The following is a 57,671-nucleotide window of genomic DNA, read 5'->3' as shown; positions in this document are numbered from 1 at the left end:
ATCACGACGGGAAAGTTTTTACCCTGATGGCCGCATTCCCCAATCCCTGTGATATAGAGGAAGATTAGACTTACATAAAAATACGCTGCTACGCTTAGCAGGGTATTTTTATGCCAATTTCGGCGAAAAAAAGGTCAATTTCGCCATCTCCGTGCTGCCATCAATTTTTATGCTATAGTTAGATAGGGTGGTTGAAATGGTTTACTATCTTTATCCGCAAACAAATCAGACACGGCTTTTCACTGAAAAATGGAGTAAGAGCAAAATTCCATACCTGAATGCAAAACAAATGAGGGAGATGTATCCGGGTAGCGACTTTGTAATTATAGGAGAAGTCAGGAATTTCACGCATCCTATTGGTTCTTATGATGCACTTCGTACAAACACCGGAAAAGAGGTTCCCATATTTCCTAGAGGAAGCTATAAAAAACCGTTTGAATGGATTGCCGGATATGCCCAAGTGGGCGAAAACAAATATATTGCAGTGGTAAGGAGCATAATCCCTTACTGCCTAAAATGGAGGAGGAATGTATGAAAAAGATTATAAGCATCATCTTGGTGGTCATGATGGTTTTGCAAATGGCAACTCCGGCATTTGCTTTGACTTCAGATACCATAAACAACACTGTGCAGGAAAACCATACAATTTTGGAAAAACTCAAGAATTTGTATGGAGAAGGCTTAACAGAAGATGATATTGTTAATGAGCTTTCAAATATGGGATTGTTAGATGAAGAAGGCAATCTCAATGTCAGTGAAAGCATCATGGTTGACGGTACCCCCATGACCTTAGAACAGGTAAAACAATTGCTTTATGAAGCAGATTCTGATTTAAGCAGAGTTATAAGCGTGGATGGCACAGAACTCACATTGTCAGACTTGAAAGTAATGATTGAAATCGAAGAAGAGTTGGCCAGAATTAAAAAGGAATATTTTACTGGTGCTGTGCCCCTGACTGAGGAACATGTATCATCATTGGAAAGGTTTCTACTACAAGTACAGGACGAAGGTATCATGCTTCAAGCAAGCAGCTTGGGGGCAGAACCATACATAGATATAAATCACAATGCAAGGATAAAAGCTTCTTTAAGCTCTACAGGCTTAAGCAGTATTTCAAGTGCTTATTTTCCTGTTACCATAACATTTGAACTGTTGGATGAAAATTCTCAGCCTTTAACTCTTGACTATGATGTTTCCTTTAAAGTAAGAACCCTTGATGGTTCTGCTAAGGATGGATTAAATTACTCAGGAATAAATGAAGCTGTTACTATACCTGCGGGAACTTCTGTGGTTACCAGGGAAATAAAAATATTCAACACAACAAATGACCCATCAACTTCCGATAAAAGGTGGAATGGAGATAAGTTTTTGTCAGTTCAGGTGTATGATCCTGTAAATATTTTATTTGAAGGAAATACAAACTGCAAAGATATGACTATATTTGTTCGTAAACTCTATAACTGGGAATATGTTAATGATAATACCGGTATATTTGACCGACCGTTTGACCTTGCAACATATACCATACCGGCGCATTACAATGCTTACAGAACTAATGTAAATCGCACATTAGAGGATATTGGCTGGAGTGATGACAATACAAACGCTTCATTTGAGTACTTATTAAACAGTATCAGACTTAATACGACGGGCAGCACTGAGTATTTATTAAATTTCACCCCACAGGTTTTAAACAGCAGAAGTGAAGTGTGTGCAACTACCTCTCCTTCGAGCATCAGGGTCTTATCTTCTAATTCGATAAATCCCATCGGTTCGGTTATCAGAGTTAATACCAGTGAGTGGCCGGAATATTTTGTTTTTTCAAATCCTACATTTAACATCCCTTATCCTTCCGGTCAATCAATAACGTATTCTATACCTCAGGTCCGGGTCTCTATAATCGATAAAAAGGCTCCTACGGTTAAATCAATTACAGCCAATGCCGGAGATTATTATTCAGGGCAAAAGATACCTGTGGTTGTTGAATTTTCTGAGCCTGTAAATGCTTCAAATGTTGAGATTAACATTGACGGAAATAGAATTAGCTCTTTGGAGTATAACAGTTTAAATATCAGCATAACAACTTTTTCAAAATATGCAACTTTCCTATATACAGTGCCGAATCTTCCTAACAACAGTTTGTATGTGGATTCAGTCAATTATATAGCCGACATGAAAAACAATTATACTGCAACATGGCCATCAAGCGGCAACAAAACCATTGTTGAAGGCGTAACCATGCGAAGCGACCCGCTGCTGGCTTTTAAAGACATAGTGCTGACGAACGAGCCTGTTGACAAGCAATATTCGCCTGCAGATACAATTGAAGTTAAATTAAATGTAGATACTAACTTGTCACAATGGCTAGATAATGATTATGTTGGAGAGCAATTAAATTCAGTATTTATCAAAGCAAATAACATTACATATCCTCTTGTAATGGGAGGAGAGGGCTTATTGGAAGGTTCCTATTACACAGCGTACATTCCTGACAAAGCTTATGCAGGTATTGCTTCGAACAATATAAAGATAGAGCTTTACACGAATGGAACATTCGTTGCAGCAACTGAAACTGTGCCTGCACATTTTACCGGAGGAAATCCCGTAATAGGCAAGTCAATTACAGCAACTGTTGCTCCTGTAGTATTAATTAGCGAATTAGTGTTAGATACAAGCAGCTATCCTGAAAACAACAGGATTTATTTGACATCTGAAACATCAGCTCAGCTAAAAGCAAGTATAAATCCTCTAAATGCAACGTTCAAGGATTTTACCTGGGAAAGCAGCAATGACAGCGTTGCGACCATAGATGCATTAACAGGCGTAATTACGGCTGTAAGTCCGGGAGTTGTAAAATTCAGAGCACTTGCCCTTAATGGAGGATTTTCTGAACCTATTACTGCAGAAACCCCTGAATTTACAGTAGCAGACGGGGGACCTCCGGCTATTGTATTTCCTTTAGGCAACAATGCTTTTTACACCAGAAAAAATGAACAGGTAAATATATTATGGAGTCAAAATCTTATCAATCGAACAGAAGGCGTCTCTGCAGAATTTACAGTTGAAATATTTGATGACTATTACCTGACTAATGAATCCGTTGCAGCAGACAAGCTTATATATAGTTCAACAGCAACTGATACAAACAGGCTAATGATTCCTGCCAATATGCTTTCAAAGATTTCAATCGATTCATCTCCTGCATATACAGTGAGGGTAAGCGCTGTAAATCCGGATAACACTGCTGAAATATTGAGTGCAATTGGATACATAATTGTATATCCTCAGCCTGCAAAGGCGAAACTGTCACCTCTTGACAGCTACTATATAACTGACGAAGCAGCAAGCCTTGATATAGACTGGATGCTTTCTGAGTTTATGGGAGGAAACTTTGAATTTAAGGTTATTAAAAACGGAACAGAAATATATACTGACAGCACAAGCACTAATAGTACCGGAAGCTACAAATTGAATATTTCTCCTGTAGCAGATGGAACTTTAAAAGATATTTATACTGTGACAATAAAGGCGAAAAACACCCAGGACAGCGGATGGTCCACTGATTCCTTCATTCTTCATGTCTATGATAAGGATTCATTGAAAATCATGTCAGACAATAAGGATGTTCAGTCTGTAACTATGGATAATAACTCTTATATTTCAGATTTATACCAAAATTCAGGCAGCGAAGGCATACTTGCATTAAACAGGGATATAAGCCTTAAAAAATTTATAGGTATTAATTACAGCGAATATCCCTGGGGGAATATTACAGATCATATTAAGTGGAAGTCAGACGATTCAAACGTTGCATCTGTTAATTACAAACAGGGAACTGTGTATGAAAATATAGAAAAATTTGATTATACAAGCTACAGACCTTCAACGGAATTCATGCTTGCCGGAAAACAAGACGGAACTGCAATAATTACTGCAACTCATGCCGCAACGGGAATGCAGGATACTCTTAAAGTTAATGTAACTACATTGAAGAATAAGTTGTATATATTCAATTTCTATCCTAAGCAGGAAACAGAGCTCGATTACATAAACGGAAACGGAGCAGCTGTAAAGCTCAAGACAAACAATGAAGGTCAAATAGCCATCTATGAAGAATCAGGCATTAACAGCAACATCTCCTTAAGATCAGGCAATGAATTCAATCTTTATCTGGGAACATTGTACCTTGATAAGCTCATATCTTCCGAAGGAGATCCAGGAAAATATGATCTGTACCCTGTTAATATATTTGAGCTAAGACCTGCCGCAAAGGTTGAATTGTTTTTTAAAGATTCCCAAGGCAACCCATATTCAGGCAATGTAACATACAGGGGTGCAGTTTATAAAAACGGGGAAATTTGTTCGGAAACAATGGAAAAATCCGGAAAAAATCTGACTATCGGAGCTGATGGCAGATTCACGTTGAACTTCGACTCAACTAAGTTCTGGACTGAAAATAACAGTGAAAAGCTATTCGCTTCTGATAAGCTGGAATTCATCTATGAGGTTATATTTAACGACAATTATTATCCTCAGCTCATAAAGGTGAACGGGAATATAAGTATTGCGGATACTGTTAAATTTGGTGAAAGTGTAGTTAATTTAAAAGAAGTTTCCGAAAATGACGAAAACAAGCCATTTGTTGTTTCTCAGGAAATCAACTACAATCTGCCGGGCGGACGCTTGATTGATGTAACAAACTATAAGGGCCTGGTTGGTCCAAGTAATCTTTATCCTTCACCGGATTTAGAAACAACAGTGGCATGGTGGGGACATGAGAAGAAAGACGGTTACGACATAAAGATTGTGGATGAATACGGAAAAAGCATAGAAGGTCAAAAAAATAAGACTTATTTATATCCCTTTGCATCTTTAGCATATACTAAAAATATAACCACTATGAGCAAGGATTCATTGAACCTTAATATAGGCGAAACAAAAGATGTTTTCCTGAATCTCAGTGACCAAGTAAATTTACTGAAAACTCTTGAGTGCAAATTTTCACTGACTAACATGTATGGAGCACCTTCAGCTGATGATGAATCAAAAGGAGTAAAAAAGGCAGTCGAGGATTTAGATAAATCAGGAGACCTGGAATTTGACGGTTCCATGGTAAATAATGGTGACAGCGTTATAGGTTTAGCCTTGGATCTGATGTCCGGATCAACACTTGGCGGACCATTTATGAACCTGAAAATAATTGCAACAGAAGACCCTACCATATTCAAAGGTCTCATAACAATGCAGCAGAAAATGGGAAGCACTGACGACAGCGATGTAACTGTTGAAGTCGGAGGAGTAGAAAGCAGTCTTAATTATGTTCCTGATGCCGCTCAAGTGATGGATCTAATGTTTAAAAGCTCCGATGACCTTGACAAGGATATAGCCCAAAATGTGGAAAAGGCAGTAATAGGCGGCATAGATTACGGTGTGAACTTTAAAGGATATTTTGAGGTAGAAGTTCGTTATGACTTCATAGCAGGAAAGTGGATAATGGTAGTTGTAGGAGGAGGCTTTGACCTTGACGCATTATTCGGTGCTTCCTTCCAAATGAACACCATGGTCGGGCCGGTTCCGGTAACTGCCGAATTCGGAATAGGCGCTATAGAAAACCTTGAATTCCGTGCTGTTAAGCCATACGGCAATGTTCCTGCAAATGTCAATGCGGCTGATGTCAATGACTTCTTTACAGCACTTAGAATCAAAATGTATCTAAGCGCATTTGGAGGCTTCGGTTTTGATTATTCTGTAGTGGCAGTTAAGATAGGTATATTTGGCAAAATAAATCTGGATTACGACCTTGAGTTTGTTAACAGATCATATTTAAGCCCTCCGCCTTACGGCTACGGACAGCTGTATGGGATAGAGCTTGGATTAAGCGGTCAGGTAGGAATTAAGTTTGTAGCTAAATTTTTGTTTATTTCATATGAGGCGGTTTTAGCATCCTATGAATACACCCAAAATTTCTGGACCGAAGGAAATCCTGAATTAATTGAAGAATGGAAAGACAAACAAACTGCAGAAATACTTGGATTTAAAATGACCAATCAAATGAGATTGTATGGACTGACCACAAGTATCAGGACCGTTAAAGAGGGCTTAACTCTTGAAGACAGAGATTATCTGGAATTGTACGACAGAAGCTGGGGAAGTTCATCCCTAAGAAGAGCGCTCAGCATGACCAGCGTAACGGATATTCAATCTAATTCATATCCTTATGCAAATCCTGTAACCACAAGAGACGGATATATCATGGCCTACATGTCTGACAATGGTTCAACCGATTTAAATGAAACAAGAGCAAGCTGGGCAATCAAGGGAGCATCGGGATATGAAGACAGAGGAGCTTTGCCGCAGCCATTGCCTGAGGATGTATATGCAGACGGCAATATAAAAATTGACGGAACAGAAGATTTTGCAGCAGCAGCCTGGGAAAAACAAGGTGTAAAAATAGTCAGCGATGGTTCAGCTTCAAATGAAGATATAAAAGCAATGATTAGTTCTTCAGAAATCATGGCAAGCATCTATGACGGAAGCAGCTGGCATACCACAGCTTTAACTGACAACATGGTATCTGATATGTCCCCTGTTGTTGCAGCAAACGGAGGAAGAGCAGTTGTAGCATGGAGAAGTCTGGCAGGCAGCAGCTCAACAGTCAGTGGGCTATCCTATGATGATGTCAATGATTCCATAATGTACAAGGTATATGAAAACGGCAGGTGGAGTGATGAAGTCTACACTCTCTACAATAATTCATCAGGCAATGTCAAGGGCCTTTCAGCTGCAATGCTGGATGATGGAACAACAGCAGTTACATATACATTGGAGTATGGAACCGATAACATAAATCCTGCTTATGGATTTGAAACAGTTTGTGCTCTAATAGGAAGCGACAACAAAGTAATAACAGACATCCGTCTGACCAATGATGATTCTTCAGACCAAAATCCTCAGGTTATAACAGTTGATTTTGGAGCAGAAGGTGAAAAGTTTGTTATAGGATGGTACAGTGTTACACAGCAAGGAGTTTCTGACATAAAACTTGCGGCAATTGACAATTCAGGAAGCATATACAACGGTTTTATTGACTCCATAAGCAGCATAAACGTAAATTCAGCGGTAAACATCACAGATACTTTCAGATTTGTAAAAGGAGAAAACTTAAGTCTTGATGATTTGTCAATCATTTGGGTTGAGCCTACCTTGGAATACAATGATGAATTAAACGACAGTGCAGAAAATGATTGCATAAAGGCAGTAAAATTCATGACAAGCTCAAGCGGCAGGATTTATCTTACTGCAGCTCTTGATGTTGCAACAATGGACTATTATACGCTTATAGACCATTTGGATGCATATTCCAATTATGATAACTCAGTTAATGCGGTAATGCTTTGCAGTTCATATAACGGTCAGCTTGAAGATCAGGGAAACGGAATATATACCGTAGACTCCATAAGCTCCATGAAATATGCATCGGCAATGTATGAAAACAACATAGAGGTTGATGACATATACATCAATTATAAAGAAATAAAAAATAACTTCAGTCTTCCTTTAAAATTTACAGCAACAAATATGGGTATATCGCCGGTTGACTCAATAAACATATCATTAAAGCCTGACAATACAGTTAAGACATTCGATAATTTAAATCTGCTGCCTAATGAAAGCACCGTCTTGACAGTTGACTATGATGTTCCGGATGAAACTACAGGTATTCATGATTTAAATTACACCTTGACAGCAAGTTTTTCTGACGGTGATTTAAAGGAAAAATCAGGGTTGTTGAATTTGGATATTCCAGACACTGGAATTGCAAAGGTTGAACTTGTAAGTGACCAGCAGGGCAGACGAGTAGTTCAGCTTACATTGAACAACTTAAGCGACATAAACCTTGAAAACAGCAGTAATCGAAAAATTTATACTGGTTTGTACACATCTCCTGAATTCTTAGACGAATCAATAGTGGGAGTTGAAGAAATAACAGGAAGTGATTTAGAGCTTTTAGATGAGGGAGCGCTCACCAAGCGATTCACCTACACTGTTCCTTATGGAGGCATTCCAAGCGGCGGGGTTAGACTGTACGCTAAAGTTTGGGTGGAAGAAGACGTTGCGGGCAAGTATGAAGAGATTATAGAATACAATCCTGCCAACAACTATAAATCAATACTGATTCCAAATCCAATGGAAGCTAACAATGGAAATCAGTTCCTGGTAACAATAGAGCAGGAAAATGATGCTGTTAATTCTAAAGCACGAATAAAAGTAAAAAATTTGGCAATGACTCAATCCGTAAACGGAAATGTAGTAGCGTATCTGATGGACGTTAAGGGCAATATAATCGAAACTAAGTATCTTGCTGTGAAAGATGATGAGCTTTTAGAATTATGCGGAGAAGAAAGCATAACAAAAGACATAGTATTTACTAAGCTGGGTACAAGAGTAGTTGCCGAATACTTCACTGCGGATCCTAACAATATGGTTCCTGCAATGGCAAGTATCAAGTTAAACGGAATTGCAATGAATTTTGACAGCTCAGTCACTGATTATTCATTAAATGCAGTCAACCTGGACAATACAGTAGTTATTGCAATTGCTAAAAACGGCAATCACACGGTTGAAATAAGAAATGCAATGGATAACAGGCTGCTAGCCACAGGCACAGGAACAGCAACATACCAGCCTAAGCTTGCTCTGAACAATACATTAAATCTGAAGGTTATGGCTGTCAATAAAGAATTGGGAACAGTTTCTGATGCTTATAGCATTAATGTTACAAATTCTCAAAAGAGCAGCAACGTAATTTTAACCACACCTGAGAGAAATTACAGCTCAGCCAAAATTACGGTAACCGCTGAAAATCTGGTTGATTTCATACCTGTTAAATGGCAGTTTATGAAGGATGGAGTATGGTCAGAAGAGTTTGCATGGAATAATGGAAACACAAACGAGTTCACTATAAACCAAACCGGCACATATAATGTTATGGCAAGGCTGTTTGATGCAAACGGATATTACATGGATTCAAACAACACATCAATAATTATTTTGAAAAGGTCCTCAAATGCTGATGATATAGTCATACCGGCAGAGCCTGGAATCGTAACAGGTACTTTTAATGATGTATCTGATGGTGACTGGTATTATGAGGCAATAGAGTTTCTGGCAGGTAAAGGTATTATCAATGGTGTGGGTAATGGAATGTTTGCACCTGAAGATAACATTAAACGAGCAGACTTTCTCATTATGGTGATGAATGCATACGGACTGACAATTGATGATGATACAAGCGACAATTTTGATGACGCCGGAGATAAATACTATTCAAGATATTTGAGAACAGCAAGACGTATGGGACTTGTATCAGGTGTTGGAAACAACATGTTTGCTCCTGAGAATCTCATAACAAGACAGGATATGACTGTGATTTTATATCGTATACTTCTTACGCTTGGCAAGCTTCCGGAAAGCATGGAAGGAAAAAGTATTAGCGACTTCGTGGATACAAATGATATTGCTGATTATGCTTTAGATGCCATGAGTCAATTTGTTGAAGGAAGTACCATATCAGGCTATGAGAACAGACTTTATCCGTCAGGACTCACAACCAGGGCTCAGGCCGCTCAAATACTTTACAATCTTCTAAAATAGAAAATTAATCTAAATCCAACAAGTTAAAAGTCTGCACTATAAATGGTGTGGACTTTTAGCTTGCTCAATTGGTTTTTTAAGTAATTTAATATTTGATTTTGATGAAGATGCATCGAAATAAGGAATTGAATTATGCTATATATGAACTGATTATGAACTTTGAATGCTAATCTTTGACTTAAAAATAAATAACATAAGAATAAAAATAACAGTTGCAATATACAACAGTTGTATGTTATCATGATTCTGAGGTGATGAAATGGCAAATCAAGGAAGTGAAGTCTTGCGTGAGTTAATTCGAATTCTCGTCAGAGATTTAGGCGTTCTGGAAAAAAACGATGCCTCATGCTGTGAGGTTAGCCTGGCGCAGTGCCATGCCATTGTTGAAATCGGACGAAAAGGAAAAATTTCATTAGTTGACCTGGCAAGCATGTTGGGTCTGGATAAAAGTACAATGAGCCGAACTATCAATAATCTAGTTGAATCGAACCTGGTTATCCGAGATGTAGATATGGAAAACAGGCGTTATGTAATTATTCAATTAACTGAAAAAGGCAGCAGTGTATTCAGAAATATTGAAGAAAGCATGGATGAATATTATAAATGCATCTTCAATTCAATTCCGGAAAACAAAAGGAGCCAGGTGATTGAGAGTTTACAACTTCTTAAAGAAGCTGTTGAAAGTAATAATTGTTGATAAGTGATTCCGATTTAAAGAAATTTAACAGGGGGTAAGTATTATGGAAAAAAGTATTAAGGATGAAATTAAAACATATTATGGTGGTATTGCAAAAAAGGTAAGCGAAAATGCAAAAGCATCCTGTGGATGTAAAACATCATGCTGTGGCGATATAGCAAAAGAATCTTTTTTGTATTCTGAAGATTTTACAGCAGGGATACCTGTTGAAGCAATTAATGCATCTTTAGGGTGTGCCAATCCACTTGTACTTGCAAATTTGCATCCGGGTGAGACTGTTCTTGACTTAGGCAGCGGCGGAGGTATCGATGTCCTGATCTCATCAAAATATGTAGGTGAAACAGGGAAAGTCTATGGCCTTGATATGACTGATGAAATGCTGGAATTGGCAAATCTGAACAAGAAAAAAAGCGGTGCAAAAAATGTTGAATTCATCAAAGGATATATAGAGGATATTCCACTTCAGGATGAAACAGTTGATGTTGTTACTTCAAATTGCGTGATTAATTTGAGCGAAAGCAAGGAAGATGCCTTGGGAGAGGCATACCGTGTGCTGAAAAAGGGCGGCAGGCTTGCTATAGCGGATATAGTTCAATTGAAAGATGTTCCGGATGAAGTAAGGCAAAATGTTCAGATGTGGGTAGGTTGTATTTCAGGTGCGTTAACTGTGGATGAATACGAAAAGATTCTGAAAAAGGTTGGTTTCAAAGAGATTGAGATTAACCCTGTAAATATATATACTAAGGATGTTATCAAAGATATTGCGGTATCTAAAAACCTAGGCAAAGATTACTCTAAAATTGATGAAGAAGCATTAGATGGAGCCTTTGCAGGTGCACATGTTAAAGCATATAAATAGGGGGAAAATATGGATTATAAAGTTGAAGCGATGAAAGAATCTGACTGGTCACAGGTTGCAAAAATTTATACAGAAGGAATTGTGACCAAAATAGCTACGTTTCAAAATGAGGCGCCGAGCTGGGAAGAATGGGATAAAGGACATTATGAATCCTGTCGTCTGGTAGCCAGAACTGGTGATATCATCTTGGGTTGGGCAGCTTTATCACCTGTATCTAGTCGGTGTGTTTATGCTGGAGTTGCAGAATTAAGCATCTATATCCATAATCAGTATAGAGGTCAAAAAGTTGGTACAGCGCTTCTGGAAAAATTAATTGAACTCTCAGAAGAAAACGGATTTTGGACCCTGCAATCGGGAATTATTAAAGAGAATACATCCAGCTTGAATCTACATAGGAAATGTGGTTTCAGAGAAATAGGCTATAGAGAAAGACTCGGTAAAATGGATAATGGAAAATGGCATGATGTAGTATTAGTCGAACGAAGAAGCAAGGTCGTCGGCTAATATATAAAGCAAGAACAGGAGGTGTATTAACATGTTAATCTTCACACTAGGCATGCTTTTAATTTTTATCATTGTATTGATGCCAGGCGATGATAATTCGGATTTTGAAGAATATTGCCGGAATGAATGCTGGAGCAGAAGGAACCCCTGTTGTTATCGGTAAATTGAGTATTATATATGAGTATAAAATAGAACCCGTAGTGTACGGTTCTTTGTGACACAAGATTTTTAAATTAAAAAAATCCATTGATTACCTTGAAAGTAACCCATGGATTTTTTGTTCTATAAACATCACTAAGCTTTCTTAGATGCCGGTACAAATATGTTTAGTACTGCGTTTAATGCTACGCCCACTATTGCAGCTAGGCTTAAGCCTGTAATTGAAACAGTTTCATTTATCTTTATGCCGATATTAATGCCGGTCATATTTTGGAAGTAGGATCCCCACAAACCTAATACCAGCACTACAATCATCACCACGACATTTGCTGCATTGAATTGTACATTGTTATTCTTTATGGTTTGTACACCAACAAGTGAAATCATTGAGAACAACATAAGGCTTATGCCGCCCATAACCGGAGTAGGTATGGTTCCAAGGAAACCACCGATTTTGGCTACGAATCCAAGAATAATGGCAAATACTGCAGCCAGTCTTAATGTAGATGGATCATAGTTCTTTGTTATTGCCAGGACTCCTGTATTTTCACCATAGGTTGTATTGGCAGGTCCGCCTATACAGCCGGCTAACAACGTAGCAAGTCCATCTCCAAGAAGAGTTCTGTTAAGTCCGGGATCTTTTATGAAATCCTGACCTACAACCTGTCCGTTTGTAGTGATATCACCAACATGCTCCATGAATACTGCCAGTACTACCGGAGCAAGTACTGCCACTGCAGGTACACTGAACTTTGGCAGTGTGAATGCAGGAACTGCAAGCAGTGGTGCATTTACAAAGGAAGAAGGGTCTACTTGTCCAAGAATGCGTGCTACTGTGTAACCAACAACTACGGCAGTTAATATTGAAAGCTGTTTGAAAAAGCCTTTACCAAAGAAGTTGATAGCAAGTGCTGTACCAAGAGTTATTGCAGCAAGTACAAAGTTTCCGCTGGCCATACCAAAAGCTGTCGGAACAAGGTTTAAACCTATGACAATTATCATTGGTCCTATAACATGGGATGGAAGGTATTTTTTTATAAAATCTATCCCGATTTTTTTGATTACAAAAGACATCAATACGTATATGAGACCTGCAACTATTATACCACCTTGGGCATATGCCAGATCACCGTTATGTGCTTCTTTAACTGCTAATATTCCACCGATGAATGCAAATGAAGAACCTAAGAAAACAGGGACCTTTTTCTTTGTTACCGCATGAAATACGAGAGTGCCTAATCCTGCAGAAACCAAAGCAACAGATGCATTTAATCCTGTAAGAACAGGTACCAACACAGTAGCGCCAAACATTGCGATAAGATGTTGAAGCGCAAGAATCACTTTCTTTAATAAAGCCATCCAATCAGTGGTTTTTGAAGTTTCAACTTCCATTTTCTTTAATACTTTCTCTGTCATGATAAAGTCTCCTTAATTTTTAAAATTGAGGAGAAGAGTTTACTCTTTTCCCCTTCTCAGCCTCACCGGACTAATTTAAAGGTGATGCGCACAGAACTTACTTGAAAATCAATAAAAAAGACTTCTTGCACCAGCAAGAAGTCACACTTGTCTAATATTATGTGAAACTCATAATGTTTATCTTGCCAGCCTCTCAGGACTTGTTTAAAGACATTCAATTATTCTATTTTTACAATATTAACATATCTATAGGACAATTGCAATATATATTTATAATTTTGCTATAATAGTTGGAGAAATTGCTAAGGTAATTGGGTTAGGACCATTTTAAAGAAAATAAGTTGACATAAAACGACATTAATTATATAATTTTTACAGACTACGGTCTGTGAAATTTTATAAGGAGTATTCTAAATGAATAAACGAACACAACAGGCTTATGAAACAAAAAAAAGGATAATAAATTCTGCAAAAGAACTGTTTGTTGAAAAAGGATATTTCCATGTGACAGTTGATGATATTATTTCTAGGGCAAATTCTTCTAAAGGAGGATTTTATACTCACTTCCATACTAAGGAAGAACTGATAATCCATATGGTTCCAATGGCAGATGAAGCTTATATAAATTTTTCAAAAGCAAATAAAGAGTATGTTAGTACAATTGAAAAAATATCTTCATTTACAAATTATGTGTTTGAAATTATGGAAAATGATATAGGATTGGAATTTATGTGTGCAATTTATTCTTCGCAGATTAAGGATATGTCAACACGCAGATTTTTAATAGAATCAGACAGAGTATATTATCAAGTTTTTAGAGACTTGATTGAAGAAGCTCAGAATAAGGGAGAAATTACATCGGATTTATCAGTGGAAGAAATTATTTCTATAATGACAACTTGCATTAGAGGAGTAATATATGATTGGTGTTTAAAAAAAGGTTCTTTTAAACTTGTTTCATATGGAAATAAATTAATGAACATGATATTGAATCAAGTTAAACTTTAAATTGTAGGAGGTTCGTATGAATGAACGATTATCAATGAAAACGATTCTAATCGCTGCAGCTTTACTGTTTATATTATTTTTGTACAGTGGTAATGAGAGTTATGCCATGTCAGAAACATTAAGTTTACCCGAAGATTCTCTTGTAGAAATAACCAGTGGCACTGCTATTATACCAAAGGGTAACTTTACTATTGTTGAGAACAATAAAAGATTTGAGCTGTCTGAAGGATATTCAGGAAATATTACTATTTCCAAAGATGTAAGCCAGGTTACCATAGCTGGATATTCAAGCAATGTAGTTCATTGGGATACAAAAATAACAATAGAGGCAGGAAGAGATAAAGCTATTGAGTTAACCATTGAGAATTTATATATTAGGGCACCATTTGTTGAAAATGGTATAGATTTTTCTAACGCAGGTATGTTTAATAACAAACTCTACATAAGCGGGTATAATTCTGTTGAGGGAATAAATGAATGTGCAGCAATTCATGTGCCCAATGGGATACAGCTTACTATAAATAAGGCTGAGGGCTTAACAGATGATGAAGCACAGATTAGCATAAAAGGATATTCCGGAGCAGGTATCGGTGGTGATTCAAAAGAAAACAGTGGACGAATTATAATAGATGGAGGAACATTTGTTGTAAGGAGCTCCAGCGGAGCATGCATTGGAGGTGGATTTGAAGGCTCTAATGATGAAATAATTATAAATGGAGGAAATTTAGCAGCAAATAATGATTTTTACGGAGCAGGAATAGGAGGCGGTGACAACGGTCATGGAGGGGTCATCACCATAAATGGTGGAATAATTACGGCTGTAAGTAGCAGTGGAGCAGGCATAGGAGGAGGTAATAACGGTGACGGGGGGGTCGATCACAATAAGTGGAGGAACAGTTGCAGCAACTGGTTCAACTGGTATCGGAGGGGGAACAGGTGGTTCTGTTGATAATATAACAATAAGCGGAGGAAATGTAACAGCAACAGGTGAAACTGGCATTGGCAGCGGCATCTGGGGTGAATCATTTAAAACAATATCTATAAGCGGTGGTACTGTTCATGCTGAAGGAAGAAATGGAGCTGGTATTGGAGGAAGTATTGTGATTATTCTGACACTATTGGAATTATAAGAATAAGCGGTGAAGCTATTGTTGTAGCTGGCAGCGATTTAGGTGCAGGCATAGGCTCCGGAAACTCAACCAGTTCTAAAGCAAACATCACTATCACAGGAGGAACAGTAACGGCAACAGCTGGAGAATATGCCGCAGGCATCGGATGGGGAAGTAATAATACAGGTGGTATAATTACAATAAGCGGAGGAAAGGTAACAGCAACAGGCAATTATTGTGGAGCAGGCATAGGAGGGGGCTATAAGGGAAACGGGGGAACAATAAATATAACTGGTGGCATAGTAAATGCAAATGGCGGCGATAGAGGAGCCGGTATCGGCACTGGTCAAGAAGGCAAAGGAGTTACCATAAACATAAGCGGTGGTCTGATCAATGCCAAAGGCAGTACTAATTTTGGAGCTGCCATTGGTGGCGGTGATAGCAGTCTGGGGGGTACCATAACAATAACTGAAGGAACAATATCAGCAATTGGTGTCAGCGGTGTGGGAATAGGTTTCAATGGCAGTGGAGGTACAATATTTATAAAAGGAGGTACCATAACTGCGGCCGGAGGAAGTGGCAGTGCTGGTATAAGCAGCGGATCCAAATTAGGCGGTACTGCTGACAGCTTAACAATAAATGAAGGATTTATAGAAGCTAAGGGTGGCGGCTATGGAGCCGGAATTGGCGGAGGCTCTTTTCAAACAGCAGGTATCATAACAATAAATGGAGGAATTGTAACTTCTATAGGTGGTAATAATGGAGCTGGTATTGGAGGCGGTTATCAGGGAAGCGGAGGAGTTGTAAATTTAAACGGTGGAAAAATAACAGCAACTGGCGGTTATTCTTCTGCAGGCATAGGAGGAGGTTACTTCGGTGAAGGAGCCGATGTTACTGTGACAGGTGTACCAGTTGTTATAGCTATTGGGGATACAGAAAAATACGCCGGAAATATAGGATGTGGCTCCAGCGGGATGAATTGTGGAACTTTAAAAGACAATTTAAATAATGACTTGATCTATATCTTGTTTAATATAACTAACCTGCCTGAAGTAAATATTAAGGTAGAAGTTCTGCAAGACGACAACTGGACGAAAATTACTGATGATAGTTGTCAAACTGATGAGCATGGATTGTATAGTTTTTTTACTTATGATAATTACTACAGCGGAAGATACACGTTGAGTAAACCAGGATATGAAGCATTAATAGGATGGTATTACCCTTATTTAAAGAACATTAATATCATAACAGAAATGAATGTAGATAATACACCTCCGGCTGTAACGGACTTCTATATACAAGATGGCGAACTATGCATATTTTTAGATGATTATGGTGTATGTGGAACATTATATTTTTTAGAAAAAGAAGATACTACTTATTATAGTAAATCAGATCTTGATAATATATCAGAAGCAATGACTATAAAATTAAATTGGTCAAATGATGTATATATTAAAATGTCAGAGTTGAATGAAGGGTATTATCAGATATATGTAGCAGACAGTGCAGAAAATTTGTCAGTTCCATATGATGTATATTATTCTAAGCCGAAGTCAACAACTTCTAAGTATATGGGAAGTTTAAGCAGTGGATCTGAAAAATTTAGTATACAGACAAAACTAAACAAATTAACTAAAAATGCAGAAACAAACATAAGTACAATTCCTTTTGAAGATATGCCGGAGAACATAACAGTATCAATTCCGGATGTTAAAGGTGCATTATCATATTCATTATCTTTTACAAAGGGTGCCCTATCCTCAGCAAAAGAAAATATGTATGTTGAAGTGAATACAAAATTAGGAACAATTGTTTTTCCAACAATAATGATTGATAAAATTCAAGCTGATAAAGAGGATAAAATAAGCTTAAATATTCAAAGTGGAGATATATCATATCTGCCTATTGAACTAAAAGAACTGCTTAAAAACAAGTCAATCATTCAACTTACATTAACCGTGAATGGAATACAAAAATCTTGGAACAATCCGGAGGCACCTGTAACAGTATCCATACCATATACTCCTGCACCTGAGGATCATGACATAGAGCATATAGTAGTTTGGTATATAGATGGAGACGGCAATGTAGTTACAGTACCTAATGGCCGTTATGATAAGGATACAGGTAAAGTTACATTTACAACAACTCATTTCAGTCAATATGCTGTAGCATATGTAGAAAAAACATTTAAAGATATTGAAAGTACAGAATGGGCAAAACATTCTATAGAAGTATTAACCTCTAAAGGCATACTTCAAGGTGTTACGGATACAGAATATGCACCTGAAAAGAGTATTACAAGGGCTGATTTCCTGTATTATTTAGTTAAGACCCTTAGCATTGAAGCTGCAGCAGAAGAGAACTTTGAAGATATAAGTGATACTTCGTATTACTACAAAGAAATTAGCATAGCAAAAAAACTTGGTATCACCAATGGCACAGGAAATAATAAATTTGATCCTGATTCACATATTACAAGGCAAGATATGATGGTGCTTACTGAAAATGCTTTAAAGTTAATAAAAAACCTTCAAAATTATACTGCGACTTCTGAAATTGAAAAATATAATGATAGTTTTCATGTATCAGAATATGCGAAAAATAGCATCTCATACTTGTTAAACGAGGGGTTGATTGTTGGTAATGATAATAAGATTAATCCATTGGGTAACACAACAAGGGCAGAAGCAGCGGTATTTTTATATAGAATATACAATAAATATTAAAGCAAATGATCATGTGGAGGTTATATGGTAGACAGATTATTTCAGATTGTATATACACTAATGAATCAGGAAACTGTTACATGCGGTGAACTGGCAGAAAAGTTTGAGTGTTCTACACGAACCATCATGCGTGATATTGATAAGCTTTCCATAGCCGGTGTGCCTGTGTATGCAAATAAGGGAAAGGGAGGAGGCATTAGCCTTCTTTCTGATTTTGTTTTGGATAGAACTGTTCTCACAGATGATGAACGCAGTCAAATTCTTTCGTCACTGCAGGCAATAAAGGAAACCGGATACGGCGAAGAAAAAGATGTCCTTAACAAATTAAGCAGTCTATTCGGAGCAGATACTCAGGATTGGATTGAGATAGAATTTTCAAGATGGGGTGAGCCAGGTAAAGAAGAAATATATTTTAAGCAAATCAAAGAAGCAATATTAAAGCATCGAATAATAGAAATAAAATATGCAGCAAGTCATGTGGAATGCAGTGACAGAAAAGTGAAACCTTTAAAATTGTGTTTTCGGGGATTTGCCTGGTATGTATATGGATTTTGTTTATTAAGAAATGATTATAGGTTTTTTAAGTTAAAGCGAATTGCGGATTTATCTGTTACACACGAATCATTTACGCCTATTCGGGTTGGACGAGTGCTGAATGAACTGTTTGAACAAAGCAAAGAGGTTATTCATATAAAAATTCAGGTACATAAACAGCAGTTGTATCGTGTTCTTGAGGAACTTCCACATGGGGTCATTCTAGAAGATGGAAGTATGATTACTGAGTTTGATGCAAATGATGAAAGTGCAATCATAAATTATATTTTGTCATTAGGTGCGTATGCTAAGGTGCTTGAACCAGCATGGTTACAGGAAAAAGTCAGAGAACAGATTGAAAAGATGATTTTAATATATGAATGAAGAAAATTATTTTATAATATGACACACCTTGTCATATTATGAATGTTATACTCCTATCGTAATGAAGATTGAATATAGATGAGGAGGAAACAAATGAATTATGAAATTGTAACGCTAGGAGAAAAGAAAATTGTTGGTGTGGCTGCAAGAACAGGAAATATGGAACCTGATATGCAGACGGTTATCGGAGGGCTGTGGCAGCAGTTTTATCAAGGAAATGTTTGTGAGAAAATCGAAGCAAAGGTAAGCGACTATGCATATGGAATCTATTCTGACTACAAGGGCGAAACGTATCAGGTGACAGTTGGTGCAGAAGTTTCAGAATTGAGTGAGAATGAAGGATTAATTTCACTTATAATTCCAAAAGGAAAATATGCAAAGTTTCAAATTGTTGGAGATATGGTAAAGGATGTCGCAAATGCATGGGCTCAGATTTGGCAGATGGATTTAAAGCGCATCTATACGGCTGATTTTGAAGAATATGTAGCTTATGACGGCACAAATTCAACAGTCAATATTTACGTTGCAGTTGAGGAGTAAGTCAAGGTATGTAAGATAGAAGGGAAAAGTTACAAAAATGCAAAAAAATAGCACGGATTGACAATGTGGCTGTTGCATTAAGTACATTTTATGTAATCCTGAGCGCAAGCGAAGGAACTCATATGTTGAAATGATGAGATTCTTCGGGCAAAAGCCCTCAGAATGACACGATAATAATCACTAATGCAACAGTCCCGTTTTTTGATTACATTAATAGCTACTTAGCTTCGTTTATAGAAGACATTAATTCTTTCTCAACTTCAACTGCAATACTTGATAATTCATCATTATCCATCATTCCAATTAAACTGGTAGGCTTTAGCATTCCGATAATTACTGATTCATTGTTTTCATAAACCACCATTTTGCATGGCAAAAAGTACCCTGCTTCAATATGTTTATCCAGAACTTCTTTGGCTTTCTTTGGATTACATACTTCTAAAACTTTGAAATTTTTATCAAAATCCAGTCCTTTTTCTTCCAATTTCTCTTTGAAATTTAATTCCCATAGCACACCAAAACTATGATTATTGAGACTTGTCTTTAAATCTTCTAAAGCTAGTTCAAAACTTTTATTTGTTGCCACTTTATAGTTAATATCCATATAATTCTCCTGAAATCAATTTATTTGTATTATGATACCCTGTAATTGCCAAATATAAACAAATTGATTTTATAGTTATAAAACTTTTATCACTATTTTAACATAAAACTCTTTCAATGAGCGGCTCTATCTAATTTGTAAGGATTTGATTATAATTGACAGATTATAAGAAAACAAGAGTATATTTTTGTCAGGTAAATAGCTGTCTTATTTTCCGTGTATTTTTTAAAATAATTCAATATAAAGACGGAATAAAAGATGATATTACTCTTTTCGAGCTGTACATATTCAATCTATTTGATATAATATTCTTATGGTCTTAATTAAAATGAGGGGTGACTATAATGAAGCAGGATAAATCGGAATTAATACAAAATGGGGATATGTACAAGGTATTGTTAACCTTATCTATCCCCATTATGATAAATAGCATAATTCAAACATTATATAATTTGGTAGATGGAATTTGGGTGAGCAAGATTTCTTCTGTTCATTTTGCAGCTACCTCCTTTGTATGGCCCATAAACTTTCTTTTTGTTGCCTTGGGAATTGGACTGTCGGTAGCAGGAACATCACTTCTTTCTCAGTTGCTGGGTGCAGGTAAGTATAAAGAAGCCAGAGAATACACTTCTCAATTAATGGTATCATCATTTTTGTTATCAATTGTATTTACGATAGTGGGTGTTGTTACAAGCCCGTATATAATTAAGCTTATGGGTGGAGAAGGTAATTTTGCTGATTTAGCAAATACTTACCTTAGAATATCATTTTTTGATTTGCCGTTTATGTTTTTATATTTCAATATAAATTCAATAATGAATGCACAGGGAAACACGGTAACCCCGACAATATTAAGTGCTATATCTGCTTTTATAAATGTTGTATTAGATCCTGTGTTTATATTTACATTTAATATGGGTATAGCAGGTGCGGCCTGGGCAACGGTGTTATCAAGGGTTGTGTTGGCGCTGTTTGGGATTAAATTTATCTTTAATGAAGATTATGACTTAAAACCAGATTTCAAAGGATTTAAATTTAATAAAAAAATACTCAAGGAAATTGTGAGAGTCGGACTGCCAGCTTCTATAGGGCAAACAGGAGCCTCCATTGGATTTATGTTTTTAAATGGCTTTATTGTATCCTATGGTACAGCTACAATGGCTGCCTTTGGCATGGTAAACAGGGTAACAAGTCTTGTAATGCAGCCTGCTATGGGAGTTGGAGCAGCCCTGACAGCGGTTGTAGGTCAGAATCTGGGATCTAATCAGCTTCACAGAGCCACAGAAAGTTTTATAAAAGCTTCAAAAATTGCCTTATTTATTGGTATTATCGGCGGAATATTAATATTTGTTTTCAACAAACCAATAGTGAATTTTTTTATTCAATCTAAGGATGAGCCGGAAGTAATTATTCAAAGTATTACTTACATGAAATATGTTGCATTTTCAATGCCATTGATGGGGATGTTCAGCGTTTTTCAAGGAATATTTCAAGGCTCGGGAAATACAAAATATTCCATGGCCATGGAGGTAGGAAGATTGTGGTTTGTCAGGCTGCCCATGATATTGATTTTTAAAAGTTTTTATGATTTTGGACCATCCGGCATTTGGTTTTCAATGAGTTTCAGCAATTTTATAGTATGTCTTTATGGTTTATGGGTATATAAAACTCATGGATGGAAGAGAAAGACAGTAAGTGCAGTTGAAAATTGTTAAAACCAGAGCTATCGGTTCAGGACCACTGAAGATGAGATCCTTCGCTACGCTTTGGATGACAATAATCGAGTATGAAAAATGATATATGGAGTTAATATGAAAAAAACAATTGGAATTTTTGCTCATGTGGATGCAGGGAAGACTACCTTCACTGAACAACTTCTTTATAATACAGGCAGTATAAGAAATCTTGGAAGAGTTGATCATAAAACTTCAAGCATGGATACTAATGAAATAGAACAAAACAGGGGAATTACAATTTTTGCTGATCAAGGTATTTTTCAATATAACAATGATACCTACTATATAATTGATACTCCCGGGCATATGGATTTCTCGGCAGAAACTGAGCGGTCTATGTCTGCTCTTGATTACGCCATTTTAATCATAAGCGGAAGCTCAGGAGTTCAAGCTCACACTACCACATTATTTAAGCTGTTGAGCTCATACAATATTCCTGTTTTTATTTTTATTAATAAATGTGACATAGATAGTTTCAATTTACAAGTAATTACAGATGATATTAAAAATAAGCTTACCGGTGACATACTATATTTGAATTCAGCGGATGATATAATTAATCAAAATATAGCTGATTTTTCAGCAGATAGAGACGAAGCTTTTTTAGAATCTTATTTACAGGATGATTATAGCACAAATGATTTATTAGAGACTGTTATTAAAATAATAAAAATGAGACTTTGCTTTCCTTTAATGACAGGTTCAGCTTTAAAGGGGATTGGAATAAATGATTTTTTAGAGGTGTTTTCAAGTCTTTCTAAAACAGAATATGAAGAAAAAGAACATAATTATTTTGTCGGAAAGGTTTATAAAATACGTCACGACGAAAAAGGAATTCGACTCACATTTATAAAAGCATTGTCAGGAAAGCTGCGTATAAAGGATGAATTTACATTTATAAAAGGGGAAGTTATATCTTCAGAAAAAGTAAATGAAATAAGAGTATACAACGGTAAAAAGTTTGAAAATAAAAATGAAATACTAGCGGGAGATATATTTGCTGTTGTAGGTTTGAAATCTCCTGTATGTGGAACAGTGATAGCAACAGGCGAAACAACAATAGATGAAATAAATAATTTTCACTTAAACGCAGCTCTGAAGTCTAAAGTAAACATATTAGATAATACAGATGTCACTATACTGATGGAAAAGCTACATATTTTAGAATCTGAAGATCCTATGCTATCAGTTGCTTTCATAAAAGAAACAGAGAATATTTTGATCAGTGTAATGGGCAAAATTCAACTGGAGATATTAGAACAGCTTATAAAATCCAGGTTTGGAATATCAGTTAATTTTGAAAAACCTCAAGTTGAATACAAGGAAACCATTAAATCAGCAGTAACCGGATATGGGCACTTTGAACCGCTCCGTCATTATGCAGAAGTTAAGCTTACACTAGAGCCAACTTCCCGTGGCAGCGGCATTACATTTGAAAGTCAATGCCATGTTGACAATTTAATATTAAATTATCAACATACTATAGAAAATCATGTGTTTGAAAAAGTTCATAAGGGCATTTTAACCGGGTCTCCAATTACAGATATAAAAGTTATTTTAAAGGACGGCCGTGCTCATATAAAACATACTGTAGGCGGTGATTTCAGAGAAGCTACATACAGAGCAATCAGACAAGGGCTGGAAAAAGCTGAGTCCATTTTGTTGGAGCCATTTTACAGCTTTGAAATTTATGCAGAAGAAACATATATGGGAAGAATAATGTCTGATATACAAAAATTAAGAGGCATTTGTGAAGCACCTGTTCTTAATTGTGGAAATGTTTATATAAAAGGAAGAGGTCCTGTGGAATCTTTTATGGATTACAGCGTTGAACTGATTTCATTTACTAAGGGAACCGGAAGCATAAGTTTAATGTATGATGGATATGATGTGTGTGAAAATACAAATGATGTAATTTTAAAAATAGGATATGATAAAGAAAGAGATGTGGAAAATACTTCAACATCTGTGTTTTGTGCAAAGGGAACTTCTTTTACCGTGCCCTGGTATGAGGCAGAAAAGTACATGCATACAGTTAGCTAAAGATATTCTTATGATTAAATAAACTTAATAGTTTACACATTATGATGGATGGAAGCGTTGGCAGGCTAAAAGATTTAATAAATTGTTAATAACTAGTTTATAGTTATTCAAGACCTATAATGTATTATATAATTGTACTACAAAGATGCTTAAGCTATGGTAGTAAATAGTTTAATAGGAGGGTTTAGAATAATGAGGTTTAGCAAAAAAACAGCTACGGTATGTGCGTTTGTCCTCGGGGCTATGATTTTAACAGCGACAGCATTTGCTGATACAATGCTTGGATCAGGATTTAACAGCTTGAAAAATTCTATGAAGACAACAATGACAAAATTGACCGGTGAAGTTGATAACTTCAGTGCTGATATGATAGTGTCTGTTAAAGTTGATGGTAAAGTTATTTCAGAATCAACTAATAATATTAAAATAGATGTTTCAAATCAGGCCGAAGAAATGAGCGAAAGAACTTTAAATAAAGGAAAAATAACTGAAAGTTACAGGTACAATGATGAAAACCAAAGCATATACAATAATGCTGAGGATGATTCATACACAGTTGTAGAAAAAAGAAAAAATAATAATGACAGAAAAATAATTGATAATCCTTTTGAAGAAGAACAGGTCAAGGATGCTGAAAAGATTCTTGATGCATTTGTAGGAAACTTACAGGATATAATTCAATTGGAAGAATCAGGCGGAAAGAAAATGTATATTGGAAATTTATCAGACACTCAAATTCCTCCTCTTGCAAATGCCATATCATCATTTGCCTTCAAGTATTCAATTCTTGATGAGTGGAATGCCAAGAGACTGAACATTCCAAGTCCTAAATCAAACATATACCTGGTAAATGCTTCCGGTAAGGCAGTTGAAAATGAAGATGGCATTATAGAAAGCGGTATTTTTACTGCAAGTATATCTGCAAAGGATAATGAAGGCATTGAACACATATACTCTCTGGATTTTTCAATTGACATAAAGGATATTAACAGCACAGTTGTTGCAGCTCCAAATTTAGTTGGTCATGAAGTTACATATAACAAAGAAGGCTATGAATTTGACAGCAAATATATCGGTAAATACAAAAATGATATTGTAGATATAAAAGGCAACTCATTTGAAAAGGTTGGAGAAAGATTCATAGAAATCACTTCTGTTGAAGATGGCAATATAAAAGGCAAATATTATGAAGTGTATAATGAGGGGTATAAAGCTGAAAATATTAGAAGCTTTGACTTTTATTCCAATTATGATGAATCTATCTATTTTACAAAGCTGCATTATTTAAATGAAAATGGTGAAAAGAAAACCGGAATTATCCATCAAAACGGACAACAAAACATTAACGTATCATTTGATGTTGAAATAGATGAAGAAAACGGTGGGTATTCATATTCAAATTATGATGATGAATTTGACAGTAACTTTGTAAGGATATTTGAGTAAGCCAAGGTGCAAAAGCCTTGGCTTTTGCACCGTAAAGCTTTAAAGGAGGAGAAATATTGGATAAAGCAATCGTAATTGAAGACTTGTCAAAGATATATAAAAACAATCGCGGCATACAGAGCCTTAATTTGGAAATTGAACGAGGAGAAATTTTCGGATTTTTAGGACCTAACGGAGCAGGAAAAACCACTACCATGAAGATTATGGTCGGCCTTATGAAAGCTGATAAGGGCGATGTTAAAATAAACGGTTACAGCATTTCTAATGATTATGAAAATGCTATGAAAGACATTGGATGCATTGTAGAAAATGTAACTCCATTTTCTTATTTGTCTGCTTATGAAAACATGGAATTATGCGGCAGATTTCATAATGAAGTTAATGGAACACGAATTGATGAGTGCCTTGAAATCACCGGACTTATTAAATATAAAAATGAAAAAATAAAGAATTATTCCCTTGGAATGAAACAAAGACTTGGTATAGCCATGGCAATTTTGTCCAAACCTAAAATTATAATTTTGGATGAACCTTTTAATGGTCTGGATGTTGAAGGAATGGTTGAAATGAGAGAATTAATTATTAACTTGTCAAAAAAGAATAAAACAACATTTTTTATTTCCAGCCATTTAATTCACGACATAGAGCTTACATGTGATAAAGTTGGAATTTTATATGGGGGGAAACTCATAAGTGTTGAAAAGACCAATAATATTCTAAAAAACTATTCTTCCTTGGAAAACTATTATTTAAGCGAGGTAGATTTAAATGCAAATTATTAAAGCAGTGTATATAAATGAAATATTTAAAATCTCAAAAAAAGAAAAAAATAACTTCATCATTGATATTCTTGTTGCTGTCTGTTATTGTTGCAGCAATTGTGGTATATTCCTTGAATAACTTTGCAGGAGTAAGTGTAACAGGAAGTTCAGAATTTTCGGTTATGGTTTTGACAATTTTAAGCTACTCACTTTTCCCGCTTTTTACTGCATTTATTTGTATAGATATGTTTGCAGGTGAATTTGCTGATCATACCATTAAATTTACCCTCACAGGTCCTGCTTCAAGGCTTAATGTATTTTTGGGTAAAATTCTTGCTATTGCTACATTTATAGCCAGCAATCTTATTGTAGTTGCTATTTTTTCTTTTTTATTTTCATTATTTCTAAATGGAGGGATTTCAAATCCTTTAAGAATAATAATATCTTACATAATGGCATTCTTGCCGATTTTTATCTTTGCATTGACAGTTGTTTTGATTTCTAATTTTTCGAGGGGTACAACAAGCGCCTTTATGTTTTCCATTTTTGTGTTTCTGGTGTTTGTTGGATTAAGTGTGGCTTTCCCTCAAATTAAGAGTTTTTTATTTACATCTTCTTTTGACTGGTACAAGCTGATTTTAGGAAGCTATATTAATGTTGGCAAGATTTTCAGAATATTTCTTATTTTGCTCGGCTACGGTATAATGTTATTTGCAGCAGGTTATTATTTGTTTGAAAAAAAAGATATTTAGGATGATATTATGAATTTAAAACAAAGATTTTTAACACAAAGCATATTAATTCTAATAGGCACAATTGTTATTACAGGCTGCTTTGGATTTGCCTATGACTATTTTTATAACATATTAAATGAATCTCATGCATCAAGTGGAGTGGGTCAAATGGCTGTTGTAGTAATTGAGGATGATAATATTGTATATAACAGCGAAGATTTTACTATGCTGCAGATTAAAGAAGTGTTAATGAATCTAAGTGTTGATAATGATTATTATGAATATGAGAATAAAAGATACAGCATAAGTGAAGAGAATTTTATTAAGCAGGATGGAGTTACTTATAGAATAATAACACTTAATGAAGTTATATGTGTTGGTGATTATTATAGATCCTTTATAACCTTTGTTATTATTACATTTTTAATAATCTTTGTTATAGCAAGCATAATTGTTCAGAAACAAAACCTTAAAAACATAATAATTCCAATTACTGATTTGAAAAAGGAAACGGAGAAGCTTAGAATCGGTGAGCTTGAGACAGCAATCACGGAAAAGGGCTATGGGGAAGTGAGAGAGCTTGGAGTTGCTATTGAACAGTTGCGTCTTCAGCTTAAGAATTCAATATATTATCAGCAAAAAGTTGATGAAAACAGAAAGTTTTTAATATCAAGCATATCTCATGATCTTAAAACTCCCGTAACATCCATAAGGGGATATATAGATGGTGTTCTGGACGGTGTTGCAGACACCGATGAAAAGAAAAAATATTACTTATCAAATGCTATTGAAAAAACAAAGATGATAAATACAATGATTGAAGATTTATTGTTATATTCTAAGCTGGATTTAAATCAAATGACATTTGAGAAGGATAAGGTAGATATTATAAAATACATGGACAGCTGTATTGAAGAATGTTCAGAAGAATTCAACCGTGAAAATAAACGATTAATTTTTGAGAATAACCTTTCAACTTCATATTTTGTTACTATGGATGTTACAAAATTTAAGCGAGTTGTACAAAACATTATGGACAATGCTAAAAGAAACGTTGAAAAATACGAAGGTCAGCTAAGAATTATATTAAGAGAAACTAATTCCTCAGTCATAATAGAATTTAAGGATAATGGAAAAGGAATCAGTGAACACGATCTGCCGCATATTTTTGATAGATTTTATAGAGCTGATACTGCCAGAGAAGTTAAGGGCTCAAGTGGCCTGGGACTGGCAATAGCAAAGCAGATTGTAGAGGGTTTAGATGGACGAATTTGGGCAGTCAGTGAAATCGGTCATGGAGCCTCGATTATTATTTCATTAAAAAAGGTTAAAGACGAGGAAGTGATAATATGAAAAAGATTTTAATTATTGAAGATGATATAAGCATATCAGAACTTCAAAAGGATTATTTAGAAATGAGCGGTTATGAAGTGGTATGTGCTTTTGACGGTAACTCCGGACTTGAATATATTAAAAATGAATGTTTTGATCTAGTTATTTTAGATTTAATGCTTCCACAAAAGCATGGCTTTGATATATTAAGAGAAATAGCTGATTCAAAACAAATACCAGTACTGATTGTGTCTGCAAAATCTGATGAAACATTTAAGATTAAAGGATTAAACCTGGGAGCCGATGATTATATAACTAAACCTTTTGGTATGGGTGAACTGGTAGCGCGAGTTAACAGCCACATAAAAACATATGAAAAGTTAAAACAGGTACCCAATTCTAATAAGAAGCTGATAATAGTCGGGGCATTATCTATCGATAAGCAGGACCGAAGAGTTTACATAGATGATAATGAAGTTATCTTAACCCAAAAAGAGTTTGATCTGCTGGTTTTTTTGGCAGAAAATCCTAACAGGGTTTTTGATAAAGAAGAGTTATTTGAAAGGGTTTGGGGCTATGATTCTTTATCTGACGCCTCTACCATAACTGTACATATTGCAAGAATAAGAGAAAAGATTGAAACAACTCCTGATAGACGTCAATATATTGAAACTGTCTGGGGAGCCGGATATAGATTTAAAGTATAATGAATATTTAAATAGTAAGGCAGGTGGAGTAATGGATATTGAAGCATATTTTAAAAAAGTATATACCGTTGCTTATATGTTAACCGGAGAAGAAAAAATTGCAGAAGAAATAGCTGAACTGGCAATAACTAATACTTCAGAACAATTGAACGCAGATAATAAAATTTCAGCAAGCATGCTGCAATTAACAATTTTAGAGTTAGTAAAAATTTTTCTTAAAATGCCTAGATCACACAGTGACGATGATAATATAACAAGTATGCAGAAGGCTTTATTAGCCCTTAAGCCTTTAACTAGAGCTGTAGTTATATGGAAAGACGTGTTAGGCTTTAAACTATCAGGGGACACACCTGTTTTTGACTATACTTATGAAGAGCTTGTCGTAGAACTTGTATGTGGCAGGAGAGAGCTTAAAGAGTATGTTAACTTATGCAATTGCGGCTCTTAATATGGAAGGCTTTCTTATTAATTACTTTTACTGCATGATAGTATGACTTTTCAGACAATATTGACTGTACAATTTTAAAATATATAAAAATTTAAAAAATTTCTGCTTGTACCCTAAACTTTAAATTATTATTTCGAATTAATCTAATTGGGTGTGGGGTAAAAACTAGGAGATTAAATGGAAAACAGTCAGTACTATTCATCTTCATCGCAGTCGTCAGAGAAGTATAATTCCATACACACTGCTTGGGGAATGGTAATTATTTTTCTAATCATTTTTTGCTTAAGTATTATTAATCATTACGGAAATACAGTCTTAACAGTACAGCTCCTATACATTCCAATATTTATTTCAGTAATGGTTTTTGGAGTTAAAGTTGGTATAGCTACTGCTATTTTTGCTGGAATATCGGTTAAACCATTTATAATGCTGTATGCTATGTCAGATTCGACAAATGCAGCTTCCCTTTGGATTACTCAAATCTTGATGTTCTTTGTATCTGTTGGGTTTTTCAATATAATGATAAAATATTACAAAAATTTCAAAGAGCTTGTAAAAGCTATGCCTTATCAGGTCACACATACAGAAAACACCAATGTACTAAAGTTTAATTTAAACAATGTTATAGCTGCAATCAAATATATAAATATTTCTTTTACAACTTTCGAGTATAAGAATTTAAATTTTATTAATTCAAATATTAATTTTATATCTGGGAAAAAAAGTTACGAACTTATTATCATAAATAATTATCCTGAAAACAGACTTAAAGAACTAAATGAAATCATTGCCAGTTAATAATTAGTTCAGCAGAAAATTTAACACATATAAGAAATTATTTTAGCAATCAAATAAAATAATTTCTTTTTTTATTGCCTGATGATAAACTTTTAATATCACCTATAGGGGATATATAAGTTAATGGATAGAAAGTGCTGTTAATATGTCCATTCGCTATTTATGGTAAATACAAAGACATCTTCATATGCTACAATTTTCAGAGAAAAGGAGGGATAATTTGAATCAACAAAAAATTGGCGAATTTATTGCTAAACTCCGAAAAGAAAAAGAAATGACACAGGCAGAGCTTGGTGAAAAACTTGGGGTGACAAACAAAACCATCTCTCGATGGGAAAATGGCAACTATATGCCAGATATATCTTTAATGCAATTCTTGTGTGAAGAACTTGGAATCAGTATTAACGAATTTTTAAGTGGAGAGAGACTCAGTGATGAGGAATTCCGCAAAAAGGCTGATAACAATATAATTTCTTCTCTAAACCGAGAGAAGTTAGTTCGCAGAGAAAAGAGGGCTAGTGATTTTTTTGGAGGAGCAGGAACAGGTATTTTGCTGTCTACTTTATATTCTCCAGATTCTGTGAGAAGAACAGCAGCTATTATTATTGGGATAACAATGATTTTCATAGGTTGGTATTTCAGAGCAAAATTAGACAGATACATAATTGATAAGTCATAGGGGACGGTTCTCTCTGGCAGATCAAACTTAAGGTGCCATATAGCTAATTGCCTTTAGAATATTTATTGACTTAAATATTTTAAAGGTATATTGTTATGTTAAAAGAAACTTACTTCATGGCGTTTACATAATTGTGTTCTTTATATAGCTGGATAAATCTTGTTGTGAAGTCAGCTATAGAAAAATCTATGGAAGGCTGAAAGGAAGTAGCAATATGAAAGAAATGGAAATAATAAGTCCAGCATTTATAAATAATGGATACATGCCCAAGAAACATACTGGTTTTGAAGCAGATATTTCTCCAGAGTTTCAATTATTAAATCTTAGTGATGATGTAATATCTATTGCCATTATTATGGACGATTTGGACATTCCTTTAATAAAAGCATTTAACCACTGGTTAATTTGGAATATCCCTAAAACAGATAAAATCTCGGAAAATATACCATACGGTTCGTCAGTATCTTTGTTAAATAATGCAATGCAGGGGGTTGCTTATGGTATTAACAGGTATAGAGGGCCGAAGCAGCCAGTCTTTGTCAGGAATACCCATAGGTATATTTTTAACTTTTATGCACTTGATTGTTTCTTAAATTTGGACAGCCATGCAAAAAAGAAAGATTTGCTTGAAGCTATGAGTGGACATATCATTCAGCAGGGAAGCATAACTGGCAAATACAAAAGATAAATTATTTAACTAGTCCATAAATGAGCTATGTTCCAAGAATATAAATTATTCTGTGTAAATGGAACCAAAGGGCGATTCTTTGTAGCAAATTAATAATTCACAATTTCAGAGAACAGTTCTAAAAAAATAATGGTCAGAGAGCCGTTCTCTGTGACCATTCAGACAAAACATAACACAAAAAGTCGGGAAATACTTCTTGAAAAGAGATAACATAGTTATACAGACAGGGGTGATGATATGGAGTGGATTGAAGGAATCGGAGAAGCTATCAACTATATTGAGGAAAATATCACAGAAGAAATTGCAATAGAAAATATTGCAAAAGAAGTATTTATGTCTCCTTTCTATTTTCAGAAAGGATTTGCAATGCTTTGTGGTTTTACAGTTGGAGAGTATATCAGACAACGCAGGCTTACCATTGCCGGCAGTGAGCTTGTTTCCACTAATGAAAAAATCATTGATATTGCACTGAAGTATGGCTATGATTCACCGGATAGCTTCACAAAAGCTTTTACCAGATTTCATGGAGTTACACCTACTGCTGTTCGAAGAGACGGGGCAATGATAAAATCTTTTGCTCCGCTGAAAATCAAATTTATGTTGGAAGGTGGTTATATTATGGATTACAAAATTGTTGAAAAAGATTCGTTTACTGTAATGGGGGTATCAAAAACTTTCAAATACGAAAGTGCAACTAAAGAAATACCGCAGTTCTGGACAGAACATTATCAAACAGGTAAAGGGAAATATGTTTGCGGAATGTATGGAATAAGCATAGATGAGAGCATGGGTTCAAATGAGTTTGAATATTTGATCGCAGACAATTACAATCCATCTATGGAAATAACTAAAGATTTTGTTACAAAGATTATTCCTAAACACACTTGGGCTGTTTTTGCATGCAAGGGTGCAATGCCGAAATCTCTGCAGGATACGAACACAAAAATCTTCTCAGAGTGGCTTCCTAATTGCAAGGATTATGAAATTGCAGCAGGTTACAATGTTGAAATGTATACTGATGTAGCTGATTATCCGCAAGGCAGTCAAGATGAAAACTACTACAGTGAAATCTGGATTCCTGTTAAGAAAAAATAACTGCATAAGGTAGCAAGTCCCACGCCATAGGGATATCACTTTGGTAATTATATATTAACCTAATAATATACCGTTAGAATATTTATGATATTTTAATGGTATATTGTTATATAATTAAAATCTAAAAAAATTTTATGGGGGTACTGAAAGTATTTTGAAATAATTAAATTAGGGGGTACTATGTCATATTTTAAATATCAATCTAAAAATATATTCTATGAAGAAATTGGAACTGGGAAGACTTTATTGCTTTTACATGGAAATACAGCATCTTCAAATATGTTTCTTAGCATAGTTGAAAAATATGCCTGTGATTACAAAGTAATACTATTTGATTTTTTAGGACATGGAAAATCCGATAGGCTGCAATGCTTTCCTGTGGATTTATGGTATGAAGAGTCCAAACAAGTGATTGAATTTCTGAAACAAAATGAATACAGTGATGTATTTCTCTTAGGCAGCAGCGGCGGTGCGCTGGTTGCAATTAATGTTGCTTTAGAAAATCCTGATTGTGTTAGAAAAGTTATTGCTGACAGCTTCGAAGGTGAAATACCCCTTGAGTTGGTTACTTCAAATATTGTTAGAGATAGGGAATTCTCAAAACAAAACGACCAAGCAAGAATGTTCTATAAAGCTATGCAGGGAGACGACTGGGAGAGTGTTGTGGATAATGATACGAATGCGATTGCTGAGCATGCAAAATCAATTGGCCGATTTTTCCATAAACCACTTTCTGAATTGCATGCAGACATATTGATGACCGGAAGCAATGAAGATGAATTTGCTGTTTGTGTAGATAAGGATTTTTATCGAAAAACTTATTCAAAAATGATAAAAGATATTGGACATGGAGATATATGTATTTTTGAACATGGGGGGCACCCTGCGATGTTGTCTAATCAAGCTGAATTCATTGAAGAAACCTTAAAGTTTTTAGCTGAGAAATAATTTGAACAATAACTAAGACTAATTTCTTAAAAAAATCGGTTATGAGATTACTGTTGGAAATATAATAGGAATGAATTAAAAAGCAAATGAAAGGGAGCAGTCGGTTTTGATTGCTCCCTCTGTTACTTATTTTATGTTTTGTCCTATAAAATATAAACCATTAGATATGTGTCCATTCATCGTAGTGAATGCCAAGTGTTCATATTGCAATGTTTTAAAATCAACTAAAAGCTCATTGACCCACTCTTCAGAGTGATGGCGGCAGACAGCACCTTCTGGTAATTCAAATACACCATAATTTCCATATTTCTCTTGAAATTTTTGATAACGAGTTACATTGCGTTCATCTGCATTCAAGAGAAAGTCATTCATATATAAAATACCATCCTTCCTTAAGACACGCCTGATTTCGGTAATCAGAGCTTTTTGTTCCTCATTATTTTGAATGCAGGTCAGCACAGCAAAAAGGATAACTGCATCAACGCTGTTATCTGGCAGATCAATGGAAGCCTTCTTTTTTTACACGTAAATCGAGGTGTGGAAACTGTCTTGCTCCACGCTGAATCATGCCCTCTGAGAAATCAATTCCAATCAACTTACGATAGCCCATCTGATAAAGTTCATCTAAGGTTCGACCATAGCCACAGCCAACATCAAGCACCGTATATTCCATAGTGATGTATTTTCGAAATTCACTTGATTGAAAAGGTGTTGTAAACTGCTTTGTCTCTGAAACATCATCCCAGTAATTTTTCTGTATCATATCAAATCACCTCTTTTTGTAATGATTATATCTTAAATGTTTGCTATAATGGTATGAGATTTCTCATACTGTTCTTAAGGAGAAAATAGTATTATGAAACATATAAAGGATAAAAACCAGATTGAGGAATACTACAATCAGTTTCCTCTTTCCGATTATTTTGGATTTGATATCCGGCCATACATCACAGTTGTACAGTTTGAACCAGGAGATTTAATCCTAAAGGAAGGCGATGAACCTGAGTTTCTGTATTACCTAGTTGATGGTCGAGCCAAGCTGTTCTTGTCACATGACAATGGAAGAATCTCATTGATTAATTTTTTAAGTGCACCGTGCTTTATTGGTGAGATGGAATTAATTGAAGCGCAGGTGACATCAAACGGTGTAAAGGCAATTACAGCATGCACCTGCTTTGCTGTTCGAATTATAAGCTGTAAAGAAAAGCTTCTCAATGATACAACATTTTTGAGATACCTTTGTGTGTTTCTTGGGAAAAAAGCTATAGGTAATACCTATAATTATTCAAGAAACCAGTCTTATTCCTTGGATGTTCGCCTTGCGACCTTTATCCTGCTTACAGCTACAAACGGTTACTATCGGGAGCGGCATACGGAAGTGGCAGAATTTTTAGGAGTCACCTATAGGCACCTGCTTTATGTATTGGCATATTTTGTTAAAACAGGGATATTGGAAAAAACTCCACAAGGCTATCATATCGCAGATGTTAAAAAATTGAAAAGAATTGCAGATGAAAATAAGTAATAAGATGGAAAAGGTATTGGCTGGTCATCAAATAGATCTAAAGCCTTTTCTAAAACTGCAAAGCACTGTGGCACGAAGACTTGTTGAAAAAGAGCAATTTTTATCTCTGCTTCCTCTTTATTCAGTACAGTCTGCAGTCGTGCAGGTAAATATCAAAGTACTGATATTGCAGTAAAAGAATTATAAAAATTTAGTTGACTTAGATTGACTGCTGTGCTAAAGTAACTACAAGTTGCAACTACAAATTTATATTTTAGTTTTCTAGGGTTCCGCAGTTTTACTGGCAGGTCCGAGAGAAAGCGCACAGTTATTGTGTACACGGAAGGATAAAAGCCTGGGAGATATTTTAATAATATTTCTTATGGCTTTTTTATTATTTTTGTTTTCTGTTAAAAGCCATGAGATAATACTATGCTGATTTTAAGGAGGAAAGTTTATGGAGTGGATTTATTTGGTTACTGCTGGTTTGATATACTTTCGAGGAGCATATCTCAAACATGAAAGCTTTCAGAGAGCAGTATAAGGGCAAATTTATATTAGAAGTAACTATTATTAAGGGCTATAATGATGATGGAGAATCAATTGAGAAGATAAAAAGCATTATTGAGGAAATATATACCGGCAAATTAATAATTGCAAGAATAGAAGATGAAATATTTAAGAAAAAGCTTGGTATATCTGATGAAAGATTTTACGAAATTTCTAATAAACTGGAGAATATTTAGTATTGGTAAACAAAGATGCTTATATTTGCTATATTGCTAGAAGGTACAAAATTGACGATGGATTTATTAGGAAATATTTGGTACAATATACTTAAAAGTAAATTTTTTTCTAAAAAAAATAAGACGAAGATAATATATATTTGAAGGGGTGATTGTATGCACTTTAAAAGTTTTATTTGCATGGTGATTTTAATGATGTCTTTATCGGCTTGTTCAAAAGCAAATGACAACATAGTTTCTGACACAACACAGGAAGTTGGGGCTAAAGAAAACATAACAAATGAGATTGCGAATAACGAAAAAACCAATATTACATGTCAAGACTTTTCGGAATCAATCCCTTTATCTATGTATTATGCAATAGCTGAGCTTTCTGATAATGAATATAAATGTCTTGATCAGGAATTTAAATGGCTTCAATCCTATTTTAATGAAATAACTATGAAAGAAGCCAGTACTAGTGATTTAACTATTCCTTTTGTTGATTGGGTAAGGCAAAATTATGGAAATTTGTCTGATGAAGAAGAGCAAATTCTGGCCAAAGAACAAAATACATTACAGGAATTGTGCCTGATAATACAATTAAGAATCCAAAATAATGAAATATCTCTTATACAATCAAATACTGAAATAGCAGGCACAAATGAAAATCCCATTGATATTCCAAACACTAACTCTAATGATTCAGCTTTTGATTCATCCAATAAATCAACTAAATCCACTGACAAAAACAGTTTAGAATGTCATGCATTAATTGATTATGATGACAAACAATTTGTTCACATTGTTACTTCAACCTTCCCTGAAGAAAACTTTTATTTTGATGAGGGAAAAGAACTGCATGTTAAAATCGGGTCTATGATAGACGGGCCCAGCGTTATTATTTATATTTCAGACAGAATTGAACCAGGAAAAAATTATTCCATGGAGTGTGATACGGGGTTTTCTTTTATGAATCCTGATGCAATGTTCAATGCAGGTTTATCATACAACACTATGTTTGGAATTGCAAACTATGATCAGCACACCATTCCGGATAGTCTAGGAGATGCATTGGAAAGTGCAGAACTATGTGTAAAATCATGGGACAGAACCACAGGTATAATATCCGGAACAATAAAGCTTGAAGACCAATTTAATAATGTTTATAAGGCTTCTTTTAATGACAGTTATCTTTCTTTGAATCATCCTACAAGAAGTGATGAGTATATTGAATATCTTAGAAACAGTACACAGCCAGAAAGTGGTCAATACGTTCCTGACGGCTTCACATTGCCTGATGCCAGTGAACTTTTGCCTAAGGAGATTCCATGTCATTATTGTTCAAATGGAAAAGAAGAATGCACCATGTGTGTGGGTGGAACAACGCTTCAATATAAAACAGATCCTTACGGAGGATATGGCAGCTATGCAGAAGTTAAATGTCCTAAATGTGGCGGCGTAGGGTGGGTTCGATGTTCATTCTGTTTTGGTGACGGGACAATTTTAGTACTAGAATAGTCATGAGGGACTTAAATGAAAGATATTTTTAATGTTGATGAAATAACATTTGGTGAAAGACTTGAGAATACAGATTATTTTCAAAGAAAGGCTGTATATGGTATTGTAATAAGCAGTGAGGGTAAAATAGCAACAATTGAGACACCAGGTGGCTTTTTTCTGCCGGGAGGCGGAATCGAAAACAACGAAAGCCATGAAATGTGCCTAAAAAGAGAATTTCTTGAGGAAACAGGTTATGAGATTACTGTTGGAAATTATATAGGCAGGTCGTCCATGTATCATATAGCAAAAAATTACAAATACATGCATGGCATAGGTTTTTTTTACTTTGCAGATTTATATTTTAGGAAAAATAATGGCATAGAGAAGGATCATAAATTGATTTGGTTAGAGCCATCTGAATGTATCAATGGTTTGTTTTTTAAACATCAGTCATGGGCAACAGCAAAAGCCATGAACATTAAGGGATTAACTGTATAAAGCTTTAATAAGAGAAATCACAGACATTTGTGTAGTAATTATATTCAAACAAAATGTATAAGGATGAAAGTGAGGAAATAGTCAATGTTTAGAGAAATGAGAAGAAACAAACAATTATTATCAATGGAGGACACAATATCTGTAATGGACAGATGCACAAATGGAGTTCTGGCATGTTTAGGAGATGATGATTATCCATATGCAGTTCCAGTTAGCTATGTCTATTTCAACGAGAAAATTTATTTCCATTCAGCAAAGGCAGGACATAAAATAGATGCAGTTGCCAAGAACCCAAAGGTATCTTTTTCGGTAATAGATGAAGATGCCATAGTAAGCAAAGAATACACTTCATATTTTCGCAGTGTTATTGCCTTTGGAAAAGCAAGAATTGCAGAAGGTGATGAACGTATTGAAGCTTTTAAAGCTTTAGTTGAAAAGTATTCAGGAGATCAGCCTGAAGAAGCCAAACTTAAAGAAATAATGGGATGTATGCACTCTTATATTTTTGCAATTGATGTGGAGCACATAACCGGCAAAGAGGCCATTGAATACGTCAGAGCAAAAAGTAAATAATTTACCCCAAAAACGGAGATGCAATTCAAGAGATGTAAGTTCACAGTATGGTGAATCAAACTATGCCATAGGGGACGGTTCGAGGCCATTTAAACTAGCAGGAGGTGTAATATTAAGGTAAATATTAAGTATAAAATTGTAATATTAATTTCAATATTGATTCTGGTACTTGTGTTAAATTTTATTAACTCATTTACAGGAAATCCTGTTTCTGCATTTATTGCATATGGCAAAATAAAAGATTATGCTGAAGCAAACTATAATGACATGGATTTGGAAATATCAGAAGTTAAGTACAATTTTAAAAACAGTGAATATGGTTGCCATGTGCAATCAAGAAAAAGCGAGGATACAAAATTTTATATAGGTTATAGTCATGGCAGAGTCAGCGACGATTATGAATATGAAGTTGCAAATCGTTTTACAACATATCGCCGTCTGAGTAAAGACTTTAATGATATGGTTACAAACATCATTGAAAAAGAATATCCCTATGAAACAACATTAATCATAGGCGATTTGCTTGGTGATACTCAAAAGCTTACTCAGGATGTACCACTTAACCTGAAAGATGTGCCGCTTCAGTTGTCATTGACTGTGAATATATTAAGTGATATTCGAAATGAGGAACAATTGTCAGCACTACTTTTGGAACTTCATAAGCTTTTGCTTAGTAAGGATATTAAAATAGACCAATATACTATTCGACTTGAGGAACCAATGCCGGAAGAGAGCAAGCCAGGGAGCGGCAACAATCTATACTTAGTTGACTTTCCTGCAAAAAATATTACTGGTGACAAAGAAGCGCTTACAAATGATATTAGGAAACATCAATTAGAATCAAACATAAATGAAAAAAAGTAAGTCCATGTGGACGGTACAAAAAACAGCACTAGCTTTTAGTGTTGTTTTTATTGCTGTAAATATAAGGGTCACGAATCGTCCCCAATGGACCTTGGAAATTTTTTCATGTAATCCTTATGGAACATTATCTAAATGATGTCGTCTAATAGATTATGACATGCATGCATAATCATTTAAAAGGAGATTTTATGAAAAAGTTACATTTAATTATATTGGCATTAGTCCTTGTATTTAGTTTTACAGGATGTCAATCAAAAGGTGCGGATACAAGACCAGTAGAAAATAACAATCTTGAGGGAGACCTTGAGAGTATCTTAGATAAGATATATGAAACAGCAGATGTTGAAGATTCAGTCAAAGATTATATTGAAAATGGTTTACAAACCACAGTAATTACTGCAGAAAATGCAAAGTATTATCTTGGTAAAGAAGGTATAGAATTTGAAGAAGCCATAGCTTCTGAACCTTTGATTAATGTTCACGCATACTCTTTATGCTTAGTTAGAGTAAAGGAAGGAGCAGACGTTGAAAAAATAAAGTCAGATATTAAAGAAAATGCAGATCCCAACAAGTGGATATGCGTAGGGGTAGATCCTAACAATGTTATTGTTGACAATGTTGGGGATGTAGTAATTCTTATTATGAGTGATGAGGACGGAAGCGCTTTACATGATGCATTCCTTCAATTAAAGGAAAAATAAATGTTATTCTCGAGTATTAGCTTTATATACTACTTTTTGCCGATAGTCATAATGCTATACTTTATAGTGCCATTTAAGTTTAAAAACTTAGTAGTACTGGTTTCTAGTTTGTTTTTCTACTTTTATGGAGAGCCTTTATATTCAATATTGATACTAATATCATCTTTATCGGGATATCTTCATGGATTGTGGATTGATAAGTCAAGAAAGAGCAGATATGCGAAATTACCGCTTATCTGCTCCATTATTTTTAGTATAGGCATTTTACTATATTTCAAGTATGCTGATTTTTTTATTGAAAATGTAAATTGGTTTTTTAATTTAAACATTGCGCCTTTAAAAGTAGTTCTTCCTATAGGTATCAGTTTTTATACCTTTCAGATTTTATCCTATACTATAGATGTTTATAAAGGCAATGCAAAGGTTCAGAAAAATTTCTTCAGTTTTGCTGCTTATGTATCTTTGTTTCCACAGCTTATAGCAGGACCTATAGTGAGATATACGACAGTTGAACAGGAATTGTCAACGCGCAGTCATACAGCTGAAAATTTTGCCTATGGAGTTAGTCGCTTTATAATAGGTCTGTCTAAGAAGGTGCTGATTGCTAACACATTAGGGGAACTGGGGCGGATATTTTCCAATTTAGACGAGAGAACAATTTTATTTTATTGGATTGCAGCAATATCATTTATGCTTCAAATTTATTATGATTTTTCTGGCTATAGTGACATGGCTATAGGTCTTGGTCGTATTTTTGGATTTCACTTTCTTGAAAATTTCAACTATCCCTTTATATCCAGGAGCATTTCGGAATTTTGGAGAAGGTGGCACATATCTCTAGGTACTTGGTTTAGAGATTACCTGTATATAACCATGGGCGGGAATCGTGTAAAAACTGTCAAGTGGATTAGAAATGTAATTGTAGTGTGGTTTTTGACAGGCTTTTGGCATGGGGCTGATTGGAACTTTATTGTCTGGGGATTGTATTTTGGAGTTTTTCTAATTCTTGAAAAGTTTCTTTTTAATACAATTTTAAGTAAGTTACCCGCTGTTATAGGTCATATATATACCTTGTTTTTTGTGATAATCAGTTTTGTAATATTTAATGCAGGTAATATGATTGAGTGTATTGAAAGTATAAAGGGAATGTTTGGTTTTTTAAGTATACCATTATGCAATGCTGAGACAATTTATTATTTAAGCAGCTATGGGTTTATGCTTATTATTGCTGCTTTTGGAGCAACTCCTTTAACTATTAAAGTAATAGAAAAGATAAAATACAGTAAAAAGGGTGAATTTATCATATATGTTTTAGAACCCATTGTTCTTGTGTCTTTGCTGTTATTAATTACCGGTTACTTAGTTGATGGCTCCTTTAATCCATTTTTGTACTTTAGATTTTAATTGAGGTTACCATGAAAAATAATATAAAAAATATAGTAGTTGTTGTCAGCTTTATTATGATAATTTGGGGTTTTATGTTTGCAAATATTTTAATTCCTGACAATGAATTTTCCTTCAGTGAAAGGCGAAGGCTCATTACATTTCCAAATTATTCTCTTCAAAAGCTTTTAAGTGGAGAATTTGTTGATGAATTTGAAAAATATTCTTTAGATCAGTTTATATTTCGTGATGCTTTCAGAGGATTAAAGGCAATGGGCAAATACTATTTATTTAATCAAAAAGACAATAACAATATGTATATAATAAACGGAATAATTGAGAAAATGGAATATAAGCTGGATGAAAAGTCTATAGTTAATGCAGCTGAAAAACTAAATGAAGTATATGAAAAATATCTTAAGGGTAAAAATGTGAACTATGCCATAGTTCCGGACAAGAGTTATTTTATTGCTGATGAAAATGGCTATTTAACAATAAACTATGACAGGATGCTGGAATTAATGGAACAAAATACTCGAAACATGAAATATATTGATTTGTTTGCAGCGCTTTCTATAGAAGACTATTACAAGACTGATATTCACTGGAGACAGGAAAAAATTATTAAAATTGCTGATTTGTTGTTAAATGAAATGGGAAATGATTCAAAGTCATCCGGTTCTTATATTGAGCATAAGCTTTATCCGTTTTACGGTTCTTATTATGGGCACGCTGCACTAAAATTACAGCCGGATAATATGTTTTATGTAACTAACAGTATAATTGAAAATGCTGTAGTATTTGATCATCAGTCAAATACATTCAGAAAGGTATACAACTTAGAGATGTTTGATGGAATGGATCCTTACGATGTATTTTTATCTGGTGCTAAGCCCTTAATCACTATTTACAATGAAGAATGCAAAAATGACAAAGAACTGCTTTTATTTCGTGATTCCTTTGGAAGCAGCATAGCTCCACTGATGCTTGAAGGATATTCTAAAATTACATTAATTGATTTAAGGTATATATCAACAGATTTATTAGGTAATTATATAGATTTTTCACAAGATCAGGATGTGCTGTTTTTATATAACACGCGTATTTTAAACAACAGCTCAACGCTGAAATAACCACATGGGGCGGTTTTGGTGACTAATCAGAACCGCCTCCTATACTATTATCATTTATTTTTCTCCTATTACTTATTGTAAAATACTACTAATATTAGTACAATAGAGACAATAATTATATATAAACAAGGAATAGGTAATTTTATATGGGAAAATTAAAAAATATTAGAACTGGCAGATTATTAATCAGAACACTTGAAATGAAAGATAAGGAAGCGTTCTTCAAATACCGTTCACTGCCTGAAATATATCAATATCAATCATGGAGACCAATAAACATTAGCGAAATTGAAGAATTTATAAATAAAAATATTTCTGTTTGTGTGAATACAGCAAATTCATGGCTGCAGTTGGCTGTATGCTTGAAAGAAGGCCAAATGATTGGTGATATTGGAATTCATTTTATGGATGATGATTACCAGGTTGAAATAGGTTATACACTTTCTCCTGAATATCAGGGTAATGGGTACGCACAAGAAGCGGTAAAAGCTGTAATTGATTATTCTTTTATTGAATTGAAGAAACATAGAGTTACAGCATCTGTTGACCCCGACAATATAAAATCAATAAAGCTACTTGAAAAAATCGGATTTAGAAAAGAAGCGCATTTTATAAAAAGTTTTAATATGAACAACCAGTGGTATGATGATTGCATTTATGCGATATTAGAAGACGAATGGAAACCATTTTAATACCATTGGTACAGTTTCTGTAAAATTGCAGAGATGAAATAAATTGGGGGTGAATTATGAATATAGAAATTAGAGAGAGAAACGTTAATGATGTAAATGAGTTTTGTGAGTTTCTGCCTAAATTAGATGATGAAGCAGAATTCATGCTTTTTGAAAAAGGGGAACGTAATATCAGCAAGGAAAGAATTCAAAAGAATATTGAATCTGTTATTAATGATGGCGACATGTGCTATGTGGCATTAACTAATGGTAAAATAATAGGTTATATAATTGCAGTCAGAGAAAGTTTTATTAGAACCAATCATGTTGCTGTTGTAGTAGCTGGTATTTTAGAAGAATATTGCAGTAAGGGAATTGGTTATTTACTGCTTCAGAATATTATAGAATGGGCAAGTGCTAATAAAGTAAAGAGACTTGAATTAACCGTGATAACAGAAAATGAAAGAGCAATAAATCTATATAAGAAATGTGGCTTTGAAGTTGAAGGTACGAGAAAAGCGGCAACATTAAAAAATGGCAGGTATTATGATGAGTTTTATATGGCAAAAATTTTAGAAGGATAATGTTACATATGGTCAAGGAGAACCGTCCCCTGTGACCACCCAGTGACCTTTGGGAGGTTGATAAAGATGAAGTTCATTAAGGATTTATACGTAAGATTGTTATTCATGTTTGATTATCCATATATATCAAAGGAGCTTTTAAATGAAATAAAAGGTCCTATATTGCTGCATATAAGTGATACACCTGTAGATATCTATGGCTATATTTTTAGAATAATTGAAATTTTAAAGCCTCAATATATTGTACATACAGGAGATATGGCTGATAATATTAAGCTGGAGATATATAAGTATAAAATGGACAGCTACTGTAAAGGTGTTGCAAAACTTATAGACGGTATAGAGAAGAATAAATTCTCAAAAATCTATTATGTATTGGGTAACCATGATGATTATGAAACAGTTAGCAATTTGACTAATATAGGAATAATTCTCAAGGATGGTATCTTGACTATAGATGGTTGCACCTTCTCTGTCAGTCATTATTATAAGGAAAATTTAAATGATGTGGATTTTAATCTTTACGGACACAGCTTTGAACCTAGTCATTATAAAAAAGGTGCAACTGTAGGTCTCAATGGAATATTGAACATCAATATAATCGATTTGTCTAATAAAAGGGTGTTTCAGTTAGATTATCCTTCAGGTACAGATACATCAAGAGGAATGAAATTAAAAAGGATTGGTTTATAGCAGAAAGGGGAGATATTCATGCTGTTATTTAGGATGGGACCGAGGTATTTGTTTATTAGAACAGAAAATATTGATGAAATCACAAGATTTTTAGAGTCAAAACTGAGTGGTGAAGAAACAGATTTCCAAAAAGGGTTTGAGAATGCAACCGAAAATTGTACTTTATGTTTCATAACAGATATAAATATTGAAAAAACCTGTATAGAGGATGCCAAAAAAATTGTGCTGATTCGCGATGTTGCTTCGGTAATATTATCTACAATTATTAACAGTCATGCATGTAATCTTTTACAAAAGATCGACATGGGTCCTTCATCAATAGTTATGCGTATAGCTGGCAATGAACAAAAATTAATTGATCAACTAAAGATTGTTTTTGATGGTAAGGAGGTTGATTGGATAGACGGCATTAGGATAGGAGAAAAAGATGATACTATCTTAGCTTTTACCAATAAGTCAATCAGCGATACAATTTCGTCATCTGATTTCCTGAATACAAAACTTTTAATTCCGCATCCGATCACTGAAGTTCATGGAAGACTGAGGGTAGAAGGACTGAGGTATATTACTCAAAACTTAAATGACAGTCAGTGGTATGAGCTTAGAATTAATATATATGATTCTTATGGAAAATATAAGGAACACTATGACAGACTCATGTTTATAATGTCTAAACTGGAAATAGGGATGATTTTAGGAGAAAGCTGGACTAAGGACCATGCTGTGCTTCTGTACTCAGTCTTGACATATCAGGTGAGGTTGTTTACATTTTTAACCCCGCAGGAAATTAAAATGATTTTAATGGCGCTGGAATATTCAGTTGATGGTAAGAGGTTGGTTGATTTTGACGTATACTATAATAATCATAAATTATACTGGTATGATGTTATTAAAACTAAGGGAAGAAAAAGTAAGCCGGAAGAAGCAAAAGCATGCAGACAAAATTTGTATCAAAAGCTTAAGCCAGAGTATATTGAGACTTTAGAGCTTATGGAAAAATCCATTATTCAAAATTCAAAATAGTCATAGGGAGTCATAAGGGACGGTTCTAAATGGACAGAGAGAACCGTCCCCTATGACCGCTGGAAGCAAGGAGGTGAAGTTTTGTATTTTGAGTACGACAACAAGGAAATTGAATTCTTAAAAAGCCGTGACAAACTGCTTGGGGCGGCAATTGATCAGATTGGACATATATACAGGGCAGTTGACAATGACATGTTTTCGTCCATAGTTCATCACATTATCGGCCAACAAATATCCACCCGGGCCCAAGTGACCATATGGCAGAGGCTAAGAGATAGAATTGGAGATATCAATGCTGACAATATTTATTTTCTTGAATTAAATGAACTGCAAAAACTTGGTATGACGTTCAAAAAAGCAGAGTATATCAAAGACTTTGCAGATAAGGTAAGAAATAAAGAGTTTGACGTTAATACGCTTAATGATCTGTCAGATGAAGAGATTATCAAAAAACTTTCCTCTTTGAAAGGTATTGGTGTATGGACTGCTGAAATGATTATGATATTTTGTTTACAGCGTCCTGATGTAGTGAGCTTTGGAGACCTGGCAATTCACCGTGGTATGCGGATGCTTTATCATCACAGAAACATTGACAGAAAAAAGTTTGAGAAGTACAAAAAACGCTATTCGCCTTACGGTACAGTGGCAAGTCTTTATCTCTGGGCAATTGCAGGAGGTGCAATACCACAAATGCTGGATTATGCACCAAAAAAGAAAAAAGAGTTGGCAAGGAAATAACGAGTGGAACAAATGGCAGGCTTGTAGGTATGAAGGTGGTATCCACATGAAAATGGCTCTTCTGGAGCTTGAAAATAGTATTTTTAAAGGAGAATTTTATGGATGGTTTCACAAAAGAGGAGCTGGAAAAAGCTATTCCAACAATTGCCTCTATGATTAGGAGGTCCGAGAAAGTACAGCCTAAATTTAAAGAAGGTACTCCTCAGGCAACTCTTACCAGGAATAGGGTTAAAGCTCTATACATATCATCGTCATTAATATCAAGAGAGTTAGGTGATTCTTTAGAAGATAATTTCTCCAAAGAAGATTTAGAAAAAGCAATTCCACCTATAACCTCAACAATCAGCAAGTGCGAAAAAGCACAGGAAAAGTTAAAAGAAGGTACTCCTCAATTGTCACTTACGAAGAATATGATAAAGTCACTGTATATATCATTATCATTGATAACAAAGGAATTAATCAAACCCTAAATGCTGTCCATTATGTCCTCTCAATCCTCATTGTTCAATGAGGATAATATATATATTAGTTTACTAATGTCTATATTACATAAAAATAAATTGTAAAATTCTATGATCTAATATTTGTTTGACTTGGTGCAAATTTTATATTAAAATTGAATTAATTAAATATCAATCTCAGGTGCCCATTAGGGAGAATAGGGAAGACGGTGAGAGTCCGTTACGTACCCAACACTGTGAAGATGAGTCCTTTGCCGTACCACTGGCATATGCCGGGAAGGGGCAAAAGGATGCTTGAGTCTGAGTCAGGAGACCTGCCTGGGAAGAAAAAGTCTTTCATTTACTGAAAGCATCGTGATGACGGAAAAGTCCCGACCATATATTATTATGGCGGGACTTTATTTTTTTATTAATTGGAGGAGTAAAAATGAACAATGGATTTTGCAAACATTTAAACATTAAGAACATGAGTGAAAAAGAACTGGAGCTGAGACTAAATGAAATCATATCAGGTATTAAAAAGACTGATTTTAACTCAGCTAAAGAAATGCAGGAGAGACTTGATGGTAAGATAAAACCTACCAGGAGTCTTGGAGTGCTTGAGGACATTGCTGTTCAGCTGGCAGGAATACAACGAACTGCATATCCTGAAATTAAGGGAAAGGCAGTTCTATTAATGGCCGGAGACCATGGTGTTGTAAAGGAAGGGGTTAGCGCAGCTCCACAGGAAATAACTGCACAATTGTTCAACAGTTACTTAAGTGGAGGCGGTGGAATCAATGTGTTGACTAATCATGCAGGAGCAGACCTTGTATGTACCGATTTAGGTATATCTCGTCCTATTAATCCACCAGAACTTATGGCTAACCGCATAAAAAACGGAACAGATAATATTGCAGAAGGCCCAGCCATGACAAGAGAAGAAGCTCTTAGAAGCTTATTGACTGGTGCTATGGTTGCATCAAATGTAATTGAGTCTGGAAAAAACATTTTAGCAACAGGAGAAGTTGGAATCGGAAATACAACTCCAAGTGCAGCTTTAATTACAGTTTTCACAGGCTGCAGTGTTGAAGAAGCTACAGGCAGCGGAACAGGTTTGAAAAATGATGCTCTAAAACATAAACATGTGATAATAAAAAAAGCGATTAATATAAATAATCCTAATCCTGATGACCCAATAGATGTATTGTCTAAAATAGGCGGATTAGAAATTGCTGCAATGGCAGGTGCAATTTTAGAAGCAGCAAAACAAGAAGTACCAACAATATTAGATGGCATCATTTCTTCTGCAGCAGCTCTTGTAGCTGCAAAACTAAATCCTTTTTCCATTGAATATATGATATCTTCTCATTCTTCAGAAGAAAAAGGTGAATTAATAGCTTTAAAACACATTGGTATTGAGCCAAGATTATTTTTAAACATGAGATTAGGAGAAGGCACAGGTGCAGCACTTATGTTTCCAATGGTTGAAGCAGCTTTGAAAATTGCTGATGAAATGGCTACATTTGAAACTTCGGGTGTAAGTACAGGAGATTTTTAACTCTTATAAAGGTGTGGTGATTTCTAATGTATTTATTGGGTATAATCAGTATATGAAGATATAACTTAATAAATTTAAATTAATGAGGAGAAATCGGCATGACAAATATAGATAAAGTCAGCAATAAAATAAAATTGTCACCGGAACAGCACCAAGAACTGCTAAGCACATTAAAAGTGCGTTTTGAAAAAAATATGAAACGCCATAGGAGTATTGAATGGTCAAAGGTGCAAGAAAAACTTGAAATTTATTCTGAAAATCTCTGGTCACTTTATGAAATGGAAAGAACCGGCGGTGAACCGGATGTAGTTGGTCATGATAAAAATACGGATGAATACATTTTTTATGATTGCTCAGCAGAAAGCCCAAAAGGCCGCAGAAGTATATGTTACGACCGTGAGGCACTTGAGTCAAGGAAAGAACATAAACCTGAAAATAATGCTGTTGATATGGCTGATGATATGGGTATTGAGTTGTTAACTGAGGAACAATACAGGGAGTTGCAGAAACTTGGCAGTTTTGATGTTAAGACGTCAAGCTGGATCAGAACACCTGAAAATATCAGGAAACTCGGTGGAGCATTGTTTTGTGATCGCCGCTATGACACTGTTTTTGTGTATCACAATGGAGCAGAATCTTACTATGGTGTCAGAGGCTTTCGTGGCTCACTAAGGGTATAAATAAGTCATAGGGAAGTCATAGGGGACGGTTCTCAGTGACCAATTAAAAATCTAATTTTCTTTAGTAAAATACCATTAAATATTTATTGAAAATATTAATGGTATTTTTTTATGTCTAGAACTCGCAACATTTCGTACATAATTTTTAATTATCTCCACTTTAATTATAACATATAAAAAAATATAAGTGTAGTCTGTTTGTTATTTTTTGATAATGCTATAATGGGGATTATTGCAGAAGCAAGAGGCAATAATACAATGAATAGCTAGTAAAATTAGTGTTAAAAAATATTCAATACTCTAATATAGTTTTATGGAGGACAATCAAAATATCAATAGTAAGGCCAAAGGAGGTAGTCATATGAGTTCATATGTTCTTGGGTTTAAGGATATTGACAAAACAAAAATCATGTCTGTTGGTGGTAAGGGAGCAAACCTTGGGGAACTATCCAGGACTGAAGGCATACGCGTGCCAGAGGGTTTTTGTGTTTCTACTGATGCATTTAAAAGAATCATTGGAGAAACGCCGTCTATTAAGGAACTGCTTGATCGGTTATCGCTTCTAAAATTAGAAGACAGGGATAAAATCAATAAAATCAGTGCTGAGATTCGAAGGCTCATAGAAGATGCAGTCATCCCAGAAGAAATTGAAGAAGAAATCACCAGCGTTCTCTTAAGTTTTGGAGAAGAAAATGCATATGCAGTACGTTCAAGCGCAACGGCAGAGGATTTGCCCACAGCTTCCTTTGCAGGCCAGCAGAACACGTATCTTAACATTATGGGAAAGGATTCAATCATAAAGCATATCAGCATATGCTGGGCCTCTCTGTTTACTAAGAGAGCAGTAATTTATCGCATTCAAAATGGCTTCGACCACAGCAAAGTCTATTTGTCTGTGGTTGTTCAGAAGATGGTATTCCCACAGGCTGCAGGAATTTTGTTTACAGCTGATCCTGTTACCTCTAACAGAAAGATTTTATCCATTGATGCCAGCTTCGGACTTGGTGAAGCCTTAGTCTCCGGGATAGTTAATGCTGACAACTACAAGGTACAAGACGGAAAGATTATCAATAAGAATATATCAAACAAGAAAATGGCTGTTTATTCCTCAAAGGATGGTGGTATTTTTGTACAGGAGATTTTGCCTGAGCAGCAGAACAAGCAAGCACTGACAGATGATCAGATATTGCAGCTTGAAAATATTGGCAGGATGATTGAAGAACATTTTGCTTACCCTCAGGACATTGAATGGTGTTTGGCTGATGAAACATTTTACATTGTTCAGAGCCGACCGATCACAACCTTGTATCCCATCCCGGAAGCAAAGACTAAGGAAAAACATGTATACCTATCTGTCGGTCATCAGCAAATGATGACAGATCCTTTGAAGCCCTTGGGAATATCTTTGTTTTGTTTAACATCTTTTGGACCCAGGTATAAAGCCGGTGGAAGGCTGTTCGTTGATGTTACTCAGATTCTGGCTTCACCTGATACCAGAGATGCTTTATTAAACAGCATGGGTCAACACGATCCTCTTATGAAAGATGCACTTATGACCATAATAAAGCAAGACTTTATAAAGTCTCTAACAGATGAAAAGAAAGAGCTGAGTTCTGTTAATAACAATAAAGACAGATTGCCGGAAGATTTTCACTCGAAAGTTGATGATCCGAAAATTGTACAGGAGTTGATAATAAGCAGTCAATCATCTTTAAAAGAATTGAAACAAAACATCCAAAATAAATCAGGTGTGGAATTAATTGATTTCATTCTGGAAGATATACAAAAATTAAAGAAAATTATATTTGACCCCCAAAGTTCAGCTGTGCTAATGACTGCATTAGATGCTTTAACATGGATCAATGAAAAAATGTATGATTGGCTAGGTGAAAAAAACACAGCTGACATTCTTTCTCAATCTGTACCCAACAACATAACTGCAGAAATGGGTTTGTCTATATTGGATGTTGCAGATGTAATTCGTCCGTATCCGGAAATAATTGATTATTTACAGCGTAATAAAGATGATGAATTTTTGGAGAAAATTGTTAAATTTAATGGAGGTCAGAAAGTAAGAGATGCTATTTATGATTTTATTATCAAGTACGGAATGAGGTGTGCTGGAGAAATTGATATTACTAATACCCGTTGGAACGAAAATCCAGCATCACTGATTCCAATGATTTTAAATAACATCAAAAACTTTGAGCCTGATGAAAGCAAGAAAAAATTCGAAAATGGGAGACAGGAGGCTCTTAATAAAGAACAGGAATTATTAGATAAATTGAAGCAATTGCCGGATGGCGTACAAAAAGTCAAAGAAACAAGAAGAGTGATTGGCATACTAAGAAATTTCACAGGATATAGGGAATATCCAAAATACAGCATAGTCAGCCGTTACTTTGTCTACAAGCAGGCTTTAATGAAAGAAGCTGAACAACTGGTGATAATCGGTGTTATTAATGAAAAAGAAGACATATATTATCTCACTATTGAAGAACTTCGCGAAGTTGTGGGCACAAACAAACTGGATTACCAAATTATTATAAACAGAAAAGAAGAGTACAAATTATATGAAAAATTAACTCCTCCCCGAGTTATAACCTCCGATGGTGAAATAGTTACCGGTGAATATAAACGGGAAAATATTCCGGATAATGCTATTGTAGGTCTATCGGTTTCTTCCGGAGTTATAGAGGGAAGAGCACGTGTTATTTTAAATATGGAAGATGCAAATCTGGAAGCAGGAGATATATTAGTTACCAAATTTACTGATCCTAGCTGGACACCGTTATTTGTATCCGTAAAGGGCTTGGTTACCGAAGTTGGCGGACTTATGACCCATGGAGCAGTTATAGCACGAGAGTATGGATTGCCGGCAGTTGTGGGAGTAGAAAATGCAACCAAACTCATAAAAGATGGACAGCACATTCGCGTAAACGGAACAGAAGGATATATTGAAATACTATAATTCATAGTCTCTATCTTAGAGACTATGAATTATCACATAGGAAATGTTGGTTAATAATTAAGTAAATACTGACTTTGAATAGCCACTCATTATAATTAATGAGTGGCTATTTCTATGAACTCATTCGTGATAATGAATAGACAATAAGGTTATTTTCATTCATGATGATGTTGTATGAACGGCGTATATGCTGAAACAAAAAGCGCCTGAGAAAGGAGTTATTATGCGAAAATTGTTTTTGTTTTTTATTCTAATATTAGCACTTTGTGCTTGCAGCAGTAAAGGTACTACAAAATCTCCAACTGCTAAGCCGCAGGACGAACTTGGGAGCAATTCTTCCAATCCGAACAATGCAGCCAATCCTGCAAAACCGAGCGATTCAGCAGTCTATAACTGGCTTATTACAACATCTGATACCAAAAAAACAGCTTTGAATGTTCCTTCAACAGGTAAGTCAATTTATATTAAAGTTACTCTTTACTTTGTTGCATGGAAAAACGGAGGAGAGGATATGTTCGGTGAATATGAAGGGCGTGCGCTGATTGCTTTTGATGGAGACATGAGTAAGCTGTCTTCCGGAGGTCTTTCATTCACTGGCGGGTTTATGGACGACAATATATGCGAAAACATTTCTTTTGAATTGTTACCGTACAATCAGGAGACTATTCAAGCAGAGGGATCTGAAGACATTGATCTGGCACCGCTGGCAAAGTTTGTGGGACAGTCAGAATTTATAACCGATGAGTATCTCATCAATCAACAAACATGGAAAGCTTTAGCAGATGGGGAGGTTAAGCTTGATATAAACAGCAGCTTTTCAGACGGGGAAAAATACCCCCAAGGATTTATTCTTAAAGCAGACAAAAGCACAGTCTTTGTTTCTGTTCCCACATTTACTGAGACATACAATCTTGACTATTTTATAGGAGAATTAATTAAGACAACTGATGAAATAAAACCTATGGATTGGTTCAGGGACACTGTGATAACACGTATGGAAGAACGCCTTGCCATGAGTGAGTCACAAGGCGAATCATCAGCACCAGATGTAGCGGATGAAAGTCAAGAATTGCCCCAAGGAGGTTTTTTTACAGATTCTGAAGGACATGAAGGTTTTGATCTGGATGGTGATGGAAAGCTTGATATGTGGTTTGATGATGAAGGAAATGTGTGGGGTGATTTTGACAATGACGGAAATTTTGAACCTGCTCCAGAAGGTGAATTTAGCGAGGGCGCATTAAATTGACGAATGTAGTATAAGTAATATTTTGATTAAATTGTTACCATTGAAACCCCAAAACATTTAAACTATTACAGAATACTTATGATTTAATTGGAAATAATGTCTTTGGAGGTGTTCTACTATGATATCACGTAAATCGGTAATTACTTTCGGTATGGTTGCAATTCCCATTGGAATGTACACAACCACACAAGACAATGACATTCATTTCAATCAGCTTCATAAGGAAGACAATAGCCGCATAAGGTACAAGAAAACCTGTGCCCATTGCGGCAAGGAGATCAATACAAAAGATATTGTAAAGGGATTTGAGTATGATGAGGACAAGTATGTTGTCATCACAGAGGAAGAGATTGAAAAAATCAAGACGGAAAAAGAAAAGTCTATTCAGATTCTGCACTTCGCCCAATTAGATCAGATTTCTCCGGTATATTATGACAAAACATATCAAGCCGCACCGGAGGCCGGTGGCGAAAAAGCTTTTGAGCTGCTTCGTTCTGCATTGATGGCTGAACAGAAAATAGCAATAGGTAAGACTGTCATGGGAACAAAAGACACACTGATGGCAATCATTCCTCGGGAGGACGGAATCCTCGTTTCTACAATGTTCTATGCAGATGACATCAAAGAACTTCAAAAACAGTATACTAAACCAGATGTATCCGAACAGGAGCTTAATATGGCAAAGATGCTGATCAATTCAATGGATACACCATTTGACCCTTCAAAATATACAGACGAATACCAGTCCAGACTTCGTTCTCTCATAGAGACAAAAATTTCCGGAAAAGAAATTGTTGCAGCAGAGCCAGGCAATACAGGCAAGGTAATCGACCTAATGGAAGCCCTGAAGGCCAGTGTTGAGAAAGCTAAGAAAGACAAGGAATCGGCTTGATAACGACTGCAGGACTGAACGAATATAACGTAAAGAGAAATTTTGAGAGAACACTGGAGCCGGAGGGTAAAAAAGAAGATTCAGAAGAAGGTCTTAAATTTGTCATCCAGCACCACATGGCCCGCAGAGATCACTATGATTTGCGTCTGGAATGGAACGGTGTTCTTTTGAGCTGGGCAGTTCCAAAGGGTCCTTCTTATGACACCCGTGATAAGAGGCTTGCTGTACAAGTTGAAGACCATCCCCTGGAATACAGGAATTTTGAAGGTACTATTCCTAAGGGAGAATATGGAGGCGGAGTGGTCATGCTATGGGATGAAGGATTATGGGAACCTTACGGGAATGTTGAAGAAAACCTCAGAGAAGGCATGCTGAAGTTTGTTCTGAAAGGAAGACGGCTTAAGGGAAAGTGGGCTTTAGTAAGACTGAAAGCAAAAGAAGGGGATACTAAGGATAATTGGCTCTTTCTTAAGGAAAAAGATGAATATATAAAAACGGACGATGGAATATCCCAATATACAACCAGTATCAGGACAGGACGCAGTATGTTGGAAATTGAAACAGGGCAAGATGAAAAATTTACAAGGAACCCTTTCACAACAGCTGATGTACAGCTTGCCAAATTAGTTAAGACAGTTCCAGAGGGTGAGGATTGGCTTTATGAGATGAAATATGACGGTTATAGGATAGTTGCATTTGTAGAAGGCAACAGCGTCCGGCTGATGACCAGAAACAGCAATGATTATACGAAACGTTTTAATGATATTGCTTCGTCTCTTATTGACTGGGCTGCCGGAAGGGCAATGGTACTGGATGGTGAAGCAGTAATAACAGACGAGTCAGGAAAGACTGATTTTCAGGCATTGCAAAACTACTTGAAAAATCACAAGGCTAAAAGTCTCACATACATCGTGTTTGATCTACTTGCGTTGGATGGAGTGGATCTTCGAGGACATACCCTGATTGAAAGAAAAGAAATGCTTGAATCATTGATGAAAAATGCACCTGAAAATTTATACTACAGCCGTTATGTGAGAGGAAACGGAAAAGAAAGCTTTGCTGCTGTCTGTGAAGCAAGTATGGAGGGTATAGTGGGCAAAAAGGCTGATTCCGTCTACAGCGGAACAAGGAATGGTGACTGGATTAAACTGAAATGTGATAAGAGACAGGAATTCGTCATCGGAGGATATACTCTTACAGACAAAAAAGCCTATGGGGTAAGTTCACTTCTCCTTGGGGTTTATGAGGGTGAGGAATTAGTCTATGCAGGTCGTGCAGGCACAGGCATAAGTGAGAGTGACATGAAAGTACTTGAAGAAAAGTTTATGAACTTAAAGATGGATGATACGCCATTCAAGCTGGCTCCTAAATCCAGAAAAGATGAAATATTAACTTGGCTAAAACCTGAACTTGTAGCAGAAATAAAATTTGCCGAATGGACCGAAGAAAATCTATTGAGGCATGCAAGTTTCAAGGGGCTTAGGTCAGATAAAAATCCTAAGGACATAAAAAGAGAAAAAGCAGATGAAGATACACAGCTGCAAATTCAATCGCCTGTTACAGAAGTTGAGAAGACAATGGAAGCAGACTCAAACAGCTTAATGATTGAAGGAATAAAGATTACCAATCCCGACAAAATAATATTCGAAGACACGGAAATTACAAAAGCGGATGTGGTTCGGTACTACCAATTGGTTTCAGAGAGAATGCTTCCTTTTGTGAGACAAAGAATTCTAAGCATTGTTCGGTGTCCCAAAGGCGTATCACATACATGTTTCTATAAAAAGCATCCCGGCCCGGGCAGCAAAGGAATCATTACAATACCTATTTCAACAGGAAGCGGAGAAACTGAAGATTACTTTTATATTGAGAATCAATCCGGACTTATATCCGAAGTGCAAATGGGCACTTTGGAATTTCATACTTGGGGAAGCCGTGTTGACGAGCTTGAAAAACCGGATGTAATGGTATTTGATCTTGATCCGGATGAAGGAATGGAACTGAGCAGAGTCCGACAGGGTGTAGAGGATATAAGAAGTATTCTTACTGAACTTTCGCTTAATTCTTATCTCAAGACAAGCGGAGGCAAGGGATATCATGTAGTCATCCCTTTAAAACCTTCTGTTAACTGGGATGTATTCCATGACTTTGCAAGAGGAGTTGCCGAAGTGATGGAGAAGAAGTGGCCCGAACGCTACACAAGCAATGTCAGAAAATCAAAACGTACTGACAAAATATTTATCGACTGGATTCGAAACGGCAGAGGAGCTACAAGCATTGCTCCCTATTCTCTCAGAGCAAGAAAAGGCGGAAGAGTGTCCATGCCCATTGCTTGGCATGAACTTGACACCGTTGAACCGGATGGCATCAGCATGGTAGATGCACTTAAAAGAATTTCTGAAGATGACCCATGGAAAGATTTTTATCAAAATGACCAGATGCTTAAGTGAAGATGGTATTTTAATATATTCATGTATATGAACAAGCATTCAAATGAATGAGTAATCGATTGACATTGTTAAAAAAATCACCTATAATATTGATAGATTAGTAAAAATAAGCAATGGAGTGTTAACATGTCAAGACCCAGGAAATGCAGAAGAGTATGTTGTCTTCCTGACAGCAGCCAATACGGACCTTTGGATTCAAACCTAAACAATGAAAACATCATTAATATGACCCTTGATGAGTATGAAACTGTAAGACTCATTGATATAGAAGGATTTTCACAGGAAGAATGTGCAATTCGAATGAATGTAGCACGTACTACAGTACAGTGGGTATACAACGATGCAAGAAAAAAACTTGCTGACTCATTGGTTAACTGCAAAGTTTTAAAGATTGAAGGCGGAGAATACATGCTGTGCAACGGCGAGGAAAACTTCTGCAACAAGGGCTATTGCAAAAAAAGATGCGAACAAGGTGTGGAAAATTAATATATTAAAACAATGATTGTTGGAACAGAGAATAAAAAGAAGTATGAAATTTTAAGAGAACAGTATACCTTTCAAAATTGTAAGATAAAAATGTTAATTGTAAGAGAAATCGATATTTGGATTTCTCTGTTTTTATTATAATATATGCAGTTAGTGAATTAGAACAATGGAGATTCTAATCAGTGTAAACAATATTTGAAAAGGAGAGATAATGACATTTAGGCAGCATATTTGTTTATGCAATAACCATATATTGTTATAATAATACTTGTATTAAAATATATAATTAAAAAGGTGATTAGATGGATATTATATTGCTTATTAAATCAATACTGTTAGGTATTGTTGAAGGACTGACAGAGTTCTTGCCTGTGTCATCCACGGGGCACATTGTTATTTTTGAAAACATTATTAAATTTAAAGGAACTACACCAAGTTATGTTGAAATGTACACATATGTAATACAGCTTGGAGCCATACTTGCAGTCATAGTTCTTTACTGGAAAAAGATAAAAGACACTGTTGTTAACTTCTTTCCGCAGAAAATTGGTTACGATAAATCAGGATTTAAGTTTTGGTTTATGATATTTATTGCTTGCATTCCCGGAGGAATATTAGGAATTTTGTTGGATGATTTAGCTGAAGAATATCTGCTTTCTTCAATACCTGTAGCCATAACTTTGTTCCTTGGCGGCATATGGATGATTTATGCCGAGAATAAATTCAGGAAAGGC

Annotated in this window: 50 protein-coding genes, 3 pseudogenes and 2 riboswitches (2 of these 55 cut by a window edge); of the genes and pseudogenes, 50 read left to right on the top strand and 3 right to left on the bottom strand. The window is 35.3% G+C overall.

Translation table 11 applies throughout. The features are described from left to right. From BN358_RS07740 to BN358_RS07715, 6 genes are all read left to right on the top strand, one after another. Positions 1-68, top strand: the final stretch of a protein-coding gene (locus BN358_RS07740) for a sensor histidine kinase (RefSeq protein ID WP_019228657.1). 1,852 nt of this gene lie to the left of the window's left edge; only the last 68 of its 1,920 coding nucleotides appear in the window; its start codon lies beyond the left edge, outside the window; its stop codon occupies positions 66-68. Between the two features lie 128 nt (positions 69-196). Further along, entirely contained in the window at positions 197-535 is a 339-nt protein-coding gene (locus tag BN358_RS07735; RefSeq protein WP_019228656.1) for a hypothetical protein, read from the top strand. Next, positions 532-9,654, top strand: coding sequence for an S-layer homology domain-containing protein (locus BN358_RS07730; protein WP_019228655.1), 9,123 nt, complete (start codon positions 532-534; stop codon positions 9,652-9,654). Before BN358_RS07735 ends, BN358_RS07730 begins: the two co-directional genes overlap by 4 nt. 259 nt (positions 9,655-9,913) lie before the next feature. Continuing rightward, positions 9,914-10,351 carry a MarR family winged helix-turn-helix transcriptional regulator gene (locus BN358_RS07725; RefSeq protein WP_019228654.1) on the top strand — a complete coding sequence of 146 codons (438 nt, stop codon included), beginning with the start codon at positions 9,914-9,916 and terminating at the stop codon, positions 10,349-10,351. A 43-nt stretch (positions 10,352-10,394) separates the two neighbouring features. Next, positions 10,395-11,210, top strand: coding sequence for an arsenite methyltransferase (gene arsM, locus BN358_RS07720; RefSeq protein ID WP_019228653.1), 816 nt, complete (start codon positions 10,395-10,397; stop codon positions 11,208-11,210). Positions 11,211-11,219: 9 nt separating this feature from the next. Further along, positions 11,220-11,714: a GNAT family N-acetyltransferase gene (locus tag BN358_RS07715; protein ID WP_019228652.1), complete on the top strand. Its 495-nt coding sequence runs from the start codon at positions 11,220-11,222 to the stop codon at positions 11,712-11,714. A 294-nt stretch (positions 11,715-12,008) separates the two neighbouring features. Here BN358_RS07715 and BN358_RS07710 read toward each other — a convergent pair whose 3' ends face one another. After that, on the bottom strand, positions 12,009-13,289 hold the full coding sequence (locus BN358_RS07710) for a uracil-xanthine permease family protein (protein ID WP_019228651.1): 1,281 nt from the start codon (positions 13,287-13,289) through the stop codon (positions 12,009-12,011). Between the two features lie 414 nt (positions 13,290-13,703). Between BN358_RS07710 and BN358_RS07705 the strand changes: the two genes are divergently transcribed. The 7 genes and pseudogenes from BN358_RS07705 to BN358_RS07670 all read left to right on the top strand — a co-directional run bounded on the left by BN358_RS07705 (position 13,704) and on the right by BN358_RS07670 (position 19,599). Then, the gene (locus tag BN358_RS07705) at positions 13,704-14,297 is read left to right on the top strand and encodes a TetR/AcrR family transcriptional regulator (protein ID WP_019228650.1); all 594 of its coding nucleotides are present in this window, start codon (positions 13,704-13,706) and stop codon (positions 14,295-14,297) included. A 16-nt stretch (positions 14,298-14,313) separates the two neighbouring features. Further along, complete coding sequence (locus BN358_RS07700) at positions 14,314-15,246, top strand: hypothetical protein (protein ID WP_040582184.1); 933 nt, start codon at positions 14,314-14,316, stop codon at positions 15,244-15,246. Continuing rightward, the gene (locus BN358_RS07695) at positions 15,158-15,427 is read left to right on the top strand and encodes a hypothetical protein (RefSeq protein WP_040582182.1); all 270 of its coding nucleotides are present in this window, start codon (positions 15,158-15,160) and stop codon (positions 15,425-15,427) included. Before BN358_RS07700 ends, BN358_RS07695 begins: the two co-directional genes overlap by 89 nt. After that, positions 15,415-15,843, top strand: a pseudogene (locus BN358_RS28570) (cell wall-binding protein); the annotation flags it as partial. The gene BN358_RS07695 and the pseudogene BN358_RS28570, both read left to right, overlap by 13 nt. A 66-nt stretch (positions 15,844-15,909) precedes the next feature. Then, on the top strand, positions 15,910-18,141 hold the full coding sequence (locus BN358_RS22275) for an S-layer homology domain-containing protein (protein ID WP_019228648.1): 2,232 nt from the start codon (positions 15,910-15,912) through the stop codon (positions 18,139-18,141). Positions 18,142-18,165: 24 nt separating this feature from the next. Then, complete coding sequence (locus BN358_RS07675; protein WP_019228647.1) at positions 18,166-19,059, top strand: YafY family protein; 894 nt, start codon at positions 18,166-18,168, stop codon at positions 19,057-19,059. 93 nt (positions 19,060-19,152) lie between these two features. Beyond that, the gene (locus BN358_RS07670) at positions 19,153-19,599 is read left to right on the top strand and encodes a GyrI-like domain-containing protein (RefSeq protein ID WP_019228646.1); all 447 of its coding nucleotides are present in this window, start codon (positions 19,153-19,155) and stop codon (positions 19,597-19,599) included. A 217-nt stretch (positions 19,600-19,816) separates the two neighbouring features. Here BN358_RS07670 and BN358_RS07665 read toward each other — a convergent pair whose 3' ends face one another. Then, positions 19,817-20,203 (bottom strand): DUF302 domain-containing protein, encoded by a 387-nt coding sequence (locus tag BN358_RS07665; RefSeq protein ID WP_019228645.1) that lies wholly within the window; start codon positions 20,201-20,203, stop codon positions 19,817-19,819. Between the two features lie 344 nt (positions 20,204-20,547). Between BN358_RS07665 and BN358_RS07660 the strand changes: the two genes are divergently transcribed. The 13 genes from BN358_RS07660 (at position 20,548) to BN358_RS07600 (ending at position 33,618) form a co-directional block, all read left to right on the top strand. Beyond that, positions 20,548-21,918, top strand: a complete 1,371-nt coding sequence (locus BN358_RS07660) for an MATE family efflux transporter (protein WP_019228644.1) — start codon at positions 20,548-20,550, stop codon at positions 21,916-21,918. 96 nt (positions 21,919-22,014) lie between these two features. Next, complete coding sequence (locus tag BN358_RS07655; protein ID WP_019228643.1) at positions 22,015-23,982, top strand: translation factor GTPase family protein; 1,968 nt, start codon at positions 22,015-22,017, stop codon at positions 23,980-23,982. 192 nt (positions 23,983-24,174) lie between these two features. After that, entirely contained in the window at positions 24,175-25,428 is a 1,254-nt protein-coding gene (locus tag BN358_RS07650; protein ID WP_019228642.1) for a hypothetical protein, read from the top strand. Positions 25,429-25,484: 56 nt separating this feature from the next. After that, positions 25,485-26,210, top strand: coding sequence for an ABC transporter ATP-binding protein (locus tag BN358_RS07645; RefSeq protein ID WP_019228641.1), 726 nt, complete (start codon positions 25,485-25,487; stop codon positions 26,208-26,210). A 14-nt stretch (positions 26,211-26,224) separates the two neighbouring features. Then, a complete protein-coding gene (locus tag BN358_RS07640) occupies positions 26,225-26,941 on the top strand; it encodes an ABC transporter permease (RefSeq protein WP_019228640.1) in 717 nt (238 codons plus the stop codon). Between the two features lie 9 nt (positions 26,942-26,950). After that, positions 26,951-28,276 carry a cell wall metabolism sensor histidine kinase WalK gene (locus BN358_RS07635; RefSeq protein ID WP_019228639.1) on the top strand — a complete coding sequence of 442 codons (1,326 nt, stop codon included), beginning with the start codon at positions 26,951-26,953 and terminating at the stop codon, positions 28,274-28,276. Beyond that, a complete protein-coding gene (locus BN358_RS07630; RefSeq protein ID WP_019228638.1) occupies positions 28,273-28,962 on the top strand; it encodes a response regulator transcription factor in 690 nt (229 codons plus the stop codon). Before BN358_RS07635 ends, BN358_RS07630 begins: the two co-directional genes overlap by 4 nt. Before the next feature lie 31 nt (positions 28,963-28,993). Continuing rightward, on the top strand, positions 28,994-29,410 hold the full coding sequence (locus tag BN358_RS07625; protein WP_019228637.1) for a hypothetical protein: 417 nt from the start codon (positions 28,994-28,996) through the stop codon (positions 29,408-29,410). A gap of 177 nt (positions 29,411-29,587) precedes the next feature. After that, a complete protein-coding gene (locus BN358_RS07620; protein WP_019228636.1) occupies positions 29,588-30,208 on the top strand; it encodes a hypothetical protein in 621 nt (206 codons plus the stop codon). Between the two features lie 220 nt (positions 30,209-30,428). After that, positions 30,429-30,887: a helix-turn-helix transcriptional regulator gene (locus BN358_RS07615; RefSeq protein WP_019228635.1), complete on the top strand. Its 459-nt coding sequence runs from the start codon at positions 30,429-30,431 to the stop codon at positions 30,885-30,887. A gap of 214 nt (positions 30,888-31,101) precedes the next feature. Further along, entirely contained in the window at positions 31,102-31,575 is a 474-nt protein-coding gene (locus BN358_RS07610; protein WP_019228634.1) for a YbhB/YbcL family Raf kinase inhibitor-like protein, read from the top strand. Between the two features lie 237 nt (positions 31,576-31,812). Continuing rightward, positions 31,813-32,670: an AraC family transcriptional regulator gene (locus BN358_RS07605; protein ID WP_019228633.1), complete on the top strand. Its 858-nt coding sequence runs from the start codon at positions 31,813-31,815 to the stop codon at positions 32,668-32,670. 180 nt (positions 32,671-32,850) lie between these two features. Continuing rightward, on the top strand, positions 32,851-33,618 hold the full coding sequence (locus BN358_RS07600; protein ID WP_019228632.1) for an alpha/beta fold hydrolase: 768 nt from the start codon (positions 32,851-32,853) through the stop codon (positions 33,616-33,618). A 126-nt stretch (positions 33,619-33,744) separates the two neighbouring features. On the opposite strand, the pseudogene BN358_RS07595 reads toward BN358_RS07600, so the two are convergent. Beyond that, positions 33,745-34,381 (bottom strand): annotated as a pseudogene (locus BN358_RS07595) (class I SAM-dependent methyltransferase). A gap of 93 nt (positions 34,382-34,474) precedes the next feature. On the opposite strand from BN358_RS07595, the gene yeiL reads away from it, so the two are divergent. From yeiL to BN358_RS07475, 24 genes and pseudogenes are all read left to right on the top strand, one after another. Further along, on the top strand, positions 34,475-35,143 hold the full coding sequence (gene yeiL / locus BN358_RS07590) for a transcriptional regulator YeiL (RefSeq protein WP_019228631.1): 669 nt from the start codon (positions 34,475-34,477) through the stop codon (positions 35,141-35,143). Continuing rightward, positions 35,130-35,318, top strand: a complete 189-nt coding sequence (locus tag BN358_RS07585) for a hypothetical protein (RefSeq protein ID WP_019228630.1) — start codon at positions 35,130-35,132, stop codon at positions 35,316-35,318. Before yeiL ends, BN358_RS07585 begins: the two co-directional genes overlap by 14 nt. Positions 35,319-35,393: 75 nt before the next feature. Next, positions 35,394-35,486, top strand: a riboswitch (guanidine-I (ykkC/yxkD leader). Between the two features lie 127 nt (positions 35,487-35,613). Then, positions 35,614-35,868, top strand: a pseudogene (locus BN358_RS07580) (radical SAM protein); the annotation flags it as partial. 192 nt (positions 35,869-36,060) lie between these two features. Continuing rightward, positions 36,061-37,368, top strand: coding sequence for a hypothetical protein (locus BN358_RS07575; protein ID WP_019228628.1), 1,308 nt, complete (start codon positions 36,061-36,063; stop codon positions 37,366-37,368). A gap of 15 nt (positions 37,369-37,383) precedes the next feature. After that, positions 37,384-37,848: an NUDIX domain-containing protein gene (locus BN358_RS07570; protein WP_019228627.1), complete on the top strand. Its 465-nt coding sequence runs from the start codon at positions 37,384-37,386 to the stop codon at positions 37,846-37,848. A gap of 84 nt (positions 37,849-37,932) precedes the next feature. Further along, entirely contained in the window at positions 37,933-38,421 is a 489-nt protein-coding gene (locus tag BN358_RS07565) for a pyridoxamine 5'-phosphate oxidase family protein (protein ID WP_019228626.1), read from the top strand. Positions 38,422-38,592: 171 nt separating this feature from the next. Beyond that, the gene (locus BN358_RS07560) at positions 38,593-39,285 is read left to right on the top strand and encodes a hypothetical protein (protein ID WP_019228625.1); all 693 of its coding nucleotides are present in this window, start codon (positions 38,593-38,595) and stop codon (positions 39,283-39,285) included. Positions 39,286-39,473: 188 nt separating this feature from the next. Next, the gene (locus BN358_RS07555; protein ID WP_019228624.1) at positions 39,474-39,986 is read left to right on the top strand and encodes a hypothetical protein; all 513 of its coding nucleotides are present in this window, start codon (positions 39,474-39,476) and stop codon (positions 39,984-39,986) included. Next, on the top strand, positions 39,987-41,390 hold the full coding sequence (locus BN358_RS07550) for an MBOAT family protein (protein ID WP_019228623.1): 1,404 nt from the start codon (positions 39,987-39,989) through the stop codon (positions 41,388-41,390). 11 nt (positions 41,391-41,401) lie between these two features. Then, positions 41,402-42,502 carry a DHHW family protein gene (locus BN358_RS07545; protein ID WP_019228622.1) on the top strand — a complete coding sequence of 367 codons (1,101 nt, stop codon included), beginning with the start codon at positions 41,402-41,404 and terminating at the stop codon, positions 42,500-42,502. Between the two features lie 146 nt (positions 42,503-42,648). Then, positions 42,649-43,194: a GNAT family N-acetyltransferase gene (locus tag BN358_RS07540; RefSeq protein ID WP_019228621.1), complete on the top strand. Its 546-nt coding sequence runs from the start codon at positions 42,649-42,651 to the stop codon at positions 43,192-43,194. 56 nt (positions 43,195-43,250) lie between these two features. Further along, positions 43,251-43,757 carry a GNAT family N-acetyltransferase gene (locus BN358_RS07535; RefSeq protein ID WP_019228620.1) on the top strand — a complete coding sequence of 169 codons (507 nt, stop codon included), beginning with the start codon at positions 43,251-43,253 and terminating at the stop codon, positions 43,755-43,757. Between the two features lie 66 nt (positions 43,758-43,823). Further along, a complete protein-coding gene (locus BN358_RS07530) occupies positions 43,824-44,450 on the top strand; it encodes a metallophosphoesterase (RefSeq protein WP_019228619.1) in 627 nt (208 codons plus the stop codon). 18 nt (positions 44,451-44,468) lie between these two features. Then, positions 44,469-45,473, top strand: a complete 1,005-nt coding sequence (locus tag BN358_RS07525) for a hypothetical protein (protein WP_019228618.1) — start codon at positions 44,469-44,471, stop codon at positions 45,471-45,473. Between the two features lie 81 nt (positions 45,474-45,554). Next, the gene (locus BN358_RS07520; RefSeq protein WP_019228617.1) at positions 45,555-46,211 is read left to right on the top strand and encodes a DNA-3-methyladenine glycosylase; all 657 of its coding nucleotides are present in this window, start codon (positions 45,555-45,557) and stop codon (positions 46,209-46,211) included. Between the two features lie 98 nt (positions 46,212-46,309). Next, a complete protein-coding gene (locus tag BN358_RS07515) occupies positions 46,310-46,681 on the top strand; it encodes a hypothetical protein (RefSeq protein WP_019228616.1) in 372 nt (123 codons plus the stop codon). Between the two features lie 153 nt (positions 46,682-46,834). Further along, a riboswitch (cobalamin riboswitch) is annotated at positions 46,835-47,009 on the top strand. Between the two features lie 90 nt (positions 47,010-47,099). Further along, positions 47,100-48,212, top strand: coding sequence for a nicotinate-nucleotide--dimethylbenzimidazole phosphoribosyltransferase (gene cobT, locus BN358_RS07510; protein WP_019228615.1), 1,113 nt, complete (start codon positions 47,100-47,102; stop codon positions 48,210-48,212). A gap of 98 nt (positions 48,213-48,310) precedes the next feature. After that, positions 48,311-48,892, top strand: a complete 582-nt coding sequence (locus BN358_RS07505; RefSeq protein ID WP_019228614.1) for a DUF4256 domain-containing protein — start codon at positions 48,311-48,313, stop codon at positions 48,890-48,892. A 361-nt stretch (positions 48,893-49,253) separates the two neighbouring features. Further along, positions 49,254-51,863, top strand: coding sequence for a phosphoenolpyruvate synthase (gene ppsA, locus BN358_RS07500; RefSeq protein WP_019228613.1), 2,610 nt, complete (start codon positions 49,254-49,256; stop codon positions 51,861-51,863). Between the two features lie 223 nt (positions 51,864-52,086). After that, complete coding sequence (locus BN358_RS07495) at positions 52,087-53,109, top strand: VCBS repeat-containing protein (protein ID WP_019228612.1); 1,023 nt, start codon at positions 52,087-52,089, stop codon at positions 53,107-53,109. 118 nt (positions 53,110-53,227) lie between these two features. Then, positions 53,228-54,001, top strand: coding sequence for a Ku protein (locus BN358_RS07490; RefSeq protein WP_019228611.1), 774 nt, complete (start codon positions 53,228-53,230; stop codon positions 53,999-54,001). Then, positions 53,998-56,451 (top strand): DNA ligase D, encoded by a 2,454-nt coding sequence (gene ligD / locus BN358_RS07485; RefSeq protein ID WP_019228610.1) that lies wholly within the window; start codon positions 53,998-54,000, stop codon positions 56,449-56,451. The genes BN358_RS07490 and ligD overlap by 4 nt, the downstream gene beginning before the upstream one ends. Positions 56,452-56,577: 126 nt before the next feature. After that, entirely contained in the window at positions 56,578-56,937 is a 360-nt protein-coding gene (locus BN358_RS07480; RefSeq protein WP_019228609.1) for a DUF134 domain-containing protein, read from the top strand. A 302-nt stretch (positions 56,938-57,239) separates the two neighbouring features. After that, positions 57,240-57,671: the 5' portion of an undecaprenyl-diphosphate phosphatase gene (locus tag BN358_RS07475; protein WP_019228608.1), read on the top strand. 411 nt of this gene lie beyond the right edge of the window; the window shows 432 of its 843 coding nt (coding positions 1-432); the start codon lies at positions 57,240-57,242; the stop codon falls past the right edge of the window.

It is taken from the genome of Sedimentibacter sp. B4, assembly GCF_000309315.1.
Lineage (GTDB): Bacteria > Bacillota > Clostridia > Tissierellales > Sedimentibacteraceae > Sedimentibacter > Sedimentibacter saalensis.
Note: the sequence above shows the minus strand (reverse complement) of the source record. Positions and strands in the feature narration are given on the sequence as shown.

Excerpts from the sequence above, each read along its gene's own strand:
- BN358_RS07730 (WP_019228655.1), top strand. The coding sequence starts at position 532 with ATGAAAAAGATTATAAGCATCATCTTGGTGGTCATGATGGTTTTGCAA.
- arsM (WP_019228653.1), top strand. The coding sequence starts at position 10,395 with ATGGAAAAAAGTATTAAGGATGAAATTAAAACATATTATGGTGGTATT.
- BN358_RS07490 (WP_019228611.1), top strand. The coding sequence starts at position 53,228 with ATGATATCACGTAAATCGGTAATTACTTTCGGTATGGTTGCAATTCCC.
- BN358_RS07715 (WP_019228652.1), top strand. The coding sequence starts at position 11,220 with ATGGATTATAAAGTTGAAGCGATGAAAGAATCTGACTGGTCACAGGTT.
- BN358_RS07530 (WP_019228619.1), top strand. The coding sequence starts at position 43,824 with ATGAAGTTCATTAAGGATTTATACGTAAGATTGTTATTCATGTTTGAT.
- BN358_RS07495 (WP_019228612.1), top strand. The coding sequence starts at position 52,087 with ATGCGAAAATTGTTTTTGTTTTTTATTCTAATATTAGCACTTTGTGCT.
- BN358_RS07525 (WP_019228618.1), top strand. The coding sequence starts at position 44,469 with ATGCTGTTATTTAGGATGGGACCGAGGTATTTGTTTATTAGAACAGAA.
- BN358_RS07585 (WP_019228630.1), top strand. The coding sequence starts at position 35,130 with ATGAAAATAAGTAATAAGATGGAAAAGGTATTGGCTGGTCATCAAATA.
- yeiL (WP_019228631.1), top strand. The coding sequence starts at position 34,475 with ATGAAACATATAAAGGATAAAAACCAGATTGAGGAATACTACAATCAG.
- BN358_RS07545 (WP_019228622.1), top strand. The coding sequence starts at position 41,402 with ATGAAAAATAATATAAAAAATATAGTAGTTGTTGTCAGCTTTATTATG.
- BN358_RS07660 (WP_019228644.1), top strand. The coding sequence starts at position 20,548 with ATGAAGCAGGATAAATCGGAATTAATACAAAATGGGGATATGTACAAG.
- BN358_RS07650 (WP_019228642.1), top strand. The coding sequence starts at position 24,175 with ATGAGGTTTAGCAAAAAAACAGCTACGGTATGTGCGTTTGTCCTCGGG.
- BN358_RS07575 (WP_019228628.1), top strand. The coding sequence starts at position 36,061 with ATGATGTCTTTATCGGCTTGTTCAAAAGCAAATGACAACATAGTTTCT.
- BN358_RS07555 (WP_019228624.1), top strand. The coding sequence starts at position 39,474 with ATGAAAAAGTTACATTTAATTATATTGGCATTAGTCCTTGTATTTAGT.
- BN358_RS07665 (WP_019228645.1), bottom strand. The coding sequence starts at position 20,203 with ATGGATATTAACTATAAAGTGGCAACAAATAAAAGTTTTGAACTAGCT.
- BN358_RS07710 (WP_019228651.1), bottom strand. The coding sequence starts at position 13,289 with ATGACAGAGAAAGTATTAAAGAAAATGGAAGTTGAAACTTCAAAAACC.
- BN358_RS07540 (WP_019228621.1), top strand. The coding sequence starts at position 42,649 with ATGGGAAAATTAAAAAATATTAGAACTGGCAGATTATTAATCAGAACA.
- BN358_RS07725 (WP_019228654.1), top strand. The coding sequence starts at position 9,914 with ATGGCAAATCAAGGAAGTGAAGTCTTGCGTGAGTTAATTCGAATTCTC.
- BN358_RS07625 (WP_019228637.1), top strand. The coding sequence starts at position 28,994 with ATGGATATTGAAGCATATTTTAAAAAAGTATATACCGTTGCTTATATG.
- BN358_RS07640 (WP_019228640.1), top strand. The coding sequence starts at position 26,225 with ATGAAATATTTAAAATCTCAAAAAAAGAAAAAAATAACTTCATCATTG.
- BN358_RS07570 (WP_019228627.1), top strand. The coding sequence starts at position 37,384 with ATGAAAGATATTTTTAATGTTGATGAAATAACATTTGGTGAAAGACTT.
- BN358_RS07705 (WP_019228650.1), top strand. The coding sequence starts at position 13,704 with ATGAATAAACGAACACAACAGGCTTATGAAACAAAAAAAAGGATAATA.
- ppsA (WP_019228613.1), top strand. The coding sequence starts at position 49,254 with ATGAGTTCATATGTTCTTGGGTTTAAGGATATTGACAAAACAAAAATC.
- BN358_RS07635 (WP_019228639.1), top strand. The coding sequence starts at position 26,951 with ATGAATTTAAAACAAAGATTTTTAACACAAAGCATATTAATTCTAATA.
- BN358_RS07670 (WP_019228646.1), top strand. The coding sequence starts at position 19,153 with ATGAATTATGAAATTGTAACGCTAGGAGAAAAGAAAATTGTTGGTGTG.
- BN358_RS07620 (WP_019228636.1), top strand. The coding sequence starts at position 29,588 with ATGGAAAACAGTCAGTACTATTCATCTTCATCGCAGTCGTCAGAGAAG.
- BN358_RS07600 (WP_019228632.1), top strand. The coding sequence starts at position 32,851 with ATGTCATATTTTAAATATCAATCTAAAAATATATTCTATGAAGAAATT.
- BN358_RS07565 (WP_019228626.1), top strand. The coding sequence starts at position 37,933 with ATGTTTAGAGAAATGAGAAGAAACAAACAATTATTATCAATGGAGGAC.
- BN358_RS07610 (WP_019228634.1), top strand. The coding sequence starts at position 31,102 with ATGAAAGAAATGGAAATAATAAGTCCAGCATTTATAAATAATGGATAC.
- cobT (WP_019228615.1), top strand. The coding sequence starts at position 47,100 with ATGAACAATGGATTTTGCAAACATTTAAACATTAAGAACATGAGTGAA.
- BN358_RS07735 (WP_019228656.1), top strand. The coding sequence starts at position 197 with ATGGTTTACTATCTTTATCCGCAAACAAATCAGACACGGCTTTTCACT.
- BN358_RS07515 (WP_019228616.1), top strand. The coding sequence starts at position 46,310 with ATGGATGGTTTCACAAAAGAGGAGCTGGAAAAAGCTATTCCAACAATT.
- BN358_RS07700 (WP_040582184.1), top strand. The coding sequence starts at position 14,314 with ATGAATGAACGATTATCAATGAAAACGATTCTAATCGCTGCAGCTTTA.
- BN358_RS07505 (WP_019228614.1), top strand. The coding sequence starts at position 48,311 with ATGACAAATATAGATAAAGTCAGCAATAAAATAAAATTGTCACCGGAA.
- BN358_RS07480 (WP_019228609.1), top strand. The coding sequence starts at position 56,578 with ATGTCAAGACCCAGGAAATGCAGAAGAGTATGTTGTCTTCCTGACAGC.
- BN358_RS07550 (WP_019228623.1), top strand. The coding sequence starts at position 39,987 with ATGTTATTCTCGAGTATTAGCTTTATATACTACTTTTTGCCGATAGTC.
- BN358_RS07675 (WP_019228647.1), top strand. The coding sequence starts at position 18,166 with ATGGTAGACAGATTATTTCAGATTGTATATACACTAATGAATCAGGAA.
- BN358_RS07630 (WP_019228638.1), top strand. The coding sequence starts at position 28,273 with ATGAAAAAGATTTTAATTATTGAAGATGATATAAGCATATCAGAACTT.
- BN358_RS07655 (WP_019228643.1), top strand. The coding sequence starts at position 22,015 with ATGAAAAAAACAATTGGAATTTTTGCTCATGTGGATGCAGGGAAGACT.
- BN358_RS07535 (WP_019228620.1), top strand. The coding sequence starts at position 43,251 with ATGAATATAGAAATTAGAGAGAGAAACGTTAATGATGTAAATGAGTTT.
- BN358_RS07605 (WP_019228633.1), top strand. The coding sequence starts at position 31,813 with ATGGAGTGGATTGAAGGAATCGGAGAAGCTATCAACTATATTGAGGAA.